Annotated in this window: 52 protein-coding genes and 1 riboswitch (2 of these 53 only partly in view); of the genes, 27 read left to right on the forward strand and 25 right to left on the reverse strand. The window is 58.7% G+C overall.

The window, feature by feature from the left end; genetic code table 11:
• Positions 1-159: the final stretch of an alpha-glucosidase family protein gene (locus LEPTO7104_RS33875; RefSeq protein ID WP_017299237.1), read on the forward strand. 1,566 nt of this gene lie to the left of the window's left edge; 159 of the gene's 1,725 nt are visible here — the last part of the coding sequence; its start codon lies off the left edge, out of view; its stop codon occupies positions 157-159.
• Between the two features lie 109 nt (positions 160-268).
• Positions 269-1,915 (forward strand): alpha-glucosidase family protein, encoded by a 1,647-nt coding sequence (locus LEPTO7104_RS0114150; RefSeq protein ID WP_017299238.1) that lies wholly within the window; start codon positions 269-271, stop codon positions 1,913-1,915.
• Positions 1,916-1,995: 80 nt separating this feature from the next.
• On the opposite strand, the gene LEPTO7104_RS0114155 is transcribed toward LEPTO7104_RS0114150, so the two are convergent.
• From LEPTO7104_RS0114155 to LEPTO7104_RS0114175, 5 genes are all read right to left on the reverse strand, one after another.
• Complete coding sequence (locus tag LEPTO7104_RS0114155) at positions 1,996-6,567, reverse strand: hybrid sensor histidine kinase/response regulator (protein ID WP_017299239.1); 4,572 nt, start codon at positions 6,565-6,567, stop codon at positions 1,996-1,998.
• 63 nt (positions 6,568-6,630) lie between these two features.
• The gene (locus tag LEPTO7104_RS0114160) at positions 6,631-9,213 is read right to left on the reverse strand and encodes a methyl-accepting chemotaxis protein (RefSeq protein WP_017299240.1); all 2,583 of its coding nucleotides are present in this window, start codon (positions 9,211-9,213) and stop codon (positions 6,631-6,633) included.
• 51 nt (positions 9,214-9,264) lie between these two features.
• Positions 9,265-9,795, reverse strand: a complete 531-nt coding sequence (locus LEPTO7104_RS0114165) for a chemotaxis protein CheW (RefSeq protein ID WP_017299241.1) — start codon at positions 9,793-9,795, stop codon at positions 9,265-9,267.
• A gap of 44 nt (positions 9,796-9,839) precedes the next feature.
• The gene (locus LEPTO7104_RS0114170) at positions 9,840-10,205 is read right to left on the reverse strand and encodes a response regulator transcription factor (RefSeq protein WP_017299242.1); all 366 of its coding nucleotides are present in this window, start codon (positions 10,203-10,205) and stop codon (positions 9,840-9,842) included.
• A gap of 272 nt (positions 10,206-10,477) precedes the next feature.
• Positions 10,478-11,749 (reverse strand): response regulator, encoded by a 1,272-nt coding sequence (locus tag LEPTO7104_RS0114175; RefSeq protein ID WP_017299243.1) that lies wholly within the window; start codon positions 11,747-11,749, stop codon positions 10,478-10,480.
• Positions 11,750-12,576: 827 nt separating this feature from the next.
• On the opposite strand from LEPTO7104_RS0114175, the gene hmpF reads away from it, so the two are divergent.
• A complete protein-coding gene (gene hmpF, locus LEPTO7104_RS0114190; protein WP_017299246.1) occupies positions 12,577-14,328 on the forward strand; it encodes a pilus motility taxis protein HmpF in 1,752 nt (583 codons plus the stop codon).
• Between the two features lie 58 nt (positions 14,329-14,386).
• Entirely contained in the window at positions 14,387-14,593 is a 207-nt protein-coding gene (locus tag LEPTO7104_RS0114195) for a hypothetical protein (RefSeq protein WP_017299247.1), read from the forward strand.
• A gap of 40 nt (positions 14,594-14,633) precedes the next feature.
• On the opposite strand, the gene LEPTO7104_RS0114200 is transcribed toward LEPTO7104_RS0114195, so the two are convergent.
• Positions 14,634-14,975 (reverse strand): hypothetical protein, encoded by a 342-nt coding sequence (locus LEPTO7104_RS0114200; protein ID WP_017299248.1) that lies wholly within the window; start codon positions 14,973-14,975, stop codon positions 14,634-14,636.
• 160 nt (positions 14,976-15,135) lie between these two features.
• Between LEPTO7104_RS0114200 and LEPTO7104_RS0114205 the strand changes: the two genes are divergently transcribed.
• Together LEPTO7104_RS0114205 and LEPTO7104_RS0114210 are read left to right on the forward strand one after the other, a co-directional pair.
• Positions 15,136-15,345: an RNA-binding S4 domain-containing protein gene (locus LEPTO7104_RS0114205; RefSeq protein WP_017299249.1), complete on the forward strand. Its 210-nt coding sequence runs from the start codon at positions 15,136-15,138 to the stop codon at positions 15,343-15,345.
• Between the two features lie 201 nt (positions 15,346-15,546).
• Positions 15,547-15,996, forward strand: a complete 450-nt coding sequence (locus LEPTO7104_RS0114210; RefSeq protein WP_264308361.1) for a DUF6918 family protein — start codon at positions 15,547-15,549, stop codon at positions 15,994-15,996.
• Positions 15,997-16,059: 63 nt separating this feature from the next.
• Here LEPTO7104_RS0114210 and LEPTO7104_RS42355 read toward each other — a convergent pair whose 3' ends face one another.
• Together LEPTO7104_RS42355 and LEPTO7104_RS42360 are read right to left on the reverse strand one after the other, a co-directional pair.
• Complete coding sequence (locus tag LEPTO7104_RS42355) at positions 16,060-16,659, reverse strand: TM0106 family RecB-like putative nuclease (RefSeq protein ID WP_340627243.1); 600 nt, start codon at positions 16,657-16,659, stop codon at positions 16,060-16,062.
• Entirely contained in the window at positions 16,607-17,590 is a 984-nt protein-coding gene (locus LEPTO7104_RS42360) for a TM0106 family RecB-like putative nuclease (protein ID WP_264308362.1), read from the reverse strand. The genes LEPTO7104_RS42355 and LEPTO7104_RS42360 overlap by 53 nt, the downstream gene beginning before the upstream one ends.
• A 151-nt stretch (positions 17,591-17,741) precedes the next feature.
• Here LEPTO7104_RS42360 and LEPTO7104_RS42365 point away from each other — a divergent pair, with 151 nt between their 5' ends.
• The 5 genes from LEPTO7104_RS42365 to LEPTO7104_RS0114240 all read left to right on the forward strand — a co-directional run bounded on the left by LEPTO7104_RS42365 (position 17,742) and on the right by LEPTO7104_RS0114240 (position 22,980).
• Positions 17,742-17,876 carry a hypothetical protein gene (locus tag LEPTO7104_RS42365; protein WP_264308364.1) on the forward strand — a complete coding sequence of 45 codons (135 nt, stop codon included), beginning with the start codon at positions 17,742-17,744 and terminating at the stop codon, positions 17,874-17,876.
• A 111-nt stretch (positions 17,877-17,987) separates the two neighbouring features.
• Positions 17,988-19,199: an aminotransferase class V-fold PLP-dependent enzyme gene (locus LEPTO7104_RS0114225; RefSeq protein WP_225886983.1), complete on the forward strand. Its 1,212-nt coding sequence runs from the start codon at positions 17,988-17,990 to the stop codon at positions 19,197-19,199.
• Between the two features lie 196 nt (positions 19,200-19,395).
• On the forward strand, positions 19,396-21,318 hold the full coding sequence (gene mnmG / locus LEPTO7104_RS0114230) for a tRNA uridine-5-carboxymethylaminomethyl(34) synthesis enzyme MnmG (RefSeq protein ID WP_017299253.1): 1,923 nt from the start codon (positions 19,396-19,398) through the stop codon (positions 21,316-21,318).
• A 30-nt stretch (positions 21,319-21,348) separates the two neighbouring features.
• A complete protein-coding gene (locus LEPTO7104_RS0114235; protein WP_017299254.1) occupies positions 21,349-22,128 on the forward strand; it encodes an SDR family NAD(P)-dependent oxidoreductase in 780 nt (259 codons plus the stop codon).
• Positions 22,129-22,980 (forward strand): M28 family peptidase, encoded by an 852-nt coding sequence (locus LEPTO7104_RS0114240; RefSeq protein ID WP_017299255.1) that lies wholly within the window; start codon positions 22,129-22,131, stop codon positions 22,978-22,980.
• On the opposite strand, the gene LEPTO7104_RS33885 is transcribed toward LEPTO7104_RS0114240, so the two are convergent.
• The 4 genes from LEPTO7104_RS33885 to LEPTO7104_RS0114260 form a co-directional block, all read right to left on the reverse strand.
• Complete coding sequence (locus LEPTO7104_RS33885) at positions 22,954-23,589, reverse strand: M23 family metallopeptidase (protein ID WP_017299256.1); 636 nt, start codon at positions 23,587-23,589, stop codon at positions 22,954-22,956. The genes LEPTO7104_RS0114240 and LEPTO7104_RS33885 overlap by 27 nt on opposite strands.
• A 129-nt stretch (positions 23,590-23,718) precedes the next feature.
• Positions 23,719-26,688 (reverse strand): glycerol-3-phosphate acyltransferase, encoded by a 2,970-nt coding sequence (locus LEPTO7104_RS0114250; RefSeq protein WP_017299257.1) that lies wholly within the window; start codon positions 26,686-26,688, stop codon positions 23,719-23,721.
• An 87-nt stretch (positions 26,689-26,775) separates the two neighbouring features.
• Positions 26,776-27,438 (reverse strand): coiled-coil domain-containing protein, encoded by a 663-nt coding sequence (locus tag LEPTO7104_RS0114255; RefSeq protein WP_017299258.1) that lies wholly within the window; start codon positions 27,436-27,438, stop codon positions 26,776-26,778.
• A gap of 557 nt (positions 27,439-27,995) precedes the next feature.
• Positions 27,996-28,376 carry a CU044_2847 family protein gene (locus tag LEPTO7104_RS0114260; RefSeq protein ID WP_017299259.1) on the reverse strand — a complete coding sequence of 127 codons (381 nt, stop codon included), beginning with the start codon at positions 28,374-28,376 and terminating at the stop codon, positions 27,996-27,998.
• A gap of 189 nt (positions 28,377-28,565) precedes the next feature.
• Between LEPTO7104_RS0114260 and LEPTO7104_RS0114265 the strand changes: the two genes are divergently transcribed.
• Positions 28,566-29,066, forward strand: coding sequence for a 2TM domain-containing protein (locus LEPTO7104_RS0114265; RefSeq protein WP_017299260.1), 501 nt, complete (start codon positions 28,566-28,568; stop codon positions 29,064-29,066).
• A gap of 204 nt (positions 29,067-29,270) precedes the next feature.
• On the opposite strand, the gene hypB is transcribed toward LEPTO7104_RS0114265, so the two are convergent.
• The 6 genes from hypB to cobM form a co-directional block, all read right to left on the reverse strand.
• The gene (gene hypB, locus LEPTO7104_RS33890) at positions 29,271-29,996 is read right to left on the reverse strand and encodes a hydrogenase nickel incorporation protein HypB (RefSeq protein WP_017299261.1); all 726 of its coding nucleotides are present in this window, start codon (positions 29,994-29,996) and stop codon (positions 29,271-29,273) included.
• Positions 29,997-30,154: 158 nt separating this feature from the next.
• Entirely contained in the window at positions 30,155-30,529 is a 375-nt protein-coding gene (hypA, locus tag LEPTO7104_RS0114275) for a hydrogenase maturation nickel metallochaperone HypA (protein ID WP_017299262.1), read from the reverse strand.
• A gap of 94 nt (positions 30,530-30,623) precedes the next feature.
• Positions 30,624-30,881, reverse strand: coding sequence for a hypothetical protein (locus tag LEPTO7104_RS0114280; protein ID WP_017299263.1), 258 nt, complete (start codon positions 30,879-30,881; stop codon positions 30,624-30,626).
• Positions 30,844-31,203 carry a DUF6972 family protein gene (locus LEPTO7104_RS43620; protein ID WP_071527239.1) on the reverse strand — a complete coding sequence of 120 codons (360 nt, stop codon included), beginning with the start codon at positions 31,201-31,203 and terminating at the stop codon, positions 30,844-30,846. The genes LEPTO7104_RS0114280 and LEPTO7104_RS43620 overlap by 38 nt, the downstream gene beginning before the upstream one ends.
• Positions 31,204-31,219: 16 nt before the next feature.
• Positions 31,220-32,416 (reverse strand): agmatinase, encoded by a 1,197-nt coding sequence (speB, locus tag LEPTO7104_RS0114285; protein WP_017299264.1) that lies wholly within the window; start codon positions 32,414-32,416, stop codon positions 31,220-31,222.
• 109 nt (positions 32,417-32,525) lie between these two features.
• Positions 32,526-32,631: riboswitch (guanidine-I (ykkC/yxkD leader) on the reverse strand.
• Positions 32,632-32,672: 41 nt separating this feature from the next.
• Complete coding sequence (gene cobM / locus LEPTO7104_RS0114290) at positions 32,673-33,551, reverse strand: precorrin-4 C(11)-methyltransferase (RefSeq protein WP_017299265.1); 879 nt, start codon at positions 33,549-33,551, stop codon at positions 32,673-32,675.
• Positions 33,552-33,848: 297 nt separating this feature from the next.
• Between cobM and LEPTO7104_RS0114295 the strand changes: the two genes are divergently transcribed.
• From LEPTO7104_RS0114295 to LEPTO7104_RS0114320, 6 genes are all read left to right on the forward strand, one after another.
• Positions 33,849-34,625 carry an MOSC domain-containing protein gene (locus LEPTO7104_RS0114295; RefSeq protein ID WP_017299266.1) on the forward strand — a complete coding sequence of 259 codons (777 nt, stop codon included), beginning with the start codon at positions 33,849-33,851 and terminating at the stop codon, positions 34,623-34,625.
• 41 nt (positions 34,626-34,666) lie between these two features.
• Complete coding sequence (gene hemW, locus LEPTO7104_RS0114300) at positions 34,667-35,875, forward strand: radical SAM family heme chaperone HemW (RefSeq protein ID WP_017299267.1); 1,209 nt, start codon at positions 34,667-34,669, stop codon at positions 35,873-35,875.
• A 111-nt stretch (positions 35,876-35,986) separates the two neighbouring features.
• Positions 35,987-37,567, forward strand: coding sequence for a phosphoglycerate dehydrogenase (gene serA, locus LEPTO7104_RS0114305; protein ID WP_017299268.1), 1,581 nt, complete (start codon positions 35,987-35,989; stop codon positions 37,565-37,567).
• A 17-nt stretch (positions 37,568-37,584) separates the two neighbouring features.
• A complete protein-coding gene (gene prmA, locus LEPTO7104_RS0114310) occupies positions 37,585-38,478 on the forward strand; it encodes a 50S ribosomal protein L11 methyltransferase (RefSeq protein ID WP_026072707.1) in 894 nt (297 codons plus the stop codon).
• A gap of 54 nt (positions 38,479-38,532) precedes the next feature.
• Positions 38,533-38,742 (forward strand): hypothetical protein, encoded by a 210-nt coding sequence (locus tag LEPTO7104_RS0114315; protein ID WP_017299270.1) that lies wholly within the window; start codon positions 38,533-38,535, stop codon positions 38,740-38,742.
• A 9-nt stretch (positions 38,743-38,751) separates the two neighbouring features.
• Positions 38,752-39,936 carry a homocysteine biosynthesis protein gene (locus LEPTO7104_RS0114320; RefSeq protein WP_017299271.1) on the forward strand — a complete coding sequence of 395 codons (1,185 nt, stop codon included), beginning with the start codon at positions 38,752-38,754 and terminating at the stop codon, positions 39,934-39,936.
• Positions 39,937-39,942: 6 nt separating this feature from the next.
• On the opposite strand, the gene LEPTO7104_RS33895 is transcribed toward LEPTO7104_RS0114320, so the two are convergent.
• Positions 39,943-41,028 carry a hypothetical protein gene (locus LEPTO7104_RS33895; protein WP_155523639.1) on the reverse strand — a complete coding sequence of 362 codons (1,086 nt, stop codon included), beginning with the start codon at positions 41,026-41,028 and terminating at the stop codon, positions 39,943-39,945.
• Between the two features lie 434 nt (positions 41,029-41,462).
• On the opposite strand from LEPTO7104_RS33895, the gene LEPTO7104_RS33900 reads away from it, so the two are divergent.
• Positions 41,463-42,338, forward strand: a complete 876-nt coding sequence (locus LEPTO7104_RS33900; RefSeq protein WP_017299273.1) for a tetratricopeptide repeat protein — start codon at positions 41,463-41,465, stop codon at positions 42,336-42,338.
• 4 nt (positions 42,339-42,342) lie between these two features.
• Here LEPTO7104_RS33900 and LEPTO7104_RS0114335 read toward each other — a convergent pair whose 3' ends face one another.
• The gene (locus tag LEPTO7104_RS0114335; RefSeq protein ID WP_017299274.1) at positions 42,343-42,648 is read right to left on the reverse strand and encodes a hypothetical protein; all 306 of its coding nucleotides are present in this window, start codon (positions 42,646-42,648) and stop codon (positions 42,343-42,345) included.
• Positions 42,649-42,840: 192 nt separating this feature from the next.
• Between LEPTO7104_RS0114335 and LEPTO7104_RS0114340 the strand changes: the two genes are divergently transcribed.
• Both LEPTO7104_RS0114340 and LEPTO7104_RS0114345 read left to right on the forward strand, forming a co-directional pair.
• Positions 42,841-43,437: a pseudouridine synthase gene (locus LEPTO7104_RS0114340; protein ID WP_040696746.1), complete on the forward strand. Its 597-nt coding sequence runs from the start codon at positions 42,841-42,843 to the stop codon at positions 43,435-43,437.
• A 284-nt stretch (positions 43,438-43,721) separates the two neighbouring features.
• Positions 43,722-45,575, forward strand: coding sequence for a serine/threonine phosphatase (locus LEPTO7104_RS0114345; protein WP_017299276.1), 1,854 nt, complete (start codon positions 43,722-43,724; stop codon positions 45,573-45,575).
• A gap of 44 nt (positions 45,576-45,619) precedes the next feature.
• On the opposite strand, the gene LEPTO7104_RS0114350 is transcribed toward LEPTO7104_RS0114345, so the two are convergent.
• Entirely contained in the window at positions 45,620-45,856 is a 237-nt protein-coding gene (locus tag LEPTO7104_RS0114350; protein WP_026072708.1) for a DUF4327 family protein, read from the reverse strand.
• Positions 45,857-46,229: 373 nt separating this feature from the next.
• On the opposite strand from LEPTO7104_RS0114350, the gene thrS reads away from it, so the two are divergent.
• The gene (gene thrS, locus LEPTO7104_RS0114355) at positions 46,230-48,011 is read left to right on the forward strand and encodes a threonine--tRNA ligase (RefSeq protein ID WP_017299278.1); all 1,782 of its coding nucleotides are present in this window, start codon (positions 46,230-46,232) and stop codon (positions 48,009-48,011) included.
• 2 nt (positions 48,012-48,013) lie between these two features.
• On the opposite strand, the gene LEPTO7104_RS0114360 is transcribed toward thrS, so the two are convergent.
• The gene (locus tag LEPTO7104_RS0114360; protein ID WP_017299279.1) at positions 48,014-48,451 is read right to left on the reverse strand and encodes an S-layer homology domain-containing protein; all 438 of its coding nucleotides are present in this window, start codon (positions 48,449-48,451) and stop codon (positions 48,014-48,016) included.
• A gap of 134 nt (positions 48,452-48,585) precedes the next feature.
• Between LEPTO7104_RS0114360 and thrB the strand changes: the two genes are divergently transcribed.
• The 4 genes from thrB (at position 48,586) to LEPTO7104_RS0114375 (ending at position 52,892) form a co-directional block, all read left to right on the forward strand.
• A complete protein-coding gene (gene thrB / locus LEPTO7104_RS0114365) occupies positions 48,586-49,518 on the forward strand; it encodes a homoserine kinase (RefSeq protein WP_225886984.1) in 933 nt (310 codons plus the stop codon).
• 540 nt (positions 49,519-50,058) lie between these two features.
• Positions 50,059-51,669, forward strand: a complete 1,611-nt coding sequence (locus tag LEPTO7104_RS0114370) for an NAD(P)H-quinone oxidoreductase subunit 4 (protein ID WP_017299281.1) — start codon at positions 50,059-50,061, stop codon at positions 51,667-51,669.
• A gap of 237 nt (positions 51,670-51,906) precedes the next feature.
• Positions 51,907-52,074, forward strand: coding sequence for a hypothetical protein (locus LEPTO7104_RS43625; RefSeq protein ID WP_155523640.1), 168 nt, complete (start codon positions 51,907-51,909; stop codon positions 52,072-52,074).
• A 224-nt stretch (positions 52,075-52,298) separates the two neighbouring features.
• Positions 52,299-52,892, forward strand: coding sequence for a sulfite oxidase-like oxidoreductase (locus tag LEPTO7104_RS0114375; protein WP_017299282.1), 594 nt, complete (start codon positions 52,299-52,301; stop codon positions 52,890-52,892).
• 16 nt (positions 52,893-52,908) lie between these two features.
• Here the strand turns inward: LEPTO7104_RS0114375 and LEPTO7104_RS0114380 are convergent, their stop codons facing one another.
• Both LEPTO7104_RS0114380 and LEPTO7104_RS42870 read right to left on the reverse strand, forming a co-directional pair.
• Positions 52,909-53,211 (reverse strand): GlsB/YeaQ/YmgE family stress response membrane protein, encoded by a 303-nt coding sequence (locus LEPTO7104_RS0114380; protein ID WP_017299283.1) that lies wholly within the window; start codon positions 53,209-53,211, stop codon positions 52,909-52,911.
• A 99-nt stretch (positions 53,212-53,310) separates the two neighbouring features.
• On the reverse strand, positions 53,311-54,765 hold the full coding sequence (locus LEPTO7104_RS42870; protein ID WP_017299284.1) for a GAF domain-containing protein: 1,455 nt from the start codon (positions 54,763-54,765) through the stop codon (positions 53,311-53,313).
• 363 nt (positions 54,766-55,128) lie between these two features.
• On the opposite strand from LEPTO7104_RS42870, the gene LEPTO7104_RS0114390 reads away from it, so the two are divergent.
• Entirely contained in the window at positions 55,129-55,776 is a 648-nt protein-coding gene (locus LEPTO7104_RS0114390) for a PTPA-CTERM sorting domain-containing protein (protein ID WP_017299285.1), read from the forward strand.
• Here LEPTO7104_RS0114390 and LEPTO7104_RS0114395 read toward each other — a convergent pair.
• On the reverse strand, positions 55,773-56,223 hold the 3' end of the coding sequence (locus LEPTO7104_RS0114395; protein WP_017299286.1) for a GTPase family protein. It continues 842 nt past the right edge of the window; 451 of the gene's 1,293 nt are visible here — the last part of the coding sequence; its start codon lies beyond the right edge, outside the window; it ends in the stop codon at positions 55,773-55,775. The genes LEPTO7104_RS0114390 and LEPTO7104_RS0114395 overlap by 4 nt on opposite strands.

Genomic DNA, 56,223 nt, shown 5'->3' on the forward strand with positions numbered 1-56,223 from the left:
TGCGTGACCGTCTCTGGGGCCAACCTGGCCGCCAAGCGCAATGGCGACATGCTGCGCCTGCGGGGCTACGGCTATTTCTTCGGCAACTTGCAGCCCAGCACTCCCCCGGCCAACAGCGGCACCGCCAAGGATGTACGGCACGAAGCCCCCGCCAACTAGGCTCAAATCCCGGAGCATCAGGCCCCGGAAGATTAGTCCGCCGCTGCCTACCCCCCAAGCCCCAGAGCGCGCTTTGCTCTTCGCTGTTTTGTTGCTATGACTCCAAGCTATGCCTTCTTCCCTCGACTGGTGGCGCAGTGCCGTCATTTACCAGATCTATCCCCGCAGTTTTGCCGACGGCAACGGCGACGGCATTGGCGATCTGCCCGGTATTTTGCACCACATCGACTATGTAGCCAGTTTGGGGGTAGATGCCCTGTGGATTTCGCCCTTTTTTAAGTCGCCGATGAAAGACTTTGGCTACGATATTTCCGACTATCGGGCCGTGGATCCTATTTTTGGAACTTTAGAGGATTTTCAGGCCGTGCTCGGGGCGGCCCACGATCGCAACCTCCGCGTCCTCATTGACCAGGTGTGGAACCACACCTCTGACCAGCATTCCTGGTTTGCGGAAAGCCGCGCCAGCCGCGACAACGCCCGGGCCGACTGGTACGTGTGGGCCGACCCCAGGCCCGACGGCACGCCGCCCAACAACTGGCTGTCCACCTTTGGCGGCAGTGCCTGGGCCTGGGAACCCCAGCGACAGCAGTACTTTTTGCACAATTTCCTGGTCAGCCAGCCCGACTTGAACTGGTACAACCCCGAGGTAGTGGCGGCGATTCTCGCCACCGCTAAGTTTTGGCTAGAGCTGGGGGTCGACGGCTTTCGCCTGGATGTAGTGAACTTTTTTACCCACGATCGCCGCCTCCAGGACAATCCGCCTCGCCCCCCAGATCTGCCTCGCCCGGCGGGGGCTACGGCGTCAGACCCGTTTTTTGACCAGCTCAACCTGCACAACCTCGATCAGCCCTCTACCCTGGAGCTGCTGAGGTCCATCCGTCAGCTGCTCGATCGCTACGGCGCGATCGCCCTGGCTGAAATCAGCAGCACCGAGGATGCGCTACTTACCTCTAGCGCCTACGTCAGCGGCGAGGAGCGGCTGCACACCGCCTACAACTCCTCGCTAATGACCGATGAACCCCTGACGGTGCAGCGGCTAACCCAGCTGATCGAGCGGGTCGAGTCCCTGTTCACCGACGGCGTGATCTGCTGGACGGCGGGCACCCACGACTTCCCACGGCTGAAAAGTCGCTGGAGCAAGTACCAGCCCAGCGAAGCCTTTTTGCAGGAGGCCTTTGACCACCTGTTTGCCGCCCTGCTTCTATCCCTGCGGGGGTGCTGCTGCCTTTACCAGGGCGATGAGCTGGGGCTGACCCAGGCCGACATCCCCTACGAAAAAATACAGGATCCCTTCGGGTTGCAGGGGTATCCCCAGGTGCTGGGGCGAGACGGTTCCCGTACTCCCATGCCCTGGCTCAAGGCCGCCCCTGCCGCTGGCTTTACCGACGCCCCAGAGCCGTGGTTGCCAATCCCTATCGACCACTATGCCTACGCCGTAGATGCCCAAGAGGCGGATCCAAACTCGCTGCTGCAAAAGTACCGACGGCTGATTTCCTGGCGGAACCAGCAGCCCGCGCTCAGACAGGGCACCATGCGGGTGCTGCGCCTCTCCGACGATCGCCTGCTGGGGTTTGTGCGCGCCTGCGAGCAGCAGGGGCTGCTGTGCCTGTTTAACCTCAGCCCCGCCACCGTCTACTGCGATCGCTCTGAACTCCCCCCCTGCGAACCCATAGGGGAGACTGTCTTTAGCGATCGCAGCTATCACGACACCCTAGAACTGCCGCCCTTTGGCGTCTATTTTGCCCGCCTCGGCTGAAGTGAACTGGCTAGGTTGAGCGGCATGCGGCCAGCGTGAGGTCCCCGGTTTGGGTGCTTTTTGGGCACCTTCCCCAGCCTCTAGGATGCGGGTCCCTCCGCAATTCGGCGGGGAATCATGTTCTCGCCTTTGAGCATGCGCTTGGCCGCATCGAGCAGCATTTCCTCCAGGTAGGGCTTGGTAAAGTAGCCCTTAGCCCCCAGGTCAACGGCCATCTGGCGGTGGCGATCGGCTCCACGAGAGGTCAGCATTGCCGTAGGAATCTGGCTCAGAGAGCTGTCTTTCTGCATGCGAGAGAGCAGTTCCAGGCCGTCCATGCGGGGCATTTCAATGTCGCAGAAGACCAGGTCGCAGGGCAGGCCAGAACGCAGTTTTTCCCAGGCTTCCTGGCCGTCGCGGGCCTGCTCTACTCGGTAGCCTACCTTGTTGAAGCTCATCGACAGCAGCTCGCGCACCGTGATCGAGTCGTCTACAATCAGCACGGTCGGGTCGTTCTGGGCGATCGCCTCGATCGGTTCCTCCACTGTCGCCTGAGTCCACAGCGAGGTCGAAGCGTCTCGGCGCAGGCGGCCGCTGGCCAGATCGATTAGCTCCAGTACGTCCGCGATCGGCATGACGCGCCCATCGCCCAGCACCGTGGCCCCGGCAATGCCGACGGGCTTGGGCACCGGCCCCTCCAGCTGCTTAATCACGATCTCCTGTTCGCCAATCACCTGGTCCACCTGTAGGGCGATAAAGGTGCTGGCGCTGCGCAAGACCACCATGGAGACCACGTCTTCGTCCTGGGGACCACCGTAGACCCGGCCCCGCCCCAGGGTGCGATTAAAGCGCAGCAGTTCGCCCAGGGGCCTGAATGGCAGCAGCGTGTCGCGCCAGAGAATGCAGGAGTGACCCTGGTCGTCGGTTTGAATCCGCTCCTTGGGCACGTCGAACATATCTTCGACCCCGTCCATAGGGAAAGCGATGCGGGCCTGGTTGTTGACGCAGCTGAGCGCCTTGGTAATGCTGAGGGTAAGCGGCAGGCGAATGGTAAAGCTGGTGCCCTTGCCCACCTCAGACTCGATGGTAATCGAGCCGCGAATATCGGCCAGGGCGGTGCGCACCACGTCCATGCCCACGCCCCGTCCGGAGAAGTCGTCCGCCTGGTCGCGGGTGCTAAAGCCCGGCAAGAACAGCAGATCGTAGACTTCAATCTCGGTCATGGTTTGGGCTTCAGCGGGGGTAATCAGCCCCTGCTTCAGGGCTTTGGCCTTGACCACCGCCGGGTTGATGCCGCCGCCGTTGTCGGCGATGTAGATGACGGTCTGGTTACCCTGGTAAAAGGCCCGCACGGTAATCGTGCCCTCCCGCCCTTTGCCGCTGGCCAGGCGCTCCTCCGGCGATTCAATGCCGTGGGTAATGGCGTTGTTGACCAGGTGCGTCATGGGGTCGTAGAGGCGCTCCAGAATCATTTTGTCGATCAGGGTGTCGCGCCCCTCGACCACAAGCTGAGCCTCTTTGCCGCACTGAAGCGAAATGTCGCGTACCGCTCGGGGCAGGCGGTCGGCGGTTTGGCCAAAGGGCACCATGCGGGCTTTGTTGAGGCCCTCTTGCAGCTGAGTGGTCACCTGGCGAAACTGGCGGGCAATCTGGTCGGTGGAGTCAATGGTGAACTCAATGTCAGAGGATGCCTCCCGCACCCGGACAATCAGCTCGATCATCTCCTGGGAGAGAGTGTGGAAGCCGGTAAAGCGGTCCATTTCCAGGGCGTCGAAGGTGGCCCCGGTGGCGTGGCTGCTGCCCCCCCTGTCCGAGGAGGAAACCCCGAGGGCAAAGGCCTGACGGTTGGCAATCAGGGAGCTTTCCAGCAGCGATCGCTCGTAGAGATCGCGCATGCGCTGCCCCACATCGTTGAGCTGAGACACCTGGTTCAGCAGGTTGTCGAGGAACTGCCGCAGCCGCTCCTGGTCTTGCTCTAGGGAGTTGCGGTTGACCACCAGTTCCCCGACCAGATTGCTAAGGTTATCGAGGTGATTGACCGAAACTCGCATGGTTTGGTCAGTCCCACCGCTGGCTCGCCGGGGCGATCGCCTCGTCGCCGGCATTGAGACGGTGCGGCGATTTCCCAGGGTGGGGGCCGAACCCCCCAGCTGATCGGCTTCCTCCAGCAGTTTTTCTAAATCGTCAAACTCGTCGTCACTCTGGAATTCTGTGGCTCGAAGCCCTTTGTAACCCTCCAGCAATTTGTCTAACTCGTTAGATTCGTCGTCCCCGCTGCCTGGGGAACCCGCTGCTCCAACGGCACCCGTATCGGTTGCCCCGATCGCCGCCGATCGGGTGTCGGATGGCCCATCGTCCAGCAGCGCATCTAGATCGTCGAAATCATCGTGCTCTGCGTTGGAGTGATCTGAATTGGAGTGATCTGGTTCTGAGCTGGCCCCGTTGCGATCGCCATTCAGGTCGCCCTGGGCAAAGCCGACAAATCCATTCTCGTCGCTTCCAGAGATGCCGAAAGCCTCGGAGTCGTCCAGCAGATCCTCTAAATCGCCAAAGTCAGCGTCTCCAGGACTCACCGCCGCTTCAGGTTCAATTTCGGAGTCCGCTGCCTCAGCCTCAGGTCCACTGGCCTGATCCTGGGCGGGGGGAGAAAAGGTAACGTCGGCCTGGGTCAGGTCTGCTTCCGCCGCCGCGTCAGTGTCGCGGGTAGATCCATCTAATCCGCTGTCCTCCAGTACCAAATCCCCGAATGGGTCTTCGTCTAGGTCATCTGCTGACCCAAAAAACAGAGGTGCATCGGCGCTCTGCTGATCGCTCAAATTAAGCTGATCGGATTCGCCAAAACTAGAATCCGAGAGGGGAAACAGGTTATTGCCAGGTGAAACCCCATCAGCGTCGGTCGCCTCCAGGTCGAGACTGAACTCGGGCATCGTATGGGCATCGTCGTCCTCAATGAAATCGCCATCGAGAAGATTCTCAAAGAAGCTGTCGACCTCGTCGGCTGTGCTGGTGACGTCAGCACTGGCCGAGCCATCTAGGTCAAAAAAGTTGTCGTCAAAGGTGTCGTCTGTACCCGCATCGAGTCCTGCGCTCGATGCGGGTACAGGCTCATCGTTGAGCAAGTCGGCTAGCGGGTCAGCGGCGTCTTCTGGGCTGGCGGCTTCTGCCAGGGGGCCGTCACCCTCAGTGAGCCAGTCTGCCAGGGAATCGCTGGCCTCTTCTCCCCGGCCAGATTCGCCCACGGGGGCAGGTTCAGCGCCTGAGTCTGGGTCGCCGGGGGTGGCAGCGGCGGGGCTAGCATCGAGGTCGTAGCCAAACAGGCTGGCCATATCGTCGAGGGGTTGGCCCTCAGACTCCGCGTCAGCCCCACGGGCGACGAGCAGATCGCCAAACTCATCCTCTAAACTGCCTGTATCCTCGTCGAAGTTGAGATCATCTAGGGAAACATTGCCTAAACTTTCTTCCTCCCAGAGGTCTGCCAGACTGTCAGGCGATCCCTCAAACAGGTCGGCGAGGCTGTTGAGTTCCGCTGCTCCTACCTCTGGCCCAATGCTTCCAGATGACGCCTGGGGCACAGTCGGCTCGACGGTTAGGGGCGGATCGATCGGCCCAAAAACAGATTCCAGGCCGGTTTCAGTGACATTCTCCGAGGGGTTCAGATCAGCGGTATTCAGGGCTAGATCGTCCAGCCAGTTGTCGGCATCGGCTAGGGCCAGCTCGTCGTCACTGCCCTCCTCGGCAGCGGCGAACAAGTCAGCCAAATCCGGTTCGTCAGAGCTGTCATTGAGGGCCTCGGCCAGCAGCGCATCGAGGGTGGAGTCATCGCTGATTAAGGCTGGCTGGCTGGCTACTGCAACCGGCAGCAGGGCTTCTAGGGCTGCGGAAGCCCCTACCTGACCGATCGCCCCTGCTAGCATCTGATCTTGGGCCTGCTTCAAATCTCTAATCACTACCGGTGCAAGGGTGCGATAGGTCTGATTGGGGTTTGCGATCGCCCCCTCAACCACCTGGACCAGGGCACACCACTGAGCCAGCTCAAACTGCTCGCCAATGCTGTATAGCCGCTGGCAGAGGCGACCGAGCGCCTGGCGAGAAGCGCTGTTGTCGGCCTGCTTAAAGGTGGCCAGCATGTCCCGCAGCAGCGCCGGAATATCGCTCCGAAACACCAGCTGTAGCGCACTGGTTTCGGGGTGGGCGGCGGTAGCCACGGCGGCTGGACGAGGGGCTGGGGTAGCCGGAGTGGGAGCAGGGGCGTCGACCACCAGCGCATTCAGATGAGCCTCCGCCTGCACAAAAATTGGCTCCAGCGGGGCCATAATTTCTTGGGCCTGGTCGTTGGTCAGACCAAAGGGGCTTTGCAACTGCTCTAGCTGCTCCTGCAGCCCGTCAAAAATTTGCAGCAGCATGGTCTCCAGATCGCGATCGGGTCGCACAGTCGACTCTTTCATCACCTTAAAGAAGTCTTCCATGCGGTGGCTGGTGCGTTGAATACTGTTCAGCCCCAGCATCGCTGCCCCCCCCTTGACCGAGTGAGCTGCCCGAAAAACCTCGTTCATCATCTCAGAGTCGCCGACGGTAGCCGCTAGGTTTAACAACCCCTGCTCGATGGTGTTGAGGTGATCCTTGGCTTCTTCGATGAAATACCCCAAGATTCGTTTTTGATCTTCAGGCAGCATGTCGATTTCCCTCTGAATGCTTTTCTACCTTGACTGGCTCACTCCCGTTGGGCTGAATTGCACCTAGCTTTCCGATTTATCCACCTTAAAACGTTCTACCGAGGTCAGCAGGTCGCGGGCTACCCCCACCAGGTTTTGCAGCGATCCCGACACCCGCTGGGCCTCCTGGGAAGTCTCCTGGGCGGTCAGTTCCACCGACTGCATAACCTGGGCCACCGCGCGGGAGGTTTCGGTTTGCTCCACGGTGTCAGCTGTAATCGATCGCACCAGCACGTCAATGCGATTGGACACCTGAATGATGTCTTCTAGCGATCGCTTGGCCTGCTCCGCCAGGCGAGTCCCCTCAATCACCTGCTGGGTGCCCTCCTCCATCGCCGTCATCACACCGCCCGTCTCACTCTGAATTTGCAGCACAATCTGCTCAATTTCCTTCGATGCCTTGGCGGCCCGGTCAGCTAGCTGTCGCACCTCGTCGGCCACAATCGCGAAGCCGCGCCCCGCCTCCCCGGCCCGGGCTGCCTCAATACTGGCGTTAAGGGCCAGCAGGTTGGTGCGCGAGGCAATCTGCGAAATCAACGCCACAATTTTTGAAATTTCCTGGGAAGACTCGGCCAGACGCTTCACCTTACGGGTGGTTTCCGCCACCGTTTCGCGAATCTCCAAAATGCCTGCCACCGTGCGCTCTACCGACTCACCTCCCTTGAGGGCGGTAGACGACGCCGAACGGGCTACCTCCTCCGCTTCTCGGGCGCTCTCGGCCACCCGCTGAATAGAGTCGGTCATCACCTGCACTGAGTTTAGCGTCACCGCTAGCTCCTCCGCCTGACGCAGGGCGTCTGCCGACAGGCTGCGGGCAAAAATTTCGTTTTCGGTCGATCCCTTGCTCACCTGGCGGGCGGCAACGCTGACCTGCTCCACAATCTCGCGCAGGTTTTGAATGGTCAGGTTAAACGAGTCGGCTACGGCTCCCAATACGTCAGCGGTCACCTCCGCCTGCACGGTCAGATCGCCCCGCGCCGCCCCTTCCACATCGTCAAGCAGGCGAATCACCTGGCGCTGCAAGTCTTCTTTCGCCTGTTCTTGTTCCTGGGCCTTGCGCTGGGCCTCGCTGGTGGTGGTTAAAATCACCCGCGACATCTTGTTAAAGCTACTGGCTAGGCGGCCAAACTCGTCTTCGGTGAAAACCGTAGCCCGGGCCGACAAGTTGCCGTGAATTACGGTATCAAACTGGTGCTGCAAATCGTCGACGCTTCGTCTTACCTGACGGTGGGCCAGATGCCCTGCCCCCAGCGCCGCGCCAAATCCTGCCACCCCACCCGCTAGGGCCATTGCGGCATGCACTGCCTTGGGCATAGCTCGCCCCGGCTGTAGGGTGGAGGCAGCAAAATTGATTATCCCCACCGCCAACGCTGAGGCCACCCCAGCGGCCAGGGCTACCATCAGTTCTTTGGTGGGCAGGGGGGCGTTGTCTAAAAAGCCTAGCCAGTCTTGCTCTGTAGAGACCGCTTCGACTTCGTTGCTATCGGTTTGGGTGAAGATAGGCAGGCTATCGGTGGCCCCAGCGATGCTAAAAATATCGTCGTCGCTAATGACAGCCTGGTCGTTCATTTCGCTGAGATCGAAGGCAGAGGTGCCGCTGCTATAGCCGCTGTTATCGTCCGTCGATGTCAGCCCCGAAGTGCCTACCGATGGGGTAGTAAACCCTGCTGAGCTGTCAGATAGTTCAAAATCAGGCAGGTTGCCCAGATCGTCAAAATCGCTAAATTCATCCAGAAAATCGACGTTGCTGCTGGGCTGGGCGCTGTCCTCTAGCCCTGGACCATAGCCATTGTCGCTATATGCGTCGTAGTCACCGTTAGAGTTGTCGCTGGCGGTGTCAAGGTCATCGCTCAGCAGATTTGGTTCGGGGGCAAATACGGTCATATCGTCGCCGCCATCGTCGGCGGGAGGCCAGTCTTCGTCCATCTCCAGGTTGGCTAGGCCCACGCTGCCGTAGGCGGCGGCAGGCATTGCAGGGGCAACTCCGAAGGGATCGTCGGCAGGGCCTACTTCCAAAGAGTCAAAAGAGGCGTCGTCATCAAAGGTAATGTCGTCTAATCCGTCTTCACCCTCCGGCCAGCTACCGCCTGCGGAGTCAGCCCCAAAACTAGGGCCTGTGTCCCCAGGGGACAGGGCGAAGGGATCAGCCGCAAAGGGGTCGGCGGCAAAAGGATCGCTCAGGGCGCTAGGCGCCTGGGCACCTTCCGCCAGCGAAGCATGCAGATCGTTCTCTGAGCTAAGTTCACTACCTGCTGCGTCCATGGGTAGGGCTGCCCCGGCATCGAAGAAGGTGTCTCCAGTATCGGCCTCATACCCTACAGGGGTTTCGGAGGCAAACTGGTTGGCGTAGTCGAGGCCGTTGCTGGCGTAGTCGACGTACTCCGGTTCGGAGGTCAGATCAAGCACCGCGCTGTACTGGGCGGCGGCCACCTCATACTGTTGCAGGCCATAGCAATAGATGTGGCCTCGCAGCAGCAGTACACTGGGGTCTTCGGGATAATCGGTAGCAAGCTGATCGATAACCGCCGCAGCCTCTGGGTAGTTGCCCTGTACATAGGCTCTTTCTGCCTTTTGATAGGCTTGAGAGTAATCGATGCCTGAAGCCATGGTCTTCTCCTGCCGGTGCAATTGTCCTAAGGGGGTGAGGATGGGCTGAGCCTAGGTGGCCCAGCGGGCTGAGCGAATGACAGCGACGTGGTCGAGTAGCCTGAGGGTTTTGCGCTCCTCAGCGTCGATGACCCATTCACCGCGCAAAAATGGGGCCATCGTATCTGGACTTGTGTCAGACACCCGTGTTTTGTCGGGATTGAGCCATCGGGTGCCGACAATTCGGTTAACGGCCAAGCCTAGCATAGTTCCCTGATCTTCAATGGCGATAACCGAAATCTCGGGGCGATCGGTGTTGAGCACCGACGCATAGCCCAGAAACTGGCCTAGATCGGCTACCCACACCACTCTTCCCTGCTCGTTCAGCGTACCCAACAGCAGGTTCGACACGTTAGGAATTGGGGTAATGCGATCGGGGGGTTGTTCAATGATGCGACGAATACCGGTGGCAGGGAGCGCAAATTCGTCTTCAGGGGTGACAAAGAAGCGCAAAAACAGCTCACCATCAGGTGTTTCCAGCTCTTGTAGCTCTGGATCTTGGTCTTGCCCGGTTTGGGTGAGAAAATCAGGATTGCCTACCATAGCACCGTTGTTACGTTACCCTCGTGTTGCGTTTGCCCTCTGCGCTAAGCTCTGAGGAGCTGCTTAACTGTACCTACCAGCTCAGTTGGCTGAAACGGTTTGGCAATATAAGCGTCTGCTCCCTGCTTCATGCCCCAGTAGCGATCGAACTCTTCGCCCTTAGAAGAGCACATAACGACCGGGACGTTTTGGGTCAAAGGATCAGCTTTGATGCGTCGACACAGTTCGTAGCCGTTCATACGGGGCATGACAATGTCGAGCACAACCATGTCAGGGCGCTGGCTCTGAATTTGCGCTAGGGCTTCCATGCCGTCGCTGGCAACGGTGACGTTGAGGCCAATACCCCGCAGTAGCTCGGTAATCATTTCCCGCTGAGGAACGCTGTCTTCTACCACCAGAACTGTGCTCATAGGTTGATTCAAAAAGGCCGAGTGAATGGCCAGAGATAAACCGGCATGTAAGGCTTGGCTACTACCCGGTGTCAAAGGCTTAGAGCGTAGACTGGCTGCACTAAACAAGCAGATTTCAGAATCTCCAAACCCGTGACTTTAAAGTACCCTCAAACGCAATAGATGCCGTCGGTTCAGATAAATTAACCAACCCGATTGTTTAGATTATGGCGAATCTTATCGGAATTGATGCAAAAACCCTGCCTAGACTAAGGAATGTTACTGGGGGTATATCACCGGGGTAGGGAGGTTTGGCTGAAGTCAATGTCAAATTCGTCTTCGATGGCTTCGGCCAGAAGCGTTTCGGGACGGGGGCGGTTGAGATCGCCTGGGCCAACGTATTTTTCGACTAGGGCTAGCAGCTCGCCTGGGCCAAAAGGTTTGGTTAGGTAGTCGGTGGCTCCTACCATTCTGGCCTTGACCCGATCTAAGAAGCCGTCTTTGCCCGTTAGCATGACAATGGGCGTCTGGCGAAAGGCGCTGGAGTGCCTGAGCATGGCGCATAGCTCGTAGCCGTCGAGCTCAGGCATTGTGATGTCGCAGAGAATCAGGTTGGGCTGAAGCTGAAACAATAGCCCCAGGGCCTTTAGGGGGTTGCCAATAGAGGTGGCTTCGTAGCCTTGACCATCGAGAATGCGCTCTACGGCCTGACGAACGGTGGTGCTGTCGTCTACGCAGACAATGCGGGGCAGGCGGTCTGGCCCAGGGCGCTGCAGTTTGGGGGCAGGGGCTGCCTCAGCGGGGCTGTACCCTAGGCTGATCTGCCCCTGCTGAAGGGCAGGGACCAGGCTGCGGGCGACGCTGAGCAGATCACGGTTGAGGTAGCGGGCAATGCGCCGAATTGAGGTTTTGCCGTCCATCCAGCTGATCATGCGCTGGTAGACCTGGCTCGATACGCTAGCTTGAAAGGCTTCTGGGGCCAGTAGGATGGGACATTGATCGGGCGACTGGAGGTGGGGATGCAGCTGATGCCAGGTCTGAATTTGCTGGGTAATTCCCGCCACTAGGTCGCTAATGGTGTGGGTCATGAGCTGAGGGCTGAGGGCTGGGCTGAGCTGGAATACAAAAGCCCCGTGGTGCAGGCTCAGCAGGTCGAACAGTGTTTCGTGCACCATGTGGCTCAGAATGGTGCGACCCTGGTCAGGCGTGATCAGATGCTGCTCTAGAAGCGCCCACAGAGTGCCGTATTCAAGTGAGTTAAAGGCTGCGATCGCAGCGGTAGTGCTGGGGTCGGGCAGAGATTTGTCAATACCGTAGCGATGGAGGTGGTCTTGCAGGCGATCGAGCTTGTTGTCGGTGGTACCGGCGTAAACCAGCTGTCCATTGGCTAAAAATACCAGCCACGATGGCGGAGCAGGTGCTGTCAATGCTCCGTCGAAGGGGTGCCCCAGGGGTTGATTGCTGCCGCTGCCGTAGTTTTCTAGGTACAGTTCCCCGGTACGCTGTCCTAGCTCAATAAGCTGCAAAATACTCCTGATATCAATTTCTGACAGATAACCCTGCATGAGGCAACCCAAGGATGGGGACAGCACCTGGTTGAACAGGTCATAGGTAACGTGTGAGCTCGACTCAGCATGCCCTCACCGGAAACCAAATCATACCCCCTGGCCCTGTGGTTTTAACGGGTACCCTGTGATGACGGAGCCAATGGGCATCGCCGCGAGGGGAGGTAAACTCAGGTTGGACAGTGCGCTTAACACTGGAAAGGGGTTCCTTCTCCGGGTCTAAGGCTCCCAGGCTTGCCCCTAGTATACGGTGCTTCCCTGGGGATAATCTACCGACGACGGTCCCTAGCGCCTGCTTGTCAGAGGAATTTTTGGGAATCCTAAGCACAATATCTTCTTCAGGGGTGTCGATTGGCCCTAGTTAGTGACCAGATCTGCGGTTCTACCGGGCCAAAATTAGCTAAGATTCCAGGTAGCTTTGGCAGCAGCACTCAATATCTCTCCATGGACGACGGGGACAATGGGCGATCGCAATTCCCTGGGGCCGCAAATGTTAGCCCTGTGGGCACCTCGGCGCTCAAGCAGCAACGCGATGCCTCCTATCTGAGTTCAGAGCTTTGCGATAGGTTGATCGAGAACATTGGGGTAAGGCTAGGATAGGCAGTAGATTATGTGTACGAACTCAACCTCTCGGTTAAGACTCTGAAACGAATCCGGGGCTAGGTAACCGTTTATTGCGCCCAATAGCTAGGCCTCAACGGTTTACGCAGGCGGGCAGTCTGGCCTGCTGCCCCAGCCCCCATTTCTAGCATCGACGATGCTTTGAAATTACTGCATCAGACCTAATTCTCTAAAAGTTGACGTTCTAAGCCACGAGGACCACCAGCGTGCTGTACCTAGCAGAAGTCCAGAAAAAGACCGGGTTTATTGGCAGCGGCAAGCCCGAGTTTAAGCTGCTTGCCTGCCAGCGCAGCGAGCACAGCTGGAGTGCCGTAACTGGGGAAGATACTCTGACGGCACCCGATGACGCCTCCTACAACGCCGGGGCTCTAGTGATGGTGGAAGTCAGCGGCAATCGGCAAATTCAGCGCCATTACGAGGCTGGCCGCACCCTGACCAGCATTTTGCAGAACTTCTCGAGCCTGAGCAAAAAGTCTAAAACCCAAGAAGAAGAAATTGAGCAGTGGAAACAATCGCTCACCTTTCAAAGCCAGGAACTCAACCGCCGCGAATTGGAGCTAGAGGCGCGCCAGGAGCAAGTTGAGCAGGCTGAAGTTGACCTAGAGCAGCTCGATGCCCAGCGCCAGGAGCTAGAGCAGCTGCGTCAAACCCTGGAGCAGCAGCAGGAAGAGCTCAATCGCAAAAATACCGATCTAGAAGGGGCCTGGGCTCATCTCAACGGTGAAATGCGACGTTTTGAAGAGCAGCGCGCCGAAGGCAGTGCCGCCGCTGGTTTAGACCCAGCCCAGGTAGCGACCCTACAGGGAGCCCTCAACCGCCTGACCGAGGCGGTGATGCCCATAGAAGCGCTGCGCGATCCCCTCACCCATGCTACCGATGGGCTGAACTATCACCAGGGACTGCTAGGCGATTATCGCCAGGCTCTTGAAGACCAGCGTCAGGGACTAGAGCAGCGCCAGCAAGAGTTGGACCACCAGTTGGCCCAGCTGGCCCAGCGCTGGACCGACTGGCGCCAGGCTGAGGCTAGCCTAGTGGCCAAGCGCGAAGATTTAAAGCTGCGGCAGCAGGCTGTGAAAACCCAGCAGGATCAGATTCAGTCGTTGTCAGAGACGCTGCAAGCTCAGGCCAATCTGCATCAAAAAATCTACGACCTGCTCAACACCACTGACAAAGTAAGGCTAAGCAAAAAAGTCGATGTGGCCGCCTTAGAGGCCATGGATCTAGATCAGCTTCAGGCTATGGTGGGCGATCTTGAGAAAGACTTAGAGAAGATGTCTCGCTTTGTCTCTGACCAGGAGGAAGAGCTAACCCTAGAGCAGCAGGCCATGGATGAGCTGAGGCTCAAAATTGAGCAGGCTAACGAGTTCGAGCGCCTCCAACTAGAGACTGAGCTTGAGGAAGAGCAAGATCGCTCCCAAATGCTCAATGAAACTTTAGTAGGCCAGCGGCGCAATTTGCTAGAGCGCGAGGAGGTGCTGAGCCAGCACCAGGCGGTGCTGCGGCGGCGGCAGGGTCTGACGGTAGAAGAAACGCCGGTCAGCGCCGTTGACCTAGAGCCGCTGCTCAATACCATCGATGCCCAGCGCCAGCAAACTACCGATACCATTCAGGCTTTAGAGGCTGAAGTCAAGCAAATCCACGATGGTATTGCCCAGCTCAAGCGGGATATTGAGAGCACAGAAGCAGCTCTGGCGTCCCAGCGCGGAGAGGTAGAAACCTTTGAGGCTGGCCTGCGCCAGCAGCAGCTAGACCTGGCCGGCCTGGTGGGCAAGCTGGCCGTCTGTGAAGAGCTGCTCAACCCTGCCCAGGAAAGTGTCAATGGGCTAAGGCAGTCGATAGATAGCCTCAGCGGAGGGGTAATTAAGCTGCAGGAAGTGAATGATTACCAGCTGCAGGCGATCGCGGAGCTGCGGCAAACAGTGGTGAGCGTAGGCACCCCTCAAATGGCGACCTCTTGAGCCTGAGCTGAGCAGGAATGCTAGAGTCAGCTGATGCAATCTAGAGGTACAACCGCACATGATCTGGGTCAACGAACAACTTGATCCGTCTGGGATTATCTACTCCTGCATTGCCTGTAGTGATGAAACCCAGGCCCGAGCCTGTCATCGATCTTTTGAGGACAACCTCACCGAGGAGCAAAAGGCAGAGGGCTGGGTAGCCCAGCTTCGCACTGTCAAAACCTGGGAAGAGGTGCCCGTGAATGCCCTAAAGCTGAGCTTTTGAGCCGGGGCGATAATTGACAACTAATTTGGCTTGGGCTGTCCTAACGACTGGACTGCCGCCATCGCCATCGCCGATCGAGCAAGGTGCGGCTCAGCACCCGCACTGGGTCTTGAGATTCACCGGAGAAGAGGGCAAAATCTATGGGTCCCCAAGTGCGCTCGGCTGCCTCTGCCAGGGCGAGCAAAAAGGGATCGTCAAGGGTGATACGGTGATCGAAACGGAGGGTTACCAGCGATAAACCTCCGTGCCCCGCGCCCATGACTATACCCCAATCGTACTGGTCTAACATGGCCTGGAGCGGCTGACCAGCAGAGCGACGAAAATGCTCTAGCTGCTCTTGCTTTTGCCTAAGCTCTTGCAGGAGTTGGTGATTACTCAACATCGTGCTCCTCTGCTGGTGTCTGCTGGTTGGCAGTGATACAAGCACCCATCCTCTGAGTGGCCCTAATTTGAGTGTAAGGGGTGGATTCGCCTCTGGAGTTGAAGACTTTCTATTGCTCTGTTTCTGTTGCTCTCTGTATACAAATTCTTCGGATAGCGCTATGGCCAGTATGGACTACATCAAGCTTGACCAGTTCTTAAAACAGATGCAGGTGGTGGGCACGGGAGGGCAGGCCAAATTAATAATTCAAGATGGCGAGGTCAGCGTCAACGGCACTGTTGAAACCCGGCGCGGTCGCAAGCTGATGGCGGGCGATCGCGTTGAGGTAGAGGGCCAGACCTGGATCGTCGATTTGGCTGAGCTGATCTAGGCTGAACTGGGGATTGCCCATGCCCGTGGCGATCATGGCTCGATTCTTTAGCCCTTTTTAGCCTGAATGCTGGCGGCTCCAATTCCTCGAGCAAAATTTATAGACTTGTTAAGCAATCTCGAATCTCTGGCTGGGAATGCTGATTGAGCTGCCGGACTGCGGAAAATCTAGGTCAGTACACTAAGTGTTATTGAGATGGTCATGGCTATGGGTTTAAGCGATATTTTGAACGACCAGGCCGTAAAGGTAAAAGTTGTGGATGACTGCGCCCTACTGATCGATCGCCACGTGGCCGCCAAGAGCGGCCTGGGCGGCATGGCTCTCAAGGCGGCCTATGGAGTGGTAAAAGGTATCGATGCAACCTATGTTCCGGGGGCTATCTATCGCATTTTGCCAGAGCTAGTGAAGGCCTTGGAACCCATGTGGGCCGAGGGTTTGCAGGCTGGTGATCCGGTGGCCCACCTGAGCCAAAACCAAACCCAAACCGCCGAGGTCATTTTGGGGATCACCGACCAACGCGTGGCCAAAACCGACAAAGGCCTGGTGCGATCGTCTTACAATAAGCTGCGCCAGTCGGTCAAGGGCGATGTGGAAGAAGCGGTACCCGGCCTGGCCGAAATTCTAGGTGCCCATAGCCCGGTGCCTCGGTAGTGCTGGCCCGTTGTGCCACGAGTCGGTTGCGCAACGGGCTATGGTGAATGGGCGGCCAGAGGCCTAGCCAGTGGTTTGGTAGAGTCTTTCCCAGTAGGGTTCGGCAAACCTTACCAGCCAGTCTTTAATGTGGTAAGTGGCGCGGCAGTCGTCTTCGTTGTAGCGCAGAATGGCGTCTAGATAGGTGCGATCGCCGGTTTCACTCCAGGCGTTGTACCAGCAGATCGATTGGGCGCCGTTGGCGCCCTCGTCACGCCAGTTGAAGCCCATCCAGCGGGCGATGTGCTTGAGGGCATAGCTCTCGATGGGCAGGGTAACGCCGTCGGTGATGCACTTGTGCACGTCAAAAAAGCGATCGAGCAGGGCCTCGGTGTGGCGGTGGGGAGTGCCGTAGAACTGCCCCAATTTGCGCACGGTCTGAGCCTCGTAGGGGCAGAAATGGTAGACCGGGGCGTAGGGGTAGGCGTGCACCAGGTCGAGAAAGTCATTCCAGGCGCGACGCTCTTCGCGGTGGGTTTCGGCCAGCAGGGCGTGGAAGTTGGTTTCGCCCGTGCGGTGGTTGACCACCAGCACGCCGTGAAGGTAGATCAGGTTTTGGTCGGGGGCGGCTTCAATATCGAAGTAGAGTTCGACCTCGCCTTCGGGCAGATCTTCGGGCCACAGGGGAAAGCCGTGGGGGGGCGTAGGGGGCGCTGCGGGGGATGGCGCGGTTGTCGACTAGGGCCTGAGCCTGGTGCACCAGCTTTTCGGCCACTTGCTCCCCAAAGCCCGGCAGCGGCGCCAGGTGGGCAGGGCTGGCCTGGGCCAGGGCGGCTACGGTGGTCAGGTGGTGCTGCTTGAGAAACTCGTAGCGAGCGGGGGTAACGCCGGGCAGCAGAGACAGATGGCGGGTGGCCTTTGCCTCGCTGTAGCAGTGGTTTAACCAGTGGCAAAGATCGCAGCGACTGTGGGAGATAAATAGCTCTGGGGCAACCTGCGATCGCAGATCCATCAGGCAGTCGTTGAGTACGGTTTGCAGCTTAGGCACCAGCCGCGCTAGATCGACGGTGTACATCTGGCCGCCCCGCAGGGCTAGGCCACTGGCCTCGGGCCAGACCCCCTGCACCCGCGAGAGCACATAGGCGTGGTAAGCGGCTACGATCTGGTAGTCGAGCTTGGGCTTTTTACCCAGCTTGATGTCGATGGGCAGGTAGACCCAGTCGCCCCAGCAGGACCAGCCGGGCCGCTTGATCAGCAGATCGGGCTGGCTCACCAGCTGCACTCCAGCGACGGCAGAGGGGGTGGCTAGCACCCCCTGCCGAATCGCCTCTACCCCCTCTGCCATCAGATCTAGGGTGGCTTTGGCCCCTGCGGCCCAGTCGCCCGACGGAAACTCGGGACGGTAGAGGGGATAGTAGTCTTCGAGCACCCGTTCGCGGTGGGTGAGGCTGTCCTGGCGCAGCTTGAGCAGATAGTCGGAGGGGTGGTTTTGCTGAGCGCGATCGCCGTATAGATCTAAAAAAGCCCGCCGGCTACAGCGCTGGTAGTGAAACAGCACGTCGTCGGTGAGCCAGCGAATGAGCGATTGAGAGGGCGTTGATGCCTCAGCGGCCAACCTCAGGGGGCTTTGCGGGCCACCCCCTGAACTCGAACGCGATGGCAGGGGATAGCTAGCAGACAAAGCGAGTTGTAGGGCAGGGGCTAAAGAACAGAAAAGAATGCTGCTGGTGGCGAACTGCGGGCAACGGAACGAGGCTGCCCTGGCTGTGGATGAAGTTTCTGGCAGCGAAAGTCAGCGATCGCGATCGCTGATGGTGAACTGTGTGGTGTTGAACCCAGTTACCGTTCATGCTGGCGTCAAGCCTGATGGTCCGATCTACAGTACCTATGCTCACCCTTAGCATGTTATACCCTATTGGGGTTTTGCGGGCGGGGTTTTGCGGGCCGGGGGGCGATCGCTAACTGGCCCCGGTGGTATAGGGTTGAAGCAAACCCTACCCCATCGACTTGACGTGATTGATTCTTCACTATCCGACAGCCTGGTGGCCCATCGCCAGCAGTTTCCCGCCCTGGTGGGCAAGCAGTACTTTAACTACGGCGGCCAGGGGCCAATGGCCCAAACTACGCTAGACGCCATCCTGGCGGCCTATCAGCGGGTACAGGCGCTAGGGCCATTTTCGGGGGCGGCCAACCAGTGGGTGATGGCCGAGGCGGCTCAAACCCGCGCGGCGATCGCCGCCGAACTGGGTACTACCGCCGATACGATCGCCCTCACCGAAGATGTCACCGTGGGCTGCAACATTCCTCTCTGGGGCTTGGCCTGGAAGAGCGGGGATCATGTGCTGCTGTCGGACTGCGAACATCCCGGCGTGATCGCGGCGGTGCAGGAAATTTGTCGCCGCTTTGGGGTTGCCTACAGCTTTTGCCCGTTGCTCGAAACCGTTAACGGCGGCGACCCAGCGGCGGTGGTGGCCCAGCACCTGCAACCCAACACCCGAATGCTCGTGATCAGCCATATTTTTTGGAATACGGGCCAGGTGCTGCCTCTGGAGACGATTGTCGAGGCCTGCCGCTATCGCCCCAATCCTGTTTTAGTGCTGGTAGACGCCGCCCAGTCCGTTGGGTCCCTGCCCCTGGACTTGCCTACCCTGGGAGTCGATTTCTATGCTTTTACCGGCCACAAGTGGTTGTGCGGTCCGGCGGGCTTAGGTGGGCTGTACGTGCGCCCGTCGGCGATGGAACACATGGCGCCTACTTTCATTGGCTGGCGCGGGATTACCACCGATGCCGCCGCCAACCCTACCGGCTGGAAGCCCACGGGGCAGCGCTATGAGGTGGCCACCTCGAACTATCCACTGCTGGCGGGGCTGCGGGCCGCGATCGCCCACCAGGCCGAGTGGGGCACCGCCTCCCAGCGCTACCAACGTCTGGTAGAACTCAGCCAGCGGCTGTGGTCGCAACTGCAAGAGCTGCCCTACCTTCGCATGGTGCGGCAAACCCCGCCCGACTCAGGCTTGGTGTCCTTTTGGGTACTAGAAAACGGTGAACCTTCCCCAACCTGGCACAAGCGATTGGTAGATGAGTTAGAAACCCAGGGCGTGTTTTTACGTACTCTGCAAGCGCCCAACTGCGTCCGCGCCTGCACCCACTACCTCACGCTGGAGTCCGAGGTGGATGAACTGGTTGCCGCTGTTGCAGCAGCCCTGAAGCGAGGCCTCGCTTAGGCCCACGGCGATATGGAGCAAGCGGCGACACCGACCATTGGGTAAGTGCTGCCAGCGGTTTAAGACATCTTCGGACGGTCCAGGCCATAGTCGGCAGACGTCAACCCGTAGCTCCGAGATGAAAAGCGGTCGGACTAATGCCCTACCATCCACCAGTTAAAATGGAGGTCGATTCGTACCGTTGTGTCCAGATTGCATGATTGCCCCAGGTTCCGCCGACTTTCTCGATGAATACGATGTAGTGGTGGTCGGTGCAGGCCACTCCGGCTGCGAGGCTGCTTTGGCGGCGGCGCGGCTGGGCTGTCGCACGCTGATGATTACCCTCAACCTGGACAAAATTGCCTGGCAGCCCTGCAACCCTGCCGTGGGCGGTCCGGCTAAATCGCAGCTCACCCACGAAATCGATGCTTTGGGCGGGGAAATTGGCAAAATGGCCGATCGCACCTACCTGCAAAAGCGCGTGCTCAACAACTCGCGCGGCCCTGCCGTGTGGGCGCTGCGGGCCCAGACCGACAAGCGGGAATACGCCGCCGTGATGAAAACCATCGTCGAAAACCAGGAGAACCTGGTGATTCGCGAAGGCATGGTCACCGACCTGGTGCTTGGCCCCAACGATGAGGTGGTCGGGGTCGAAACCTACTTTGGAGTGGCGTTTAAGTGTAAAGCCGTCATCCTTACCACCGGGACGTTTCTGGGCGGCACGATTTGGATTGGCGATAAGTCAATGGCCGCCGGGCGAGCTGGGGAATTTGCCGCCACGGGCCTCACCGATACCCTAAACCGCCTGGGCTTTGAAACCGGACGACTCAAAACTGGCACCCCGGCGCGGGTCGATCGCCGCTCCATCGACTTCAGCGCCCTTGAGCCGCAGCCCGGCGATGACGACCTGCGCTGGTTTAGTTTTGACCCCGAGGTCTGGGTCGAGCGCGAGCAAATGCCCTGCCACCTCACCCGCACCACGGCGGCAACCCACCAGCTGATTAAAGACAACCTGCACCTGTCGCCTATCTACGGCGGCTGGGTCGACTCTAAAGGCCCCCGCTACTGCCCCAGTATTGAAGACAAAATCGTCCGCTTTGCCGACAAAGAAAGCCACCAGATTTTTCTGGAGCCAGAGGGGCGCGACATTCCTGAAATTTACGTGCAGGGCTTTTCGACCGGGCTGCCCGAAAAGCTCCAGCTGGCTATGCTGCGCACCCTGCCGGGGCTAGAGCACTGCGCCATGCTGCGCCCCGCCTACGCCGTGGAGTACGACTACCTGCCCGCCACCCAGTGCTACCCCACCATGATGACCAAGCGGGTTGCGGGTCTATTTTGCGCCGGGCAGGTGAATGGCACCACCGGCTACGAGGAGGCTGCGGCCCAGGGCTTTGTGGCCGGGGTCAATGCCGCCCGGCTGGTACAGGGGCAGGAGATGCTGGTGTTTCCCCGCGAGCAGAGCTACATTGGCACGCTGCTGGACGATCTCTGCACCAAGGACCTGCGGGAGCCCTACCGCATGCTGACCTCCCGCTCTGAGTACCGGCTGCTGCTGCGATCGGATAATGCCGACCAGCGCTTGACCCCCCTGAGCCGCGAGATAGGGCTGATTGGCGATCGCCGCTGGGAAATCTTCAGCCGCAAGTACAGCAACATTGCCGCCGAAAAGGCTCGCCTGCGCGAAACCCGTGTTAAGGAACACGATGAGCTGGGCCAGCGCATTGCTGCCGACACCGACCAGCGGATCAAAGGCTCGATCACCCTGGCCGATCTGCTGCGCCGTCCGGGGTTCCACTACGCCACCTTAGAGCACTATGGCCTGGGCAATGCCGATCTGATCCGGGAAGAAAAAGAAGGGGCCGAAATCGACATCAAATATTCCGGCTACATTCAGCGGCAGCAAAACCAGATCGACCAGGTGGCTAAAAATACTGGCCGCAAGCTGCCCGAAACGCTGGATTATACGGCGATCGACACCCTGTCTAAGGAAGCGCGCGAAAAGCTCAGCCAGGTAAAACCGTTGACCATCGGCCAGGCCTCACGCATTGGTGGCGTCAATCCCGCCGATGTCAACGCCCTGTTGATATATCTTGAAATTCAGTCTCGGCGGGGGCAGTCGCCTGCCGCCACGATTCGTTAGGATGAGGCCGATTCACTTTAGGGGCAAACCATGGCAAAGCCAATTTTGATTACCGGGGCCTCCAGCGGCATTGGCTACGAGCTGGCTAAAGTATGTGCTGCCCACCACCACGATCTAGTGCTGGTGGCCCGGCGGGAAGAGCGTCTGCTAGAGCTTAGGGCTGCCCTGGAGACCGCCCACGGCGTGCAGGTGCTCACCTACCGGGGCGATCTCACCGATGCAAGTACCCGGCAGCAGTTTTTTGACTGGACTCAGGCTCACAGCATTATTCCCTACGGCCTGATCAACAACGCTGGGTTTGGCGACCTCACCCCCTTTGCCGACTCTAGCTGGGAAAAGCAAAACGCCATGCTCCAGCTCAACATCGTGGCGCTGACCCATCTCACCCGGCTGTGCCTGCCCGGAATGATTGCCCAGGGTCAGGGCCGCATTCTCAACTTGGCCTCGACGGCGGCGTTTTTGCCGGGAGCCTACATGGCGGTGTACTACGCCAGCAAAGCCTACGTGCTGTCGTTTACCGAGGCGATCGCCACCGAGCTAGAGGGCACTGGGGTGACCGCGACCACTCTCTGCCCTGGTCCCACCCAGTCAGAGTTTGCGGATCGGGCCGAGATCAAAGATGTCAAGCTGTTTGAGGGCAAAAACCTGCCGACCTCGGCAGAAGTGGCCGCCTACGGCTACGAGGCAATGGAAAAAGGGCAGCGCACGGCCGTCCACGGCACCACTAACAAGGTGCTGTCTTTGGCGACCCGGCTGCTGCCCCGCAAAAACCTGGCCGACATTACCAAAGGCATGCAAAAGCCCGCCTAGGTGAACCGCTTGGATAACTCTCTGCAAGCTCGGCTGGTGGGACATTTGAAGCAGGTGGGGCGCGATCGCAACCCCTACCTGGCCTCCGCTAACCACTTCTTTGTGCAGCAGTACATCCAGCAAGAGCTCTCTCAGTGTGGCGAAGTGATGGGTCAGAGCTTTACCTTTCGGGGCCGACAGCACACCAACTGGATTTTGAACCTGCCGGGAGAAGCTCCCCATCGCTTGCCCATTCTGGTGGGTGCCCACTACGACTCGGTGCCCGATTCGCCTGGGGCCGATGACAATGCCACCGGAATAGCCGTGCTGCTGGAATTAGCCCGCGCCTTTGCCCGCCAGCCGGGGAAATCGCCCCTGCGCCTGGTCGCCTTTGATTTAGAAGAGCTGGGTTTTGTCGGCAGCCGCCACTGTGCCGAAGACCTGCGTCGGCACAACGAACCCCTGAGGCTGATGCTGTCGCTTGAAATGCTGGGCTATTGCAGCCACCAGCCCCACTCCCAGAAGTACCCATTGGGGTTAGACCGTTTCTACCCCAGCCAGGGCAACTACATTGCCCAGATTGGCCCGTGGCAGAGCATTTCGACCATGGTGCGGCTGTGGCGGGGGTTCAGGGCTGGTGGCGTGCGTAGCCAGTGGCTCCCTGTCGTTAACCAGGGCCGCCAGGTGCCCGACACCCGCCGCAGCGACCACGTGCCCTTTTGGGATTTGGGCTACCCGGCTATTTTGATCACCGACACGGCGGATTTGCGCAATCCCCACTATCACCAGCCAACTGACACTTTGGAAACCTTAGATGTAGCGTTTTTGACTCGAGTCTGCCAGGGACTAATTTACGGCCTGCGCCGTCTGTGACTGCTGGAATTCGGCCTCGGCTTTGATCACCAGGGCGGGGTCAACCCAGGCGCCGTCGTATTTGAGGCCCCAGTGCAGGTGCGGCCCGGTGGTGCTGCCGGTCATACCGACGCGCCCAATGCGCTGACCTGAGGTTACCGTTTGCCCCTGGCGCAGTTCAATGCCGCCGTCGCGATCGACCAGGACTCGGCCCCCTTCTTTCTCAATTACCAGATGGCCCTGCATGTGGCAGTAGATGTGGGTCCAATGGCCTGACTGGATAATAGCCGAGGTGCCGCAGGCGGTATTGTCAGACACCTGAACCACCTTGCCGTCCCACCAGCTGCGCACGTAGCTGCCCATGGGGGCGGCCATGTCCAGCCCGTAGTGGAAGCGGTATCCCCCCATGGGATGCTGACGGTAGCCAAAGGGCGAGGTGTAAGCGGTGAACTTTTCTACCGGAAAGGAAGATCCGGCCCAGGGGTTGACGGGGGCAGGGGCGATCGCGGGTGCCTCCTCCTCTGCCACAACCTGGGGAGTAGATTGAATTAGCTCTGTCATCATGCCAGCCCCTACGCTCAGCGCAACAATCCAGCCCAGGGCTTGCGCCCTGCCACAGTGACCATCCATAGCCGCAAAAAAGTGAGTGGCCAAAACTTGCTTAGTACATTTGCATTACTAAAGATAGTGTATTTGTACTAACTTGCCAAGCATTTCTCTTCAATTCGGCCTCGGCCTCTAGGTGTAGACGCGGAGGATTTAGTCGCGACTGGGCTGAAGGGAAAGGGGGCTGTTTGCCGGTGGGTCTAGCACCTCCACGGTACCGGCTTCGCCGTTGAGCCTTACCCACTGGCCAGTGTGCAGGCGTTGGGTGGCGTCAGCCACATCCATCACGGCTGGAATGCCGTATTCCCTGGCAATGATGGCTCCGTGGGAAAGACGACCCCCTACTTCGGCAATGAGGCCCTGGGCGCGAGCCAGCAGGGGTGCCCAGCCCGCATCGGTGTAGGGCACCACGAGAATGAACGGTCCTTCGGTGGCTACGGTCTGAAGCTGGGTCATGACCAGGACCGGACCTGCGATCAGACCCGCGCTGGCCCCAATGCCGGTCAGCCGCTGACGCACGGCGGCGGCCATAGGAGGAATCCTGCGGCTGGGGGGCTCGTTGCCAAAGACCAGGTAGGGAACGCTAGGCAGGTGCCGATCGCGGTCGTACTGGGCCTTGCGATCGCCGATCTGCCCCCGCACCTCGGCCCAGTCTAGGGCCGCATTCCCCGCCTCCAGATCCTGAATTTCTGCCAGCGTGAGAAAGAAAATATCGTCCCGGTGGTTCAGGTGGTGGTGGGCCTGCCACCGGTCGGCCAGGGCCAAAATGCTCCAGCGCAGCTCGGCCAACAGGCGGTTGTAGAGGGTGTTGATCTGCCCCTTGAGATCGAGCCGACGCTGCACCAGAGCGGCTTTGCCGGTGGGAGCTTGGGTCGGGGGTTTTGGCGGCGGCGGCTGCCGCACAAACTGGGCCAGCAGCTCGCGGACGGGGCCAGGATTTTCCTGCCAGGTTGCCACGGCAATGTCGGTGCCGACGGGGCTAAGGTAGCCGTACTGGTCTACAAAGTCCCCCATCGCCTTGAGCAGCGATTCGCCGTCGGTGCTTTCGGCCAGGGCCGTCATCAGCGATGAACTGTCGGTAATGCGGTTTAGCTCGGGGGTAGAGAGGGTCTGTCGAATGTCGTGGGCGATCGCCCTCAGCCCCTCTAGGGCGGCAATCTCATCGTTTTGCAGGGGGTTGAGCCTCTCTTCGGGCACCTTCAGCAGCGCGCGCCGCAGGGCAAAGCTGAGCGGGCCGAGGATGTTGTAGTAGGTGACGCGCTCCAGTAAATCGAGCACGGTCTCAACTCGGGTGAGCAGCTCGCTGGGGCTAAGAGCATCCCGTGAGACGGCCTGAAGGGATTGCAGGGCCGGGGTAAAGCGATCGCCGTTTTCCTGGGCAAACTGCTGCTCCAGCCTGAGCTCGCGGCCTACCAAGCGCAGCAGACCGGGGGCATTGCGCAGGGTGGACCCCAGCGCCGGGCGGCTAAACTTAGCTCCCCGAGTCAAAAACTCCAGGCTCTCGGCGGGCAGGCCCATGCGCCGAAAAATATCCCCCAGCAGGGTGGCGTTGAAATAGGCGTAGGCGTGGTGCAGAGTGGCGGTTTCTTCAAAGTTGAGTCCGGCGGCGCGACCCCCCAGCACCACCGAAAAAATGTCGCCCCACACGCCGCAGGTCAGGGGCCGATTGATCGACCAGGTCAGCGGGGGAATGGGGCCGGGGATCACCTCAGCGGCGATCTTGCGCGTCCACAGCGGTTGCAGGGTGGTAATCGGGCGGCTTTGCAGCAGCCACAGGGTTTCGCCGTCAAAGCTCCACTCAATGTCTTGGGGAATGCCCTGGTAGCGGCTTTCTAAATGGCGGGCCAGGTAGGCCACCTGCTGAAGCAGCCGCGACGGCGTTTGGCCCTCGCCTTCTACCGTCAGCGTCAGCGCCTCGGAAAGCTGCCAGTCGGCCTCAGCGATCTCAGCCAGCGAGGGAATGTCGTCGGGCTGCACCAGCACCCGGTACTGCTCGGGGGTGATCTGTCCGCCCACCACCTGGTCGGCCCCGCCGGGCAGGGCCTCGATCACTACCGCGTCGCCGCAGCGGGCGATCGGGTCGCGGCTAAAGGCCACCCCCGAAAACTGCCCCTGCACCTGCTGCTGCACAATCACCGACAGGCCCCGTTCCGGCAGGTTTTGGCTCTGTCGATACTGCTTGGCCCGAGGCGCGTTGTAGGACGAGAAAACCCGCACGATCGCTTCTGCCAGGGCCTCCTGGCTGGTGATATTCAAAAATGACTGGTAGACGCCAGCGGCAGAGGCCGTGCCCGTATCTTCATCTACCGCCGACGATCGCACCGCTAGGGGCTGGGTGGGGGATGGCTCTGCGATCGCCAGCAGGGCCGTCGGGTCATCCCCAGGGGGCAGTACGTAGCCGCGCGGCACCGGGTAACCCCAGGCCCGCAGCTGGCCCAGGGTGGCGGCCTTGTGGCCAAACTTGGCGGCATCAAGGGGGTGGTCCAGGGCGACCAGGCCGCGATCGCCGCGAAAAAAGCGAAACATAGTGCGCGACTCCAAGCGTCCTTCGTCGTCGGGCAAATCGAGATCGTCGGGCAGTTTTTGGTAAATCCAGGCAATGAGTCCGCTGAGGCAGGCCATCGCCAGCACCAGCGGCCCATCGGGATGGCGCAGCGCTGTAATCACTGGCAGCAGCACCAGCGCCAGCAGCCGGCCCTGGCGCCGCTCGCGAAAGATGGTAAACCCCAGCCCGCTGATGAAAAATGTCAGCAGGGCGGTGACCCAGTCGTACGCCACAATGCCCCAGACCACATTGGTGGTGCCTGCCCCCTGGGCAAACCAGTAGCGCCCCATCACCAGCCCGATCAGGGCGATGATTTCCCACACCGGGTCAGAGGGGAAGTAGTAGCGGGCCAGCAGCACCGCCCCAATGCCCTTGGCCGCCTCTAGCAGCACGGCCACAGTGCCTGCCACCCTGCCGCCGTGGTAAAAAGCTGCCGACACGCCGACATTGCCTGTGCCCACTCGCCGCAGCCGCCGCCCCGACAGCAGCCGTGTCGACCAACCCGTCAGGGGCAGGCCCCCCACCGCCGGGGTTAGCACGAAAATCAAAAAGGCGCCCCAAACCTGGGTCAGGGTCATAGCGATCGCCCTAAACAGCTACACAACAACGACGACACAACGACAATAGACTAGCTGCCCCAGATCGACCCCTGAGGCCCTGCCAAACTAATCTTGGTAAGGCCTGACGTCGTACTGTACGTAGGGCTGCTGCTGTGGCGCTGGCGGCAGGGGCTGCCGTTCGTAATAGTAGTAGGGGCTGGGGGGCATTTGCATGGGGTAAACCATCGGCGGGGGCTGATGGGTACGCCGCTGAAGATGCATCAGCCACAGGGCAATAATGACAAAAGCCGTGCCGCCGCCCAGCACCAGCAGCATGAACAGGCCCAAAATACCCCAGAGCAGCATAGTTTGGGTTTCATTGTTGCGGGGAATCGACTCTATCAGCCGCACCTGTTGCGAGGTCATTGACTCTACCGCATGCTGGTACGTGTCGAGCTGAGCCAGCACCGAGTCGGTTTCGGCCTGCTGACGCTCTAGCTGGGCCTTGAGGTCATCGGATAGGTTCTTTTGGGCGCGCAGTTCGTCCTGTAAACTGCTGACCAGATCCTGCTGGCGGGTGAGGTCGCGCTCAAAGCGGTCTTGCTGTAGCTCTTGGCTCGCGGTCGGGGGCGGCGGCACCGGCACCGTTTGAACCTTGAGGCTTTCAGCAGTGGGTGGTGGCGGCGGCAAAGACGGGGTTTTACCAGGGCCCGATCGCACCACCAACGTCAAAATGACCAGTGCCCCCCCGGCAGCACAGCAGGTGATTAAGATAGGCTTTTCCTTCATCAATCCCTGCAAAATCTCATTCCCTTGGGGTGCTAGTGGGTGTGGTTAGCTAGATTTTCAGGAACTGTCGCAAGCGGGCTAAAAGAAGTGACGAGGCCCTAAGGCTAGAGATACCGCAAACACAGCCCCAGCGTGAACGGGTTAGAAAACCTTTGGACTCTGAGACGATAAGGCCTCAGACCTAAGGGCGTTGAATCCACAAAATTCTAAGCAAGATTCTGGTGGAACCCTCATTTTCCAGGCTTTATCATCAAATTATTATACATTGGCCCAGAACTGGCACAACAAATATACGTTTAGCCCCCCACCGCTGCCCCAGGCAAGGTGCTTACCCACCCAGCCTAAGGCCCCAAAGGCGCACAAAAACCCAGGCCTCTGCTCGGTTGACCCGCTCAAAACCCAGTGCTCGCCAGCTAGCTTAGGCCCCGGCAGGCTGAGCTAAAAAATTGGGAGGTGCTGCTGGCGTAACAATGGCGAGCCAGCAGCACCTCCCAGGAGAAACCCCACTGTGTTGTGAAAAGGGAGTGGTGCGAAAAGGGAGTGGTGCGAAAAGGGATTCAGTTAAACGAGCACTCCACCGTAATTTTTAGATTGCTTTCAGCGGTGCCTTTGGTAACGTAAGGAACTCCTGCCTCTCCGCCGACCTTGAGGCCGAACTCCAGGGTGACTTTTTCGACATTGGCGGTGGCCATGTCTTTGAAGGCGTTCATGGTGTAGCTGGTGTAGGTGCGAATGGTGCCTTCAATGGCCTTAAAGCTCTGGGCGGCGTGCACCTGGGCGGCCTGGTTGGCGCTACTCCATCCCTTGGCGGTGCGGGTGGTTTCAGCATAGGGGTCGGCGCTGAGGGGAGCGACCGAGTCGGGGGCAACCACGTCGTCGGTGGCCTCCATGTAAATCTCGGTGCCATCGTCTAGGCGGATGGGTACCAGCTGGGTCATAGTGCACACTCCGATGGTTAAGATGCGTATCCTTCGGGGTTAGCATGCCCGAATTGGCGCAGGTCTCACCATCCCAGCCGTGGCGGTGCTGCCCACAGGTTTTCCGTACCCCAACCGATCCCCCAATCCTTTAGTTTTTGTTTATAAGAAAAAGAGAGAGTTTTGGCAGGGGCGGCGATGGCTGAGCTTATGACGGATCCTTACACCAGCAGCAGCGAGTTTCTGTACCCAGCCGAAGACGCTCAGCAAATCTTGAGTATTGCCATTGCCCGCCAAACCGAATCTGGTGAACTTACCCGCGCTCAGCTGCTCGAAATCGCCGACGAGCTAGGCATCTCCGCCGACACTATGGCTGCCGCCGAGCGTGAGTGGGATGTGAAAAAATACGAGCTGGCCGACCAACGGCTTTTTGACAGCCAGCGCAAACAGCGATTTCAGCATGGTTTGGCTCAGTTTTTGATTGTTGGCGGCGGCGTGCTGGTGTTTCAGCTGGTGACGGGTGGCTGGCTGTGGAACTGGTTGCTGTACCTCATTTTTGGTCCCTGGGCGTTGCAGGTGAGCTGGAATGCCTGGCGCATCTATCGCTCGAACGAGTATATCTACCAGCAGGAGTTTCAGCGCTGGCGGCGCAAACAGCAGATGAAGCGAGTGGTAGGTGGCGCGGTGCGGCGGCTGTTGGGATCTCCCTAGCAGACTGCGGCATAGGTTGCTGGACTATGGCCGATCGCAAGGGGGTAGTGGAGCTAGGGAGGCAGGGGAGTTGGAACGGTGGTCTGGTTTCCGTCCAGCAGTACTAGGCGCATGGAGGACGACCAAGGGGCGATCGCCCTGCTCCCCGGCTTGGCTCATCCTCTGCGCTGACGGTTCCTGAGCAATGCACGGCTAGCCTTGAACCTACCCATGGGCGTGGACGCCTGATTGACTGGTGGAGACGCGGCGGGACGCGGCGGGATCGAGGCTGCGATCGCGCACCCACTCAAACCAGACGTCCAGCCCCTCCCCAGTCTTGGCCGACACCGGAATGATGGTGCAGTCAGGGTTCATCTGCCGCACGTTGGCGGCGATCTGATCGATGCTCACCTCCAGGTAGGGGGCCAGATCTACCTTGGTAATCAGCAGGCAGTCGGCCTCCTGGAACATGATTGGGTACTTGAGGGGTTTGTCTTCCCCCTCGGTAATGCTGAGCAGGGCGACCTTGGCGTGCTCCCCCACCTCAAACTCGGCGGGGCAGACCAGGTTGCCCACGTTTTCGACCAGCACCAGGTCAATAGCACTGGGGTCGTAGCTGTGCTCCAGGGTGTGGATGCCGCCGGCCACCATCTTGGCGTCGAGGTGGCACGATCGCCCCGTATTGATAGCGATTACCGGTACCCCGTACTGGCGCAGGCGATCGGCGTCAAGTTCGGTGGTCATGTCGCCTTCAATGATGGCGATCGCCAGGTCTCCGTGCAGCCCCTCCAGGGTGCGCTCCAGCAGCGCTGTCTTCCCCGCTCCCGGACTGCTCATGATGTTCATGCAGGTAATGCCCCAGGCGTCGAAGTGGGCGCGGTTGTGGTCAGCCCCGGCCTGGTTGACGTGGAGCAGGTCGATTCCTAAAGCGGCGTCGAAGGTTTGGTGCATGGGACAATTTTAGATTTGCGATTTTGGATTGGCGATCGTCCGGCTCCCCTCCTGGGAGGGGCAGGGGTGGGTCTGCAAAGCTTTTGAATTTTGGATTATCAAGGTTGTAGCTAGCATTGGTCCGTAGACTAAGCCATCTACCAAACCCCCTCCAAAATCTAAACTCTAAAATTATCTGCCGTCGCCTCCGCATACTCTACCCGATCGATCTTCAGCTCGCGCCCGGAGCGAATGTCGCCCATAGGCGACTTGCAGGTAGGGCAGGCGTATTGCAAACCAATTTCAGGCCGATACTCGCTCTGGCAGTCGTGGCAGTAGGCAATCAGCGGCGTTTCGCGAATCACCAGCTCGGCTCCGTCTAAAAAGGTGCCCCTAGTCTGCACCTCAAAGGCAAACTGCAAGCCCACCGGCTCCACGCAGGTAAACTTCCCCACGGTCAGGTGAACTTTCTCGATCGCGGGCTGCCCCGGCTGGGCCTCCCACCAGTCGCGCACAGTGAGAATCAGGGCCTTGGTCATGTCGGTTTCGTGCATGGCAGGGAACGGGGAGGTGGTGCGTTTGGATTTTTGTGGTGTTGAGTTGTGATGTTGCGGCGTTTTGGCTCGGTTATCTCAACGTTTTTACAAGTTACAGAACGTCTTCCGCTAAGAGCTGACCTTGAATGCGCTCGTATTCATCCTCAAGCAGCCATTCTGTGGCCGTGTCATAGCTGGAGTGAGAAACCACTAGCTTATAATCCGCGCTAGGACTAAAGATCCGGCAAGTTCCATCCTTGTCACCGATCAACATCAGAACTTTGGGGGGGAACAGAACCGGATCTATCCAAAGTTCCAAGAATTTCCAGGTTTTAGCCTGTTCTGCGAGGGCCGGTTCGGGGGATAACATGGTACTCACCTGTAGCTTTCACAATCTTAATTTCCCCGTAGTACAGGGGTTTTCGACTTCCGTCTGCTCTCAGCATGTAACCAATGGCTTGAGAGAAGTAGAGACCATACCGCTCATAGTCATCCTCTTCGTCATTTGCCCCACTCCGCTCTCCCCTCTCAATAATGGCCGTTGTCACTTGCCTTAAGATTTCAAGGCTATTGAAGACGTGGGCTCTGCCCTCTTTCTTCAGTAGTCGCTTTACTTGAGGGGTTCCAGGCAAGTGACGGTCAACCAAGCTTGGGCGAGGATCAGGAATAATTGTTCTCGCGATTCCACCCATCTAGTTATCGTATTCCCTACTCCCAAGGCTGATCCACGTTCATATTCGCCTCTTCGTGGATGTAGCTAGGTTTCTCGCGGCGGGGCAGCTGGCCCGACTTCACCAGGTGGGCCATGGTATCGCAGATCACGCGGGTGGCCATCAGCGCCGTCATGTCGCTGACGTCGTAGGGGGGCGACACTTCTACCACTTCGATGCCGCAGACGGTGGTTTCCTGCACGATGCGCTTGAGCAGGTAGAGGGCTTCGCGGGGCAGCAGGCCGCCGGGCTCGGGCCAGCCGGTGCCGGGCACAAAGCCCGCGTCGATGCAGTCGATGTCGAAGCTGATCCAGACGCAGTCGGTGCCGTCGGTGGCGCGGGCGATCGCAAAGTCAGCCGCCGCATCCAGCCCCATTTCGGTGATGTCGGTGACGGTGAGAATGTTGGTGGCCCGCTCGCGGCAGACTTTGACCCCCTGGCGGGGCACCTGCCAGCCGCCGATGCCCATCTGCACCAGGTTTTTGGCGGGAGCGTTGGCCATGTTGGTGGCGTGGAACCAGGGGCAGGTGTGCATGCGCTCGTCCAGGTCGGTTTCCTGGGTATCGACATGGCGATCGAAGTGGATGATGCCGACTTTTTTGTCGCCCAGGTGGCGGCAGATGCCCCGCACCGTGGGGAATCCGATGGAGTGGTCGCCCCCCAGCAAAATTGGGAACGCGCCGGAGGCAAACACGTGGGCGACGCCCTTGGAAATCTGGTCGAAGGATTTTTCGTTGTTGGCGGGAATTGTAAACACATCGCCCACGTCGCAGAGCTTGATGTTTTCGCGCAGATCTACGCCCAGCTCAAAGTTGTAGGGGGTGTAGAGGGCCGAAATGCGGCGAATGCCCTGGGGACCAAAGCGGGTGCCGGGGCGGTAGGTAGTGCCCGAATCGTGGGGAATGCCGACGATCGCCACGTCGTACTCGCCCACCTTGCGTACGTCTTCGACGTAGGGCGCTTTGAGGAAGGTGTTGATGCCCGCGTAGTGGGGCAACTCGCCGCGAGAGAATGTCGGGATGGTGCGATCGCGAATACTCTCCGCCGCCTCCAGGCCATACTCCAACCCCTGGGAAACCTCCTGCTGCCAGCCGGTCATCGGCAGGCGCGCTTCCATCTCCAGGGCACGCTGGGCCTCGGTCGAGCTGCCATTCGGGCTTTGAAATACTGGGTCATTGGATGGATCGGTGGTCATCGGAGAGCCTCACAGGGTTGCACTAGGCCAAATAAATCGCAGGTTTTGAGAAGTGAGCCAAAAAGCCCAGGAGATCTAGGCAGCAGCTCAATCTCGCTGCTCCCCATCTATCTCCCGGGCTTTTATCCCGCCGTGTAGTTGGCTATTACCAACCCGCCTCTCTCGGACCAGCCGTTTAGCAACCTAGCCAAACCGGAACCCTAGAGGCTTAAATTCAGTTTTAATGCCAACACTCTAAGCCCAGCCATCCCTGAGGTCAAGACTCAAGGGTTACCGCATCTTGGGTCGCGTCAGAGGGAGTGACGGATCGATCCTTGGGGCGAAACAGGTGGGTGTGCTCGGGGTTGTAGAGGCGCGACCTGACTTTCTGCCCCCGCAGCGCCGGGCTGATGATATACAGCGTGGTGCGAATCAGGTCTTTCTCGCGGGTAGTTTTGGCCATCTCGGAGAGCGGCACGACCAACAGCTGCTCGTCGGGCCAGCCGATGCGAAAGCAGATTGCTACCGGGGTATCTGGCTCGTAGTGCTTGAGGAGCTGCGTCTGGGACTCTTCTACGTGGCGGGCGCTGAGGTAGAGGCACAGACTGGTTTTGTGGGCGGCCAGGGAGGCTAGATCCTCCGCCTCGGGCACCTGGGTGCGCCCGCTGATGCGGGTGAGAATGATCGACTGCACCAGCCCCGGAATCGTCAGCTCGGCATTCAGCTTGGCCGCCGCCGCCTGGTAGGCGCTGATCCCTGGCACAACCTCGAAGGGCACCTCTGCCTCGGCCAGCGCCTGAATTTGCTCGTGAATAGCGCTATAGAGGCTGGGGTCTCCCGATTGCAGGCGAATCACTGACTTACCCGATCGCACCCGCTCGATCATCAGCGGCAAAATGCTCTCCAGGGTCAGGGTGGCCGTGCCAACGCGCTCGGCCTCGGGCCGGGTCCAGGCCAAAATTTGCTGCGGCACCAGGGAGTTGGCATAGAGAATCACATCCGCCTGGCTCAGCAGCCGCTGGGCTTTGACCGTCAACAGCTCTGGGTCGCCCGGCCCCGCCCCCACGATGTAAACCCCCGGTGCCAGAGGTGCAACCTGCGGAGAAGCAGCGGCAGGAAAATCTTGGATTTTATGGGAGATCACGGGGCTAGCCATAGGGCAAAGGTCAACAATTCACACAGCCCCCAGATCATAGCCACTTTGTTTCAAGTATCCGTGAATCTCAGGTATTTCCCCGGAATTTAGCCGCCGTTCTAGGAGATGGGAACGGTAGATGCACCCTGATTCGGACCCCTGAGGATAGCTAACTCGGGGGTCTTTTTTTGGAGAATTACTGTGGTGTAGGCAGGGCGTTCTACCTGGTCTGGAAGACGGCTACCCAGGGTTTGCTTGATGACTTTGCCTGATTAAGATAAGGGTCTATTTAGCTCGAGGCGGCGGCGACGGCCCTCTATGACTCCCCACCTCTCCCGTATCGATATCTTCCCGGTCAAAGCGCTGGATGGCATCTCAGTGGCCCAGGCCGAGATTCTAGAGCGCGGGCCGCTGGCGGGCGATCGCACCTACGCCCTATTCGATCGCCAGGGTCGCTTCATCAACGGCAAGCGCAATGCCGCTGTCCACCAGCTGCGATCGGCTTTTTCTGAGGATAGGGTGTGGATTACACTGGCGATCGCGGGGAATGCCCTCACTGCTACCTTTCACCTCCAGGAGCAGCGCCCCGCCCTCGAAACCTGGCTGAGTGACTACTTTCAGCAGCCCGTTACCCTGCGAGAAAACCGCGAACTGGGCTTTCCCGACGATACCGATGCCGCTGGGCCAACGGTGATCAGCACCGCCACCCTAGAAGCCGTCGCCGCCTGGTACCACCTCACCCTAGAAGAAACCCGCCGCCGCTTTCGCACCAACTTAGAAATCGATGGCGTGCCTGCCTTCTGGGAAGACCAGTTGTTTGGCCCCGACTCCGGTCCGGTGCGATTCGTCATTGGCAATGTGGTGCTAGAAGGTATTAACCCCTGCCAGCGGTGCATCGTACCCGCCCGCGACCCCCTGACCGGAGTGGCCACCCCTGGGTTTCAAAAAACCTTCACTCAGCAGCGGGCCACAACCCTGCCCAACTGGACTCACCCCTCCAGGTTCAACCATTTTTACCGATTGGCGGTCAACACCAATATTGTGGGCCAGAGGGGCCAGGTCCTTAAGGTTGGAGATAGTGTTAGCTTGATTTGAGAGGCGTTCCTTTCCTGTTGCGCCCCAGGGACAGCCAGCCCATGCCTGCCAGCCCGATCGCTGCCTACGTTCATATTCCCTTCTGCCGCCGCCGCTGCTTCTACTGCGATTTCCCCATTTCAGTTCTGGGCAACCGGCGACGGGGCGAGACTTCTGGGTCGGTAGAGAGCTATGTGGCACTGGTTTGCGAGGAGATTAGAGCAACCCCAAAGCTGAATGAGCGCCCCCTGCAAACGGTGTTCTTTGGCGGCGGCACGCCCTCCCTACTTGCGGTTCCCCAGCTCGAAACAATCCTTACCCAGCTCGATCGCCGCTTTGGCCTGGCCCCAGCAGCCGAAATTTCGATGGAAATGGATCCAGGCACCTTTGACCTGGAGCACCTGGAGGGTTACCTCGCCACAGGCATCAATCGCATCAGCCTTGGCGTGCAAGCGTTCGATGACGCCATTTTAGAAAGCTGTGGCCGCTACCACCGCGCTGCGGACGTCTATCGCTCGGTGGACTGGCTCCACCGGGTCGAGATGCCCAACTGGAGCTTGGACCTCATCTCTGGACTGCCCCACCAGACCGCAATCGGCTGGGAAACCGGACTGGCCAAAGCTGCGGCTTTAGGTCCCCACCATCTGTCGATCTATGACCTGGCGGTGGAGCCTCAGACGGTGTTTGCCAAGCGCTACCAGCCTGGCGGTGCGCCCCTGCCTACGGATGAGCAGACGGCGACGATGTACCGGCTGGCCCAGGCGTTTCTCACCGCCCAGGGCTATGACCACTACGAAGTCTCGAACTACGCTCAACCGGGGCATCAGTGTCAGCACAATTTGACCTACTGGCGCAATCAGCCCTACTACGGCTTTGGCCTGGGGGCCACCAGCTACACCCAGTATCAGCGCGTGAGTCGGCCCCGCACCCTGGCAACCTATAGAGACTGGGTGCAGGCGTTTCAGGCGGCGGCAGGAACCCACGGCGATTTGCCCACACCGCCTCTGGAGCAGCTTTTGGATCGGCTGATGGTAGGGCTGCGGCTGAGGGAAGGCATTGGCGGAGATGAGGTGCGATCGCTCTGTCCGGCCAGCCACTGGCCACGGCTTTACAAAGCCCTCCAACCCCACATCGAAAATCGGCTCATTGTGATCGAAGGCCAGACCTGGGACACCTTGTGCCAGCTACGCCTCACCGATCCCGAGGGCTTTCTGTTCTCCAACGTTGTGCTCGCCGACTGCTTTCGGGCGATCGAAGACCAAGACGAGTGAAGTGGCTCCACCCCCCATCCCCCCATCCCCCACCAAAAGTGCTCTCCACGCTAATGCCTCGCTCCACCTTTGGAGTAAAGTAGATCCCTGTGACATTTTTATGGCTTATCCATGCCCAAGGTTTTAGTTTCCGACCCCATTGATCAGGCGGGGCTTGATATTCTCTCCCAGGTGGCCCAGGTCGATGTCAACACCAGCCTGTCACCCGAGGAGCTAGTGGCCGCCATTGGCGATTACGATGCGCTGATGATTCGCTCTGGCACAAAGGTCACCAAGGCGGTCATTGAGGCCGGGCAGAACCTGAAAATTATTGGCCGGGCCGGGGTCGGCGTCGACAATGTGGATGTGCCCGAAGCCACCCGACGGGGCATTGTGGTGGTCAACTCGCCCGAGGGCAACACCATTGCGGCAGCGGAACACGCCCTGGCCATGATGATGTCGATGTCGCGCTATATCCCCAGCGCCGATCGCTCCGTCAAGGCTGGCGAATGGAAGCGCAAAGACTTTACCGGCGTTGAAATTTACAAAAAAACGCTGGGCGTGGTGGGCCTGGGCAAAATTGGCTCCCACGTGGCCACTGTGGCAAGGGCCATGGGCATGAAGCTGCTGGCCTACGACCCCTTCATTTCCGCCGATCGCGCTGAGCAGCTGGGCTGCCGCTTGGTCGATCTGGATCTGCTGTTCCGCGAGGCCGACTACATCACCCTGCACCTGCCCAAAACCCCCGAAACCACCCACCTGGTCGATGAAAAAGCCCTGGCTACCATGAAGCCAACCGTGCGCATTATCAACTGCGCTCGCGGCGGCATTATCGACGAAGCGGCCCTGGCCAAGGCCCTGCGCGACGGCACCATCGGCGGCGCGGCGCTGGATGTCTACGAATCTGAGCCCCTGGGCGAGTCGGAGCTGCGGGAGCTGGGCAAAGAGATCATTCTCACCCCCCACCTGGGCGCGTCTACCGAAGAGGCCCAGGTCAATGTGGCCATCGATGTGGCCGAGCAGATCCGCGACGTGCTGCTGGGCCTGCCTGCCCGCTCAGCGGTGAACATCCCCGGCCTGCGCCCCGAGGTGATGCAAAAGCTGCGCCCCTACCTACAGCTAGCCGAGACCCTGGGCAACCTGGTGGGCCAGCTGGCCGGTGGACGGGTCGAAGAACTCACCGTGCGCCTCCAGGGCGACATCGCGGGGGGCGATACCCAGCCGATTATGGTGGCGGCGCTCAAGGGCTTGCTGTCCCACGCCCTGCAAGAGCGGGTCAATTATGTCAATGCTTCTATTGAGGCCAAGGAGCGCGGCATCCACGTGATCGAGACCCGCGATGCCGACATTCGAGACTACACCGGCTCGCTCAACCTGAAGGCCAAGGGCAGTCTGGGCGAGCATTCTGTGACCGGGGTACTGCTGGGGGGCAGCGAAATTCGCGTCACCGACATTGACGAGTTTCCCATTAACGTGCCCCCCACCCAGCACATGCTGTTTACCCTGCACCGCGACATGCCTGGAATTATCGGCAAAATTGGCTCGCTGTTGGGCAGCTTCAATGTCAACATCGCTAGCATGCAGGTGGGCCGCAAAATCGTGCGCGGCGACGCCGTGATGGCCCTCAGCCTGGACGATCCTCTACCGGAGGGTATTTTGGCCGAAATCCTGAAGGTGCCGGGCATTCGCGATGCCTACACTGTCAACCTGTAACCCGAATGCCAATGGCTGTGGTCAACACCTGGTGGGAAGTAAAAGTGCTGTGCGATCCAGCGCTGGAGGACACTGTCTTCTGGCGATTCGATAGCTTTGGCAGTCAGGGAACCTCGACCCAGCAGCGAGGGGCGTTCTGTGTGGTGCAGGCCTATTTCCCCCAGCATCGGCTAGAGCTGCTGGATCTGTCTGCCCTGGCGCTGCTGATCAAACAAGATGCCCTGTGCAGCGATCTGGTGCTGCCTCGCATTAGCTGGCATTTGATCGATGAAGAAGACTGGTCGAAAAGCTGGAAAGATCACTGGCAGCCCGAACCAATTGGCGATCGCTTCCTGATCACCCCCGCCTGGCTGGAGCCTCCTGCCGACAATCAGCGGCTGGTGCTGCGCCTCGATCCTGGGGTGGCCTTTGGCACCGGCAATCACCCCACCACGCAGCTCTGCCTGGAGTCGCTGGAAATGCGGCTCACCTACGAAAAAACAGATGTGACCGTTGCCGATATTGGCTGTGGGTCTGGCATTCTCTCGATCGGGGCGCTGCTTCTGGGGGCCAGGCGCGCCTACGGTGCCGATACCGACGATCTGGCGGTGCATTCGGCCATGGGCAACCGCGCTCTGAACGGACTGACGGAGGAGCAGCTACCGCTACTGCACGGCAGTTTGGAGGCGATCGCCCAGGCCATTGAGGCCCCCGTGGACGGCATCGTGTGCAACATTCTGGCCGAGGTCATTATGGATCTCATCCCCCAGATGCACACCATTGTCACCGCCGATGGCTGGGGCATTCTCAGCGGCATTTTGCTCGATCAATCCAAGCTAGTGGCTGATACCCTAGAGCAGCACGGCTGGGTGGTGGCTACCCTGTGGCGACGGCAGGAGTGGTGCTGTCTCAACGTGCGACGATCCCCATAGGGATCGCTTCGTGAGTTGCCCACCTCAGCCTATGCTCCCACGCCGACTAAGCCTATGACCCGCTCCGATATCAGCTTTATAGCAAAAGTAGTCGTGCTCTCTGGGGGACTGAGCGCAGCGATCAAGTACGGCGTGCCGGTGCTGCTAGTGGGGACCCAGGCAGGGCAGCACCACCCCGCCCTGGGCCTGGTGCTGGGGCTACTGCTAGCCCCCTCGGCCCTGATGGGCAGCCTATTCTGGCTGCGCCGCCGCTCTTACCCCTAGGCCTAGCCCATGCGCACTGTTGACGGCATCAATACCAAAATTCGCCAGGGTCAGGTGGTGGTGCAAACTGCCGAAGCCTTTAAAGCCCGGGCGAAAGAGCAGGGCATTGCCGCTGCGGCTCAGGCGGTGGATGTGGTGGTCACGGGCACCTTTGAGCCGATGGAATCGTCCGGGGCAATGCTCAACCTGGGCCATACCGATCCGCCGATTAAACTGCTGGAGTGCTACCTGGATGGAGTCCCTGCCTATGCCGGATTTGGCGCTGTAGATGTGTGCCTGGGGGCGAGTCAGCCCGCTGTGGCCGGGCGCGGGTCTGACCTAGGCGACACCGAGGATGTGCGGGAGCACGGCGGCGGCCACGTGATTGCCGATTTGATCGCGGGGCACAGCATTCACCTCCAGGCTACTGGCCACGGCACCGACTGCTATCCCCGCACCTCGCTGGAAGCCTCGATTACTCGCGACACCATCAACCAGTTTTATCTATTCAGTCCACGCGGGCTGTATCAAAACTTTATTGTGGGCGTCAACGGCGGCGATCGCGCCCTCTCAACCTACCTTGGCCCCCTCCAGCCCCGCCTGGGCAATGCGGTGTACGCCAACCCCGGCGCCCTTTCGCCGCTGCTCAACGATCCAGATCTAGAGGCCATTGGCATTGGCAGCCGCATTTTCTTTGGCGGTGGTGTCGGCTACGTCGCCTGGGAAGGAACCCAGCACTTTCCGCTACAGCGACGCTTGCCCAACCGTACGCCCATTGGTCCTGCCGCTACCCTGGCTCTGATTGGGGACGCCAAGCAGATGCGGCCTGAGTGGGTGCGGGGCTGCTATTTCAAGGGCTACGGCCCTTCTCTGATGGTCGGCGTAGGCGTGCCCATTCCCATTCTCAACGAACAGGTGGCGGCCCACTGCGCCGTGCAGGATGCCGACATCGTGGCTCCGGTGATGGATTTTTCCATTCCCCGCCGGGTGCGTCCCACCTTTGGCCTAGTCAGCTATGCTCAGCTCAAGTCAGGCAGCATCACCATTGAGGGCCAGCCCGTGCGCACCGCCCCGCTGGCCAGCATTTACCTGGCCCGCCAAGTGGCCAGCGAACTGAAAACCTGGATTGAAACAGGACAGTTTGAGCTGGCGGCACCCGTAGCTCCTCTGCCCACGGATCGAGCATTTTTACCCCAGGATGCTCTGGGGGGCTAAAAGAGGCTATTCGACACTGCTGTCGCGGTTTTCTTCCCGCTTTTTAGGGCGAATCGCCAAGCGGTCTGCTCCGGCATCGCTGCCTTTGACGCCAGTGGGGCGACGACTCGGCATCGGTGGCCGACTGCCCCCAGGGCCGCCGCGCATGCCCGGCTTGCCGCGCCGAGGACCACTGCCGCTGCCCTTAGCGCGCTTTTTAGGTGGCACAATACCCACCATCGAAGCCTCGCTCAGCACCAAAACCTTGGCCTCGCGTCTCACCTTAAAATCCCAAAAATAGCCGACGGTGCGGCCTTCTATGGTGCCGTGGAGCAGCAGCTTGAAGGGCTTTGAGGAACCCGGAACGCGTTTGACCCCCTGCAGAATTTTGACCGCAATGCATTTGTCCTCCGGTGTATATTTGATCACCTCGCCGCGAATAGAGAAGAAGTTGTCGTCGACGGGCGGCAGATCGGCAGGATCGGGTTTTTGAGCGGCTTCATCTGTATCTTCGCCGTCTTCGCCGTCGCCAGCGGGCGTTTCCCCCGGTAAGCCCAGGGTTTCAGGTTCCCATACGCCGACAATTTGCAGGTGCAAATCCTGATCGTCATTGTCGAGTTCGCGACGGGTGCGGGGATATACCACCCACAGGTGGGGCACCGACAGGTCAATATGCTTTTTCACCAGGCTAGTGATGCGGCCCAGCAGCACCGAGTCAATCACATGGCCATCTTCAGTGGTGAGGTTACCCCGGTTGAGCTGATCGGCTTCGCTGGGCTCGTAGGTGCCCCGCACTAGGCCAATAGCCCGGTACTGCATGGGCTCGCTCGGGGGAGCGATGGGCTGGTACCGATAGTCGACTGGCTCAGCTTCTGGGGTTTCGACAGTGGTGGCTTTGGCAAAGGGTTCAGCCTCAAGCGCCTTTGGTGCAGGCTTCACTACTACTGAACTCGTTGTCTTCGCCTCAGGGGCAGCGGTGGGGCGTACCGGACGCACCGGACGCTGGGGGGGAGACATTAGCGACGGCCGGTCGGCAGCGGGTGCTGCCCCCTGATCGAGGCCATTCTTAGCTGTAACGTCGCTTTTAGAAGCGTCTTGCTCTGCAGAACCCATGACACCACCGATCTCCCTCTCAACATAAGTTAGTCACCCGGCGCAACGGCAATTTTGCGCATGACTTAGCCTGTAAGCCTAGCGTAACATTCGCCCTTTCATGTGCATGGTCAGGGCAAATATTTAAGCGCCTAATACAACTTGGTCAGGGCTTTACAAGCCTGCCTCAGCACAGTCTTAGGATTTATTACTAAGCTGTTACTTCAGTGGCCGAAGTGACTACCTTAATTTTCCATCGTTGACGGTTAGTAATCCGTATTGTTTCTGAGCTTTTTAGCAACTTCTTTGCTACTGTAGCCCTGGTTACGCCCTTGGGCTGTCTTTAGCTAAGCTGAAAGGCCATGCCGAAGCGGTAAAATCGTCTACCTAAACCTGCGCGATCGCCCGCTGACTGCGGGTATCTTGCTTCCGCCACTCCCTGATGAGGTAAATCTGTGACCGCAAACCGTAATCGCTGGCTCGTTGGCACTGTTTTAACCCTGGCTTTGGCGGCCTTTTTGTCCCTGTCGCTGCTGCCAATTTTGGGCAGTAACAGCAACCGCCGGGCCAGCAGCACCCCGGACTCCAGCCCTACCGCCGATCCTGCCGCCATGCAGGCGGAACTGGAGTCCCAAGCCCGAGGTTATGAGCTGGTGCTAGAGCGTGAGCCCGACAACCAGACGGCGCTCCAGGGTCTAGTCGACGCCCGCATCCAGCTGGGCAATATTGAGGGGGTGGTTGCTCCCCTGGAAAAACTGGTCGAACTCAACCCCGGAGTGCCTGACTACGCTGTGCTGCTGGCCCAGACCAAGCAGCAGATGGGAGATCTAGAGGGAGCTGCCCAAGTTTATCGTCAGGTGCTCGACCAGCAGCCTGGCAACATGAACGCGCTCCAGGGGCTGACGGTGCTGCTAGTGCAGCAAAACCGTCCTCAGGCGGCCGTTGGTCTGCTGCAAGACACCCTTAAAACCGCCGATCAGCTTCAGTCGGAGGGCTCAGCCGCTGGAATCGACACGATCGCTGTAAAGCTGCTGCTGGCCCAGGTGCACGTGGAGGCCAAAAATATTGACAAGGCTATTGCGCTCTACGATGAGACGATTGCCGCTGCTCCAGAGGACTTTCGCCCAGTGCTGGCTAAGGCCCTGGTGCTACAGGATCAGGGGGATACCAATACCGCCCAGGCGCTCTTTTCCCAGGCCACTAGTCTGGCCCCTGCTCAATATAAAGACCAAATTGAGCAGATGGCCAGTAAGGGAAAGACCGCTCCGGGAGCTAGTGGTGAGAACACAGATATGATTGAATCTGCCCCGGCGGCGGGACCGACTAAATAGCCGATCAGGCCCGCGCTGGGGAAGTGGAGCTCAGTCTTTCAGATGGACTGGGCGCAGCTTGGTTAACCTGTACGGGTTCAAACTCGATGTGGTTAAACAGGGTCGTGACAAAGGCGAACAGCAAAAAAGGCAGCGACAGCACCAAAATTAATCCTACGGTGGCCAGGGCAACCACGGGCTGTCGGGCTCCCATCAGGGCCAGGGACGCCGCTAGGCTAATGAACAAAATGACTAGCCAGGCAATAATTTGGCCGTAGATGTCGCCAAAGGTAAGGGTGCAAGAGAATCGATACTTATTCCCGAATTCCATGGTGTTGTCCTGCCACAATCAGTCCTATAGAGTTCAGCATATCGGCCTGGCCTTTACCGTTGTGGTTTCTCAACATTTCCACAAAAGTTGCAATGAAATGTTGCAGCCCTTAGGGTACGGTTCATACTGCGATCGCCGCAGGAACAGCCACCGCAGGAACAGCCGCCGCCAAAATAGCACATAGCCATGGCCATGGTGTACCAGTACATTCTGTTCTACAAGCCCTACTACGTGCTCAGCCAGTTCAGTCAGGGCAGTACTCCCTCGGCCACTGCGATCGCGCTCCGTACCACCCTCAAAGACTTTGTTCCAGTGGCAGATATCTATCCAGCGGGCCGCCTCGATTGCGACAGCGAAGGGCTGATGCTGCTGACCAATCACGGCCGGGTGCAGCACCGTCTCAGCGATCCGCGCTTTGCCCATCCCCGCACCTACTGGGTGCAAGTTGAGCGAGTGCCGCCCGCCGCCGCCCTAGCCCAGCTGCGCCAGGGGGTGACAATTAAAGGCTATCTCACCAGGCCCTGCCAAGTTGAGCTGCTCAACACCACACCGCTGCTACCACCGCGAGATCCGCCCATCCGCTCTCGCCAGAGTATCCCGACGGCCTGGCTAGAAATGACCCTACAGGAGGGTAAAAACCGCCAGGTGCGCCGGATGACTGCCGCTGTGGGTCACCCCACTCTGCGCCTGGTACGGGTGGCGATCGCCCACCTGAAACTGGGTACGCTAGAGCCTGGTCAATGGCGGTCTGCTACGGCTGACGAGCGCCGGGGGCTGCTGCAACTTTGAAGGGGACTAGGCAATCTAGCTGAAGCTAGGTCAAGAATCGGTGGCCTGGATCACCCTGGGGAAGTGGCAGTAAGTTACCATGGGCTTGCGGTAGGGCAATTCTAGGGGTTACCCATGCCATACTTATACGTGCCATGTCCAGGCTGTTCTACGAGTAGGGTGCGCAGCAGCTTTTCCTGCAAGACTGGCCCAGCCCCTGGTAAAGGGCCTGATTTTGAGGCCTGGCAAAGGTTTAATGGCTCCGTACGCTGGCTGACTGGCCTAATTTTTGGATCATCGCTAGGATGCTAACCTGCCCTCTTTGTGAGTTTGAAAATACTGATTCACAGCGGTCTTGCGAGCAGTGCGGACAGCCACTCCAGCGGTGGCGAGTCATTGACATCCCCGCCCCAGGGGCAGCAGCGATCGCCCCTTCAGACTTCACCGCAGAGGGCTACATCGATGGCGATCGCCGCTATCGCTTAATTGCCTCACCTGCCACCCTGGGAGCCGCCGGCACTGCGCCCCTAACCGTCATTGACTGCCAGCCTGAGGCGGGCTCTCCGCTGCACGCTTTGCAATCCGCCTGGCTGGAAACCCCCAGCCTCGATCCCACTACCCATCCTCTGGCGACTGGGGTACCGGCTGAAGCCTATCCATACCTAGCCCTCCAGGCCGACTATTTTCCGGCGATTCCAGAACTACACCACGCCTGGCAGACGCCCCAGCGCACCCTCCTGCTGATTGAAGACCGCAGTATTTGGCTGCCTCTGTCGGTGGGGTGGACAGCCATCAACGATCCGCTTCAGCATATCCAGTGGCTGTTTGAGCTGACGCTGCTGTGGCAGGCTTTAGCTCCGTGGCAGGACCAGGCCACCCTGCTGAATCCTGACCGACTGGTGCTCAACGAAAACAGCCTGCTCTGCCTCACCCACATTGACCCAACCGATCGCAGCCAGTCGTTATCGCTATCAGCCCTGGGGCAGGCTTGGAAAGTGATATTGGGTGCCAGTCAAACCGATCTGCCGCTCAAGGTGCAGGCATTGGTAGGCGATCTGATAGACGGCACCGTTGCTGACATCGCTGAGGTGCAAGATACCCTGGCCGAAGCCGCCCAGGACTATCCGCTGCCAGAGGTAAAGGCCGTGTATCCCTGCTGGGAAGACGGTGATCCTGAGAATTCTGGGAATGAGCTGGATCCGATAGTTGCCAGCAAGCTGACAGGCGACAATTTTGATCTGGAGTCTGACGCGGTTTTTGATACCCAAGAACTGCCAGACGACGAGGGCAATGGGCCAATTGAAGCGCCAACCATGGTCTTGCCCATGAAGCTGGCCAATTTGGATGATGCTGGTCAAAGCCACGTGGGTCAGCAGCGCCACCACAACGAAGACTGGTTTTTCACCCAGGCTCAGCTCCATAAGGTCAGCGGCCCCCAGGGCAGCGTAATGCGGGCCAAAGGGCTCTATATTCTTTGCGATGGCATGGGAGGCCATGCTTCGGGAGAAGTCGCTAGCCAGCTGGCGGTGCGGACCCTGCGCGAGTATTTGACCCAGTACTGGAGCAGCGATCGCCTGCCCGAGCAAGACACCCTGCTCCAGGCGGTGTTCACCGCCAACCAATCCATCTTTGACATTAATCAGTCCAACGCCACATCAGGGGTAGGGCGCATGGGCACTACCTTAGTCATGGTGCTGGTACACAACCTCGACATAGCGGTTGTGCACGTAGGCGATAGCCGCCTGTATGGATATAGCAAACGCCTGGGGCTACGACAGCTCACCCTAGATCACGAGGTGGGGCAGCGAGAAATAAATCGGGGCGTAGAGCCTGCCCTAGCCTATGCCCGCCCCGACGCCTACCAGCTGACCCAGGCCCTGGGGCCAAGGGGAAAAGAAGACCTGGCACCCGGCGTTGCTTACCACGAAATTACCGAAGATACTCTGCTAATCCTGTGCTCCGACGGGCTAAGCGATAACGACCTGCTAGAGCGCCACACCGATACCCATCTTGCTGGTCTGTTAAGTTCAAAAGCTAACCTAGCCAGTGGTGCCGCCCACCTCATCGACTTGGCCAACGAAAAAAATGGCCATGACAACATCACGACCATCCTTGTACGTATTAAACTCCAGCCTGACATGACACCTATGGTTGACTGACAATTGGTTGACTGACAGTGAGATTGATTGACGGTGTCGGCCAATTAATCTTCTTCCCAGGACTGTACCGCTAGCAGCTCCTGAATCGGATCTTGAGTGGAAAAGTCGAATTCTTCTAGTTCTTGCTTCCAGTGGGTCCAGTCATCGCCAAATAAAAAGGCGATTTTCCAAATTGGATCGCTGGGACTCACGACTTTGGATTTCTTCACTAAAGACTCAACTTGGCGCTGAAATTTCACCATCGGGTGAGCGACAACTAAGTCGGCAATTGCTTCAGTCATATTTTCGATTTTAAAAAGCTCTTCGGAACGTTGAACCGGGAGAATCTGCACATTCTTGAGACTTGCGCAGGCGTCTACCCTCTATTCAGGAACACAGCATAGCACAAGAACGCAAAGGCGCAATTCCTATCCACACGTTTCCTGTAGTCAATGGCCCAGATCGTTGCATCTGGCCGCTGATATTCATATTACCCAAGGATGCGCTCAGTTGGGGTAGGTATTTCCCTGGCCAAAGGGTAGATAACCGTACTCGACCGCCTAGCTCAGCCTTGGGTTTAGCCAATAGTCGCTAAACTAGAGGTCAAACCCCTGTCGCCTTTAGCGTTGACCAATGGCTCAAACTGACTTATCTGCTCCGCCGCCTAGCGCTCCTATGGTTCTGCCTCGCACCAGCGAGTCAGAGGCGCTTAAACGCATTCGCCACACCTTTTCCCACGTTATGGCGATGGCAGTGCAGACCCTGTTTCCAAAAACCCAGGTCACTATTGGCCCTTGGATTGACTACGGCTTCTACTACGACTTTGACAGCCCTGAGCCTTTCACCGATCAAGACCTGAAGGCGATCAAGAAGGAGATGATCAAGATCATCAATAAAGGGCTACCGGTCACTCAAGAGACAGTGACTCGGGAGGAGGCCCGGCGTCGCATCGAAGCTCTCGGCGAACCCTACAAGCTGGAGATTTTGCAGGATTTGCAAGACCCGATTACCCTTTATCACCTGGGCGATCAGTGGTGGGATTTGTGCGCGGGTCCCCACGTGGCCAGCACCGCTGACCTCAACCCCAAGGCGTTTGAGCTAGAAAGCGTGGCCGGAGCCTACTGGCGCGGTGATGAAAACCGGGCTCAGCTTCAGCGCATCTACGGTACGGCCTGGGAAACCCCTGAGCAACTTCAGGAGTACAAGCGCCGTCGCGAAGAGGCTAAGCGCCGCGATCACCGCAGGCTGGGCAAAGAGCTGGGCCTATTTATCTTTGCCGATGAGGTAGGACCGGGGCTGCCCCTGTGGACTCCTAAAGGGACGGTGCTGCGTTCTACTCTGGAAACCTTTTTGAAGGAAGAGCAGACCAAACGGGGATACTTGGGCGTGGTCACTCCCCACATTGCCCGCGTAGATCTGTTCAAAACCTCTGGCCACTGGCAGAACTACCGGGAGGATATGTTTCCGCTGATGGCAGACGACGACGCGGCCCGCTTGGCGGAAGAGGGCTTTGTGATGAAGCCGATGAACTGCCCGTTCCACATTCAGATCTATAAGAGTGAGCTGCGATCGTACCGGGAGCTGCCGCTGCGGCTGGCGGAGTTTGGCACGGTGTACCGCTACGAGCAGTCGGGGGAACTGGGTGGGTTAACTCGGGTGCGAGGCTTCACGGTAGATGACTCTCACCTATTCGTGCGGCCCGAGCAGCTTGACGATGAGTTTCTCAAGGTGGTGGATTTGATCCTCACCGTATTTCGCAGCCTGAAGTTACAGAACTTCAAAGCTCGCCTCAGTTTCCGCGACCCCGAATCGACCAAGTACATCGGCGGCGATGAGGTGTGGGAAACCTCCCAAAACGCGATTCGCCGCGCCGTACAGACCCTGGGCATGGAGTATTTTGAGGCTCCTGGGGAAGCGGCTTTCTACGGCCCTAAGCTAGACTTTATTTTTCGTGATGCCCTAGAGCGCGAGTGGCAGCTGGGTACCGTCCAGGTTGACTACAACCTGCCCGAGCGCTTTGACCTGGAGTACGTGGCCGAAGACGGCTCGCGCCAGCGTCCGGTGATGATTCACCGGGCTCCCTTTGGTTCCTTAGAGCGGTTGATTGGCATTTTGATCGAAGAGTATGCGGGCGATTTTCCGCTCTGGCTGGCTCCGGTGCAGATGCGTCTGCTGCCCGTGACCGAAGAGCAGTTGGGCTACGCCCAGTCGGTGGCTGACCAGATGCTGGCTAAAGGCGTGCGGGTTGAGGTAGATGCCAGCGGCGATCGCCTGGGCAAGATGGTGCGCAACGCCGAAAAAGCCAAAATACCTATCATGGCGGTCGTGGGAGCTAAGGAGCTAGAGGCCAACGCTCTCAATATTCGCACCCGCGCCCAGGGGGAACTGGGGGCGCTGCCGGTGGCTGAGGTGGTAGAGCGAGTCGCGGCGGCGATCGCGGCCCGAGCAGACTTCTAGCCCTAGGGTGTATCCGGTAGCTCGGTATCGAGCTGGCGCAGCTCGCCCAGGGACTGCTCCATGGCGTCAATCAGCTCCTGAACAGACTGCCCTTGCTGCGCTTGCTGCTGCTGGGCCAGGTTCGACAGCACGCTCAGGCATGAGTCCAGGCCAGCGGCAAATTCGTATCGCGTGACCGGATCGTCGCCGCGAAAACTGCCGTCGGGGTAGCCGCTGACGCAGCCGTAGGTTCCCGCCAGGTTGAGCAGGGCGGCGTAGGCCCAGTGGTCGGGGGGGACGTCGGTAAAGGGCAGCACCAGGTTGGGCTCAGCTGCCTGGGCCGCAGGTTCAGCGGCAGAATTTACGGTGTCGGCGCTGGCCGGGGCGATCGCTGCAAGGACACCTAGGCCAATCCCAAGCCCTAGCCCCACAGCGCCTTGAATCATTGGCTGAATGTCCATGCCATATCTCCCAAGATCTGTTCTTATAGTCATTGTAGAGACGCAGCTTTATCCATAGAGCTGCAAATCACAGAGCTGCAAAAAGTGATATTATCCTGAGCCTAATTGTTCCATGACTGCCGGAGGCTTTTGCGGTGCCCACATCCGTTTCTGTGACCGTGCCTGCCACAACCGCCAATATTGGCCCCGGTTTTGACTGTTTAGGCGCAGCTCTCACGCTTTACAATCGCTTCCGCTTCACCCTGCTCGAGCAGAGGCCGGGAGTGGTCGCCATAGAGGTGCGAGGATTAGAGGCCGAACGAGTTGTAACAGATGCCTCTAATTTGGCCTACAAAGCCTTTGCCAGCTACTTCCACGAGCGAGGACTGGCGGTACCGGCGGTGGCGATCGCCATTGATCTCAACGTTCCCCTGGCGCGGGGCTTAGGCAGTTCGTCTACCGCCATTGTGGGTGGATTGCTGGGGGCCAATGCCCTGTGCGATGCTCCGGTCGATCAAGCGGCCCTGGTCGAAATGGCGATCGCCCTTGAGGGCCACCCCGACAATGTAGTGCCAGCTTTGGTAGGGGGCTGCCAGCTAGCGGTGGCCAATGACGACGGTACCGCTACCCTGTGCCCAATCCCCTGGCATGCGGGAGTTATCCCCATCGTGGTCATCCCAGATTTTGAGCTGTCCACCGCCGAGGCGCGCCGCGTGCTGCCTGCCGCCTACAGCCGGGCAGACGCCATTTTCAACACCGCTCACCTGGGCCTGCTGTTGCGGGGGCTAGAGAGCGGTCGGGCCGATTGGCTGCGGGTAGCGATGGGCGATCGCATCCATCAGCCCTACCGCCAAGCCCTAATTCCCGGTTATGACACTATAGCCAGAGCCGCTATCGATGCTGGTGCCTACGGTTTGGTGATCAGTGGTGCTGGTCCCACTCTGCTGGCCCTCGCCCCAGTCGAGGTGGCTCCCCAGGTGTGCGAAGCTCTGGCCACAGCCTGGCAGCAGGAAGGGCAACTGGCAAAGGCTCAAATACTGGCCCTAGACACCGAAGGCGCAAAGGTTTACCCAGCAACAGATGTCTAGAGAAGCTGACTGGAGTCTCACTTCTGGCCCAGCCTGGACAGGGTTAAGCCCGAGAACCTAAACCAGGGCGCTTATGCAGGGCAATAATCGCGCCTCAGTCGTTGCAAAAATTAAGATTTCGAGGCATTGATATACATAAATGTGAACAGCTAGTTTAATTAATTCAAATGCGCGATGAACCTCAAACGCTTGCGCAGCCTTCATGTCCGGCGTTGGAACATCAATCTTTGACAATTTTTGGCAGAAATTACTTATCAAAAGTTTATTAAGTTTCCTATACTAGGGACGAGCGCAAAAGATAGGTATATATCTCTATGCCGATCTTGCCCTCCGGTTTGTTCTTCCGCCGTGCCTTTTAGGCCACGACTCGCTCGCTGAAGTCCTCCGACCTCCTCGCCTAGGGTAGGCCGCCGCGAACAGCAGAAGTGAATCCTTCTTAGAAGAGTTCACTTCTAAGGGTGTGTGTCCGCCTCAAACCAGACACTAAAACCGGAACCTGGATGCGCTGGCTGTTTTGTAGTACTACTCACGCGAATTCTCATGCTGACCGAGCAATTTCCGTGGCTGACGACCCTAGTTATTCTGCCGCTGCTGGCAATCTTGCCCATACCAGTGCTGCCCAACCGCAATGGTCAAACCCTGCGCTGGTACGCCCTGGGGATTGGCTTCATCGAGTTTTCTCTGATTCTGTACGCGTTTTTTAACTTCTATCACCTCAACCAATCTGGCTTACAGCTAGCTGAACGCTACGACTGGGTTCCTCAGGTGGGCCTGACCTGGTCCCTCGGTGCCGATGGTTTAGCTATGCCCCTGGTGGTGCTGAGCGGCCTGGTAACAACCCTGGCAATTTTGGCATCATGGAATGTGACCCGGCGGCCTCGGCTCTACTTTAGCCTGCTGCTAGTTATGTACAGCGCCCAGGTAGGGGTGTTTTTGGCCCAGGATCTGGTCATGTTTTTCCTGATGTGGGAACTGGAACTGGTGCCGGTGTATCTGCTGATCTCTATTTGGGGCGGTGAGAAGCGTCTTTACGCCGCTACCAAGTTTATTCTTTACACCGCGATCGGCTCTATTTTTATTTTGGTGGCGGCCCTGGCGATGGCCTTTTACGGCGATACCGTTACGTTTAACCTGACGGAATTGGCCCAAAAAGATTATTCCCTGACGTTTCAGCTGCTGGTCTATGCAGCCTTTTTAGTGGCTTTTGCGGTTAAGCTACCGATCTTTCCGCTGCACACCTGGCTGCCCGATGCCCACAGCGAAGCCCCTGCTGCCGTATCGATGATTTTGGCTGGGGTGTTGCTTAAGATGGCGGGCTATGGCCTGATCCGCATGAACATAGAGATGCTGCCTGACGCCCACGTTTACTTTGCTCCGGTGCTGGCGATATTGGGGGTAGTCAACGTCATCTATGCCTCTATGACCGCTTTTGGCCAGGACAACCTGAAGCGGCGCATGGCCTATTCGTCGGTGGCCCACATGGGCTTTGTGCTGATTGGCTGTGCAGCGTTTACAACCTTGGGCATGAGCGGTGCAATGCTGCAGATGATCTCCCATGGATTGATCGCGGCGGTGATGTTCTTCCTGGCTGGGGTGACCTACGAGCGCACTCACACCCTCGATATGGATGTCATGGGTGGCATGGCGCGGAAGATGCCCAACGCCTTTGCTTTCTTTACGGCGGCCTCTATGGCGTCGCTAGCGCTGCCTGGCATGAGTGGTTTTGTCAGCGAGATTGCTGTGTTCCTCGGTATCGCTACCAGCGACGTTTACAGTGCAACATTTAAGACTGCCATCATTATTGGTGCTGCTGTAGGGGTGGTGCTCTCACCCATTTATCTGCTCTCGATGCTGCGCCGCATCTTCTATGGGGAGGCTGGACAGGTCGTGACCAAGGTATCTAACATTCTGGACATCCGCCCCCGCGAAGCCTTTGTGGCGGCTTGCCTGCTGGTGCCCATTATTGGTATCGGTCTCTATCCCAAGTTGGCTACCCAGGTTTACGATGCCAAAACGGTGGAGGTGGCCAGCCGGGTGCAGACCACTGTGGCAACCGTGGGGCAAACGTCGCCCCTATACGCCCATATTCTGGTCGCTCCTAGGGTGACGGTGGCTGAACTGACCACCGCAGTGACGGTCCAGGTCGATTAGCCTCAAAACGCTAGTTCAGCCGATACGACCTGCACTCTGGCCCATCGCCAGAGTGCATTTTCATGGGGAACCGTAGTTTGGACTTTTAAAGACGATTGAGACACTGTCTCTGGGCACTATGACAGGCAGGCGCCCCGCGCCACAATAGCGATATCGAGATTGCTTGCCTCCAGAGGATTTCGATCAAAGCAGTGTATTCAACTTTCTGGTTCAGCCTCTTCTGACTAAAAATTAGCTATGGCGCAAAAACATCACTCTGCTCAACACCACTGTCCTAACTGCAATAGCCAGCATCTGCTACGCATTGGAGTTCGTGGTATTCGTCAATGCTCTCGCTGCAAAACCTACGTGGATGTGCGATCGGGTAGCTGGCTGAAGCGATTAATCCGTGATTTAGCCGCCTAGTACTCGAAAGCTGAAATATGCCGACTATTTCAGATCGCTTGGCTCCCTAGCTCCCCTACCCCTTCGCGATTGAAAACATCTGTCACACTTGCGCCGTAGTCTACTAGGTATCGCTTAAGCTGGCATTGGCTTTTCACTGCCTAGGCGCTCAACCTGGCCTACGGAGGTTTGCGGTCAGACTTGGTTGAGCGACAATAGGAGTGCCCTGATTTGCAAGGTACTCTATGGCTGGCAAGTATTTTCAAAAACCAGGTCCTGAGTTGGCCGATCGCGTCCCGCCGGGGCAGCACCTGGCCAAAGGGTTTCCAGTGCTAACCTATGGCGATACCCCCCACATTGCCCAGGCTGACTGGTCGTTGACCATTACGGGTTTGGCCGCCCCTCAAACGTTCACCTGGGCCGACATGATGGCGCTGCCCCAAACGGACTTTACCGCCGACTTTCACTGTGTGACCACCTGGTCAAAGCTAGACGTGACATGGCGGGGCGTTCGAGTAACGGATCTGATTGCGCAGCTTCAGGTTAATCCAGAGGCGGCCTGCGTAATGCTGCACTGCTACGGCGGCTACACCACCAATTTGACCCTGGCAGACTTTGTTCGACCTGAGAACTTTTTTGCCCATACCCTCGACGGCAGCCCTCTGCCCCCGGACCACGGCGGCCCAATGCGGTTGGTGGTACCCCATCTCTACGCCTGGAAAAGTGCGAAGTGGGTGAACGGGGTTGAGTTCTTGGCAGAGCCAGCCCTGGGCTTTTGGGAGCGCAATGGCTATCACCACCGAGGCGAGCCCTGGGCCGAGGAGCGCTACAGCGGGTGATATTGGTGCTCAGCGCTCAACGGTTGCCGTAGCGGCCCCAGCTCAGAAATGCGGTCACCAGGTAGAGCACAATCGCTGAGCCAATAATGGATGGTACCAGGGGCACACCTTGAAAGCTCCAGGTGAGCCAGGGCATGGTGAAGTTGTACTGCCGAAGCAGATACTGAGCGACCCATTGCCCCACCAGTACCCCAACTAAGCCGATGAGTACGAGACCCACTAGCTTGCCAGGCACCCGCCGGGGAATGAGAAGGTTGGCGGCAATGGCACAGGCCATCGCAATTAAGACTTGAACCAGCAGGCTGATGAGATCATCCATGGGGTTTAGACTCCAGAAACCAGGACGATGAAGGCGCCATTATAGGCTTACTGTACCCATTCTGGATGTGGGCAAGACAGTCTCAGGCGAGTAAGTGAGTCAAATCCACCCGTGGACTGCCGCCTGGTAGACAGCCTGATAGCGGTTTTTGGCTTGTAGTTTGGCCAGACTGTTGTTGATGTGAAATTTTACAGTGCTTTCGCTGATATAGAGGCGGTTGGCGATATCGCGATCGCGCAAGCCCTGGGCTAGGAGGGCCATAATTTCACGCTCGCGCTCGGAGGGGCGGGGAGAGTCTGGAACCAGGGGCATCTCGACCGGCTGGCCTGAGTGCAGGGACCGTACCAACTGCCGCAGCCGATCGACATCCACGGTCCAGTCAATGGTAGCGGTGATTTGGGCAGGGCATGGGCCAGAGGCCTGAACCCGCACCCACAGCACGCGGGGAGCGGCCCTGGCTACGGTTTCGCTGTTGGTGATCACGACAGCCTCAGGTTCTGAGGGGTCGCATATGGTTAACCCAGCGCGGTAGGCCAGGCAGGTGAGGGCGGTCTGAACGAGGGCTTCGCGGCACTGAATGCTGACCTTCTCACCGGGGTCACCGTAGCTGTAGGGCACCTGCAGCAGAATTTGTACCATTTGCTGCTGGGGGCCAGGCTGAGTTTGGAGATTGCCCCCCAGGCAGGTGGCCATAAACCTGAGCTGGTGACAGCGCGATCGCCAGTGGGCTACGGCCTCTCTAGCCTGACCCGCCGGGTTGTCCCCTACGATTTCCTGGGTTCGCTGGGGCAAAATGGCGACGATAGCCTCTAGGGTGACTTCGGTGGCCCCGTACACCAAGCGCGCATAGTCGCAGTGAAAATCGTTGAGCACCTCACCCAGGCGCAGGAAGATATAGCTCACCGAGTCGAGCAGCGGAGTTTCGGTACCGACTAGGGCCATGGTCGTGCTGGTCAGCAGACCGGCTAACTGGTCCGATAGGGTGGGTCGAAGGGCCAAATGGGGCTTGGGCCCGATGGCGCCAGCGTCTACCTGGAGCGCTGCATCGAGGGCGATGGTTGCCGTCATGCAGAGCACTTGCAGCACTTCTAAAAACTCTGAGGCCATGGGGCTGTGGCTAAAGGTGGCCAGCACTCCAATGACGCGATCGCCTGTCATTAGCGGATAGCCCGCAAATCCCTGAATATTGTTGGCGATCGCCCAATCGCGGTCTTTGACCCAGGCTTCTTCGGCGAGGCGATTGCTGAGAAAAGGCACCCGATTTTGGGCAATTTTGCCGACCTTGTAGGCCCCCATGGGGACCCGCGCAAAGGATCCATTGGTGTGGGTGTATAGCCCTGAGGAGGCGACGAGGCGAAGGAAGTTCTGATCGGGTTCTACGACCCAGATACGGGCAAAGGCACAGCCAAACTGGTTGACCAGGCCATCGGTAACGAAGCGGGCAATGGTCTCGATCTCAAGGCAGCCTGACAGTCGCTGGGCAATTTTATTGACCCGCTGCAAATCGAGCAGCAGCCGAGCCTGATTTGGAACTTCAGGGCTAGGACTATCCACGCCTGCGGGAGCAGCTCTCACGGCTTTCCTAAGATTTTCTGTCTATAGGTTGAATTGAACGCGCTCAATCCTCTGTATCGGTTGACACCGCTTGGAACTTTCACGTCCAATTCTCCGACAAAGTACCCAGGTAGTCGGTGAAAATCAGCGGCTGTGTCTTTGGGGCGATCGCACCTGGGTGCTGGCATGTCTGTCAAGACTCGGTAAATTTTCTGACCTAGCCTTAGTCACACCTCAGTATTTTTTGTTAGAACATGAGCGGAGTATGAGCCGCGCTGCCCCTATCGATAGATTTTCTCGCGAGTCACCCGGACCGTGCATCTGCCTCTCGTAATTGTTTAAAGCCCCCGTTTGGAGAAGCAGATGAAGGAGAGACTTGTCAGCACTGGTTTTGTGCTGGGTACCGCCGTGATTCTGGGTGGCGTTTGGCTAAGTCCTGCTCAGGCCTTTTCGCTAGGTAGCTCGGTAACGGTAACCAACAGCATTAGAGATGTTAACACCCAGCAAGAAACTGTATTTGTAGATCCTCTCAATCCGCAAACCGTAACGGTAGGAGCGGGGTTAGAACTAGAGCAGTTTGGCGGTATTTGGAATATCGATCTGAACAACAACTCCATTTTGTTCAGCGTCAACTCCCGGTTTGGCAATGTCACCTCGGGAGACGATATCTATCGGTTTCTAACGCCCGATTTTGGTGGGCCAGGTCAAAACTCGTTGACAGGCTTCACGTTTGTTCCCCTTGGCAACTTGGGCTTTGACCAGAACCCAGCCATTACTGTACTGGCCAACAACTGGCTAGAGGTAGTCTTTCCGCTAGGCTTCACCGATCAGGATTTGACCAAACTTTCTGGTCAAGATCTGGCCTTTAGAATTGACCTGACGGTAGAACCACCTACCCCTATTCCCAGCCCTGTGCCAACACCCGCCCTGCTGCCTGGACTGGTGGGTCTAGGGCTGGCGGTGCTGAGCAAGAAGCGCGAAGGCGATTCAGCAGATTACTCCGACGGCTAGGGTTCTTCTAGGTTGGCGGGGCGGGTGTTTAGGGCCTCACCCTTAAATCGATCTTTAGCCAGGGTAAAGGCTGCTTGCATCGCGCCCTGAATTTTTTGGGGATCGGGTTTTTTGCCGCCCATCAGGTCGCCAAAGTAGACGCAGGCTCCTTCGCCCAAGGCCCAGGTATAGGATGCGGCCCAGGATGCGGCCACAACGCTGCCAAAGCCAGGAATAAATTTGATCAGTTCTCGCCCGACGGCCTGGGCAAAAAAGCCGCCTGCGATCGCGCTGATTAGCCCGCCCGCTTGGGATGGACTAAGGGTTTGGCCATAGAGTTTACCCAGCAGACCTACCATTGAAACCTGAAGCGCCGTCAGCACGGGCATAGTGGCAAAGGGCAAGGGCACGGCGGCCAGCGTAGCAGACATCACGGCAAAGGCTGAAATGTAGTGCCGACCAACATCG

This window comes from Nodosilinea nodulosa PCC 7104 (assembly GCF_000309385.1).
Taxonomy (GTDB): Bacteria; Cyanobacteriota; Cyanobacteriia; order Phormidesmidales; family Phormidesmidaceae; genus Nodosilinea; species Nodosilinea nodulosa.

Bases quoted from the DNA above. Each gene is read 5' to 3' on its own strand.
- LEPTO7104_RS0114150 (WP_017299238.1), top strand. From the start codon at position 269: ATGCCTTCTTCCCTCGACTGGTGGCGCAGTGCCGTCATTTACCAGATC.
- LEPTO7104_RS0114155 (WP_017299239.1), bottom strand. From the start codon at position 6,567: ATGCTGCCTGAAGATCAAAAACGAATCTTGGGGTATTTCATCGAAGAA.
- LEPTO7104_RS0114160 (WP_017299240.1), bottom strand. From the start codon at position 9,213: ATGGCTTCAGGCATCGATTACTCTCAAGCCTATCAAAAGGCAGAAAGA.
- LEPTO7104_RS0114165 (WP_017299241.1), bottom strand. From the start codon at position 9,795: ATGGTAGGCAATCCTGATTTTCTCACCCAAACCGGGCAAGACCAAGAT.
- LEPTO7104_RS0114170 (WP_017299242.1), bottom strand. From the start codon at position 10,205: ATGAGCACAGTTCTGGTGGTAGAAGACAGCGTTCCTCAGCGGGAAATG.
- LEPTO7104_RS0114175 (WP_017299243.1), bottom strand. From the start codon at position 11,749: ATGCAGGGTTATCTGTCAGAAATTGATATCAGGAGTATTTTGCAGCTT.
- LEPTO7104_RS0114195 (WP_017299247.1), top strand. From the start codon at position 14,387: ATGATCTGGGTCAACGAACAACTTGATCCGTCTGGGATTATCTACTCC.
- LEPTO7104_RS0114200 (WP_017299248.1), bottom strand. From the start codon at position 14,975: ATGTTGAGTAATCACCAACTCCTGCAAGAGCTTAGGCAAAAGCAAGAG.
- LEPTO7104_RS0114205 (WP_017299249.1), top strand. From the start codon at position 15,136: ATGGCCAGTATGGACTACATCAAGCTTGACCAGTTCTTAAAACAGATG.
- LEPTO7104_RS0114210 (WP_264308361.1), top strand. From the start codon at position 15,547: ATGGCTATGGGTTTAAGCGATATTTTGAACGACCAGGCCGTAAAGGTA.
- mnmG (WP_017299253.1), top strand. From the start codon at position 19,396: ATGATTGCCCCAGGTTCCGCCGACTTTCTCGATGAATACGATGTAGTG.
- LEPTO7104_RS0114235 (WP_017299254.1), top strand. From the start codon at position 21,349: ATGGCAAAGCCAATTTTGATTACCGGGGCCTCCAGCGGCATTGGCTAC.
- LEPTO7104_RS33885 (WP_017299256.1), bottom strand. From the start codon at position 23,589: ATGGATGGTCACTGTGGCAGGGCGCAAGCCCTGGGCTGGATTGTTGCG.
- LEPTO7104_RS0114250 (WP_017299257.1), bottom strand. From the start codon at position 26,688: ATGACCCTGACCCAGGTTTGGGGCGCCTTTTTGATTTTCGTGCTAACC.
- LEPTO7104_RS0114255 (WP_017299258.1), bottom strand. From the start codon at position 27,438: ATGAAGGAAAAGCCTATCTTAATCACCTGCTGTGCTGCCGGGGGGGCA.
- LEPTO7104_RS0114260 (WP_017299259.1), bottom strand. From the start codon at position 28,376: ATGACCCAGCTGGTACCCATCCGCCTAGACGATGGCACCGAGATTTAC.
- LEPTO7104_RS0114265 (WP_017299260.1), top strand. From the start codon at position 28,566: ATGACGGATCCTTACACCAGCAGCAGCGAGTTTCTGTACCCAGCCGAA.
- hypB (WP_017299261.1), bottom strand. From the start codon at position 29,996: ATGCACCAAACCTTCGACGCCGCTTTAGGAATCGACCTGCTCCACGTC.
- hypA (WP_017299262.1), bottom strand. From the start codon at position 30,529: ATGCACGAAACCGACATGACCAAGGCCCTGATTCTCACTGTGCGCGAC.
- LEPTO7104_RS0114280 (WP_017299263.1), bottom strand. From the start codon at position 30,881: ATGTTATCCCCCGAACCGGCCCTCGCAGAACAGGCTAAAACCTGGAAA.
- LEPTO7104_RS43620 (WP_071527239.1), bottom strand. From the start codon at position 31,203: ATGGGTGGAATCGCGAGAACAATTATTCCTGATCCTCGCCCAAGCTTG.
- speB (WP_017299264.1), bottom strand. From the start codon at position 32,416: ATGACCACCGATCCATCCAATGACCCAGTATTTCAAAGCCCGAATGGC.
- cobM (WP_017299265.1), bottom strand. From the start codon at position 33,551: ATGGCTAGCCCCGTGATCTCCCATAAAATCCAAGATTTTCCTGCCGCT.
- LEPTO7104_RS0114295 (WP_017299266.1), top strand. From the start codon at position 33,849: ATGACTCCCCACCTCTCCCGTATCGATATCTTCCCGGTCAAAGCGCTG.
- hemW (WP_017299267.1), top strand. From the start codon at position 34,667: ATGCCTGCCAGCCCGATCGCTGCCTACGTTCATATTCCCTTCTGCCGC.
- serA (WP_017299268.1), top strand. From the start codon at position 35,987: ATGCCCAAGGTTTTAGTTTCCGACCCCATTGATCAGGCGGGGCTTGAT.
- LEPTO7104_RS0114315 (WP_017299270.1), top strand. From the start codon at position 38,533: ATGACCCGCTCCGATATCAGCTTTATAGCAAAAGTAGTCGTGCTCTCT.
- LEPTO7104_RS0114320 (WP_017299271.1), top strand. From the start codon at position 38,752: ATGCGCACTGTTGACGGCATCAATACCAAAATTCGCCAGGGTCAGGTG.
- LEPTO7104_RS33895 (WP_155523639.1), bottom strand. From the start codon at position 41,028: ATGGGTTCTGCAGAGCAAGACGCTTCTAAAAGCGACGTTACAGCTAAG.
- LEPTO7104_RS0114335 (WP_017299274.1), bottom strand. From the start codon at position 42,648: ATGGAATTCGGGAATAAGTATCGATTCTCTTGCACCCTTACCTTTGGC.
- LEPTO7104_RS0114340 (WP_040696746.1), top strand. From the start codon at position 42,841: ATGGTGTACCAGTACATTCTGTTCTACAAGCCCTACTACGTGCTCAGC.
- LEPTO7104_RS0114345 (WP_017299276.1), top strand. From the start codon at position 43,722: ATGCTAACCTGCCCTCTTTGTGAGTTTGAAAATACTGATTCACAGCGG.
- LEPTO7104_RS0114350 (WP_026072708.1), bottom strand. From the start codon at position 45,856: ATGACTGAAGCAATTGCCGACTTAGTTGTCGCTCACCCGATGGTGAAA.
- thrS (WP_017299278.1), top strand. From the start codon at position 46,230: ATGGTTCTGCCTCGCACCAGCGAGTCAGAGGCGCTTAAACGCATTCGC.
- LEPTO7104_RS0114360 (WP_017299279.1), bottom strand. From the start codon at position 48,451: ATGGACATTCAGCCAATGATTCAAGGCGCTGTGGGGCTAGGGCTTGGG.
- LEPTO7104_RS0114370 (WP_017299281.1), top strand. From the start codon at position 50,059: ATGCTGACCGAGCAATTTCCGTGGCTGACGACCCTAGTTATTCTGCCG.
- LEPTO7104_RS43625 (WP_155523640.1), top strand. From the start codon at position 51,907: ATGGCGCAAAAACATCACTCTGCTCAACACCACTGTCCTAACTGCAAT.
- LEPTO7104_RS0114375 (WP_017299282.1), top strand. From the start codon at position 52,299: ATGGCTGGCAAGTATTTTCAAAAACCAGGTCCTGAGTTGGCCGATCGC.
- LEPTO7104_RS0114380 (WP_017299283.1), bottom strand. From the start codon at position 53,211: ATGGATGATCTCATCAGCCTGCTGGTTCAAGTCTTAATTGCGATGGCC.
- LEPTO7104_RS0114390 (WP_017299285.1), top strand. From the start codon at position 55,129: ATGAAGGAGAGACTTGTCAGCACTGGTTTTGTGCTGGGTACCGCCGTG.